The 47675-nt window shown below is 66.1% G+C and carries 42 protein-coding genes; 22 read left to right on the plus strand and 20 right to left on the minus strand.

Annotated elements, in window-relative coordinates; translation table 11 throughout:
- Positions 1-273 precede the first annotated feature (273 nt).
- Positions 274-720, minus strand: a complete 447-nt coding sequence (locus FOA17_RS13465) for a GNAT family N-acetyltransferase (RefSeq protein WP_149142027.1) — start codon at positions 718-720, stop codon at positions 274-276.
- Positions 717-2099, minus strand: coding sequence for a M20/M25/M40 family metallo-hydrolase (locus FOA17_RS13470; RefSeq protein ID WP_149142028.1), 1383 nt, complete (start codon positions 2097-2099; stop codon positions 717-719). Before FOA17_RS13470 ends, FOA17_RS13465 begins: the two co-directional genes overlap by 4 nt.
- A gap of 131 nt (positions 2100-2230) precedes the next feature.
- On the opposite strand from FOA17_RS13470, the gene FOA17_RS13475 reads away from it, so the two are divergent.
- The 5 genes from FOA17_RS13475 (at position 2231) to FOA17_RS13495 (ending at position 7533) form a co-directional block, all read left to right on the plus strand.
- Positions 2231-2788, plus strand: a complete 558-nt coding sequence (locus FOA17_RS13475) for a DUF4189 domain-containing protein (protein ID WP_149142029.1) — start codon at positions 2231-2233, stop codon at positions 2786-2788.
- 161 nt (positions 2789-2949) lie between these two features.
- Positions 2950-4179 (plus strand): 5-aminolevulinate synthase, encoded by a 1230-nt coding sequence (hemA, locus tag FOA17_RS13480; RefSeq protein ID WP_149142030.1) that lies wholly within the window; start codon positions 2950-2952, stop codon positions 4177-4179.
- Between the two features lie 125 nt (positions 4180-4304).
- Complete coding sequence (locus FOA17_RS13485; protein ID WP_149142031.1) at positions 4305-5555, plus strand: helix-turn-helix domain-containing protein; 1251 nt, start codon at positions 4305-4307, stop codon at positions 5553-5555.
- Between the two features lie 94 nt (positions 5556-5649).
- The gene (gene ispG / locus FOA17_RS13490; protein WP_149142032.1) at positions 5650-6768 is read left to right on the plus strand and encodes a flavodoxin-dependent (E)-4-hydroxy-3-methylbut-2-enyl-diphosphate synthase; all 1119 of its coding nucleotides are present in this window, start codon (positions 5650-5652) and stop codon (positions 6766-6768) included.
- Positions 6769-6858: 90 nt separating this feature from the next.
- The gene (locus FOA17_RS13495; protein ID WP_149142033.1) at positions 6859-7533 is read left to right on the plus strand and encodes a DUF1236 domain-containing protein; all 675 of its coding nucleotides are present in this window, start codon (positions 6859-6861) and stop codon (positions 7531-7533) included.
- A gap of 65 nt (positions 7534-7598) precedes the next feature.
- Here FOA17_RS13495 and FOA17_RS13500 read toward each other — a convergent pair whose 3' ends face one another.
- Positions 7599-8351: a DsbA family protein gene (locus FOA17_RS13500; protein WP_149142034.1), complete on the minus strand. Its 753-nt coding sequence runs from the start codon at positions 8349-8351 to the stop codon at positions 7599-7601.
- A gap of 104 nt (positions 8352-8455) precedes the next feature.
- On the opposite strand from FOA17_RS13500, the gene FOA17_RS13505 reads away from it, so the two are divergent.
- The 5 genes from FOA17_RS13505 (at position 8456) to FOA17_RS13525 (ending at position 15726) form a co-directional block, all read left to right on the plus strand.
- Entirely contained in the window at positions 8456-9604 is a 1149-nt protein-coding gene (locus FOA17_RS13505; protein ID WP_149142035.1) for a pyridoxal phosphate-dependent aminotransferase, read from the plus strand.
- Entirely contained in the window at positions 9601-10836 is a 1236-nt protein-coding gene (locus FOA17_RS13510) for an N-acetylmuramoyl-L-alanine amidase (RefSeq protein ID WP_420841714.1), read from the plus strand. Before FOA17_RS13505 ends, FOA17_RS13510 begins: the two co-directional genes overlap by 4 nt.
- A 205-nt stretch (positions 10837-11041) precedes the next feature.
- Entirely contained in the window at positions 11042-13588 is a 2547-nt protein-coding gene (locus FOA17_RS13515; protein ID WP_149142037.1) for a penicillin-binding protein 1A, read from the plus strand.
- 92 nt (positions 13589-13680) lie between these two features.
- The gene (prfB, locus tag FOA17_RS13520; protein WP_149142038.1) at positions 13681-14808 is read left to right on the plus strand and encodes a peptide chain release factor 2; all 1128 of its coding nucleotides are present in this window, start codon (positions 13681-13683) and stop codon (positions 14806-14808) included.
- 144 nt (positions 14809-14952) lie between these two features.
- Entirely contained in the window at positions 14953-15726 is a 774-nt protein-coding gene (locus FOA17_RS13525) for a DUF2189 domain-containing protein (protein WP_238991820.1), read from the plus strand.
- Positions 15727-15785: 59 nt separating this feature from the next.
- Here FOA17_RS13525 and FOA17_RS13530 read toward each other — a convergent pair whose 3' ends face one another.
- The 4 genes from FOA17_RS13530 to bcp form a co-directional block, all read right to left on the minus strand.
- Positions 15786-16262, minus strand: coding sequence for a bactofilin family protein (locus tag FOA17_RS13530; protein ID WP_149142040.1), 477 nt, complete (start codon positions 16260-16262; stop codon positions 15786-15788).
- Entirely contained in the window at positions 16252-17586 is a 1335-nt protein-coding gene (locus FOA17_RS13535) for a M23 family metallopeptidase (RefSeq protein WP_149142041.1), read from the minus strand. Before FOA17_RS13535 ends, FOA17_RS13530 begins: the two co-directional genes overlap by 11 nt.
- A 202-nt stretch (positions 17587-17788) precedes the next feature.
- Positions 17789-18622: a ferritin-like domain-containing protein gene (locus tag FOA17_RS13540; protein WP_149142042.1), complete on the minus strand. Its 834-nt coding sequence runs from the start codon at positions 18620-18622 to the stop codon at positions 17789-17791.
- Positions 18619-19101: a thioredoxin-dependent thiol peroxidase gene (bcp, locus tag FOA17_RS13545; RefSeq protein ID WP_149142043.1), complete on the minus strand. Its 483-nt coding sequence runs from the start codon at positions 19099-19101 to the stop codon at positions 18619-18621. The genes FOA17_RS13540 and bcp overlap by 4 nt, the downstream gene beginning before the upstream one ends.
- Positions 19102-19214: 113 nt before the next feature.
- Here bcp and FOA17_RS13550 point away from each other — a divergent pair, with 113 nt between their 5' ends.
- The 6 genes from FOA17_RS13550 to FOA17_RS13575 all read left to right on the plus strand — a co-directional run bounded on the left by FOA17_RS13550 (position 19215) and on the right by FOA17_RS13575 (position 28372).
- Entirely contained in the window at positions 19215-22541 is a 3327-nt protein-coding gene (locus FOA17_RS13550; protein ID WP_238991821.1) for a YhdP family protein, read from the plus strand.
- 2 nt (positions 22542-22543) lie between these two features.
- Positions 22544-23590 carry a tRNA preQ1(34) S-adenosylmethionine ribosyltransferase-isomerase QueA gene (gene queA, locus FOA17_RS13555; RefSeq protein WP_149142044.1) on the plus strand — a complete coding sequence of 349 codons (1047 nt, stop codon included), beginning with the start codon at positions 22544-22546 and terminating at the stop codon, positions 23588-23590.
- Between the two features lie 83 nt (positions 23591-23673).
- Entirely contained in the window at positions 23674-24927 is a 1254-nt protein-coding gene (locus tag FOA17_RS13560) for an MFS transporter (protein WP_149142045.1), read from the plus strand.
- A 62-nt stretch (positions 24928-24989) separates the two neighbouring features.
- Positions 24990-25571 carry a DUF924 family protein gene (locus tag FOA17_RS13565; protein ID WP_149142046.1) on the plus strand — a complete coding sequence of 194 codons (582 nt, stop codon included), beginning with the start codon at positions 24990-24992 and terminating at the stop codon, positions 25569-25571.
- 84 nt (positions 25572-25655) lie between these two features.
- Positions 25656-27053, plus strand: coding sequence for a dihydrolipoyl dehydrogenase (gene lpdA / locus FOA17_RS13570; protein WP_149142047.1), 1398 nt, complete (start codon positions 25656-25658; stop codon positions 27051-27053).
- A 146-nt stretch (positions 27054-27199) separates the two neighbouring features.
- Positions 27200-28372 (plus strand): MFS transporter, encoded by a 1173-nt coding sequence (locus tag FOA17_RS13575; RefSeq protein ID WP_149142048.1) that lies wholly within the window; start codon positions 27200-27202, stop codon positions 28370-28372.
- Here FOA17_RS13575 and FOA17_RS13580 read toward each other — a convergent pair whose 3' ends face one another.
- Positions 28373-28741, minus strand: coding sequence for a rhodanese-like domain-containing protein (locus FOA17_RS13580; RefSeq protein ID WP_149142049.1), 369 nt, complete (start codon positions 28739-28741; stop codon positions 28373-28375).
- Between the two features lie 201 nt (positions 28742-28942).
- Here FOA17_RS13580 and uvrA point away from each other — a divergent pair, with 201 nt between their 5' ends.
- On the plus strand, positions 28943-31801 hold the full coding sequence (gene uvrA, locus FOA17_RS13585) for an excinuclease ABC subunit UvrA (protein ID WP_149142050.1): 2859 nt from the start codon (positions 28943-28945) through the stop codon (positions 31799-31801).
- Between the two features lie 31 nt (positions 31802-31832).
- Here uvrA and FOA17_RS13590 read toward each other — a convergent pair whose 3' ends face one another.
- The 7 genes from FOA17_RS13590 to FOA17_RS13620 all read right to left on the minus strand — a co-directional run bounded on the left by FOA17_RS13590 (position 31833) and on the right by FOA17_RS13620 (position 38019).
- On the minus strand, positions 31833-32225 hold the full coding sequence (locus FOA17_RS13590) for a hypothetical protein (protein ID WP_238991822.1): 393 nt from the start codon (positions 32223-32225) through the stop codon (positions 31833-31835).
- A gap of 97 nt (positions 32226-32322) precedes the next feature.
- Positions 32323-32529 carry a YgaP family membrane protein gene (locus FOA17_RS13595; protein ID WP_149142051.1) on the minus strand — a complete coding sequence of 69 codons (207 nt, stop codon included), beginning with the start codon at positions 32527-32529 and terminating at the stop codon, positions 32323-32325.
- A gap of 74 nt (positions 32530-32603) precedes the next feature.
- On the minus strand, positions 32604-33251 hold the full coding sequence (locus FOA17_RS13600) for a Crp/Fnr family transcriptional regulator (protein WP_149142052.1): 648 nt from the start codon (positions 33249-33251) through the stop codon (positions 32604-32606).
- Between the two features lie 30 nt (positions 33252-33281).
- A complete protein-coding gene (gene mmsB / locus FOA17_RS13605; RefSeq protein WP_149142053.1) occupies positions 33282-34154 on the minus strand; it encodes a 3-hydroxyisobutyrate dehydrogenase in 873 nt (290 codons plus the stop codon).
- A 4-nt stretch (positions 34155-34158) separates the two neighbouring features.
- Complete coding sequence (locus FOA17_RS13610) at positions 34159-35196, minus strand: enoyl-CoA hydratase/isomerase family protein (RefSeq protein ID WP_149142054.1); 1038 nt, start codon at positions 35194-35196, stop codon at positions 34159-34161.
- Positions 35193-36332, minus strand: coding sequence for an acyl-CoA dehydrogenase family protein (locus FOA17_RS13615; RefSeq protein ID WP_149142055.1), 1140 nt, complete (start codon positions 36330-36332; stop codon positions 35193-35195). The genes FOA17_RS13610 and FOA17_RS13615 overlap by 4 nt, the downstream gene beginning before the upstream one ends.
- A 187-nt stretch (positions 36333-36519) precedes the next feature.
- Positions 36520-38019: a CoA-acylating methylmalonate-semialdehyde dehydrogenase gene (locus FOA17_RS13620; RefSeq protein ID WP_149142056.1), complete on the minus strand. Its 1500-nt coding sequence runs from the start codon at positions 38017-38019 to the stop codon at positions 36520-36522.
- Between the two features lie 114 nt (positions 38020-38133).
- Between FOA17_RS13620 and FOA17_RS13625 the strand changes: the two genes are divergently transcribed.
- The 3 genes from FOA17_RS13625 (at position 38134) to coaD (ending at position 40094) form a co-directional block, all read left to right on the plus strand.
- Positions 38134-39021: a LysR family transcriptional regulator gene (locus FOA17_RS13625; protein WP_149142057.1), complete on the plus strand. Its 888-nt coding sequence runs from the start codon at positions 38134-38136 to the stop codon at positions 39019-39021.
- Between the two features lie 51 nt (positions 39022-39072).
- Positions 39073-39507 carry a CBS domain-containing protein gene (locus FOA17_RS13630; protein ID WP_149142058.1) on the plus strand — a complete coding sequence of 145 codons (435 nt, stop codon included), beginning with the start codon at positions 39073-39075 and terminating at the stop codon, positions 39505-39507.
- An 89-nt stretch (positions 39508-39596) separates the two neighbouring features.
- Positions 39597-40094 carry a pantetheine-phosphate adenylyltransferase gene (coaD, locus tag FOA17_RS13635; protein WP_149142059.1) on the plus strand — a complete coding sequence of 166 codons (498 nt, stop codon included), beginning with the start codon at positions 39597-39599 and terminating at the stop codon, positions 40092-40094.
- Between the two features lie 9 nt (positions 40095-40103).
- Here coaD and FOA17_RS19920 read toward each other — a convergent pair whose 3' ends face one another.
- The 4 genes from FOA17_RS19920 to gap (FOA17_RS13645) form a co-directional block, all read right to left on the minus strand.
- Positions 40104-40271, minus strand: coding sequence for a hypothetical protein (locus FOA17_RS19920; RefSeq protein ID WP_203232327.1), 168 nt, complete (start codon positions 40269-40271; stop codon positions 40104-40106).
- A 211-nt stretch (positions 40272-40482) separates the two neighbouring features.
- Positions 40483-41484, minus strand: a complete 1002-nt coding sequence (gene gap / locus FOA17_RS13640; RefSeq protein ID WP_149142060.1) for a type I glyceraldehyde-3-phosphate dehydrogenase — start codon at positions 41482-41484, stop codon at positions 40483-40485.
- A gap of 103 nt (positions 41485-41587) precedes the next feature.
- The gene (locus FOA17_RS19925) at positions 41588-41731 is read right to left on the minus strand and encodes a hypothetical protein (protein ID WP_203232328.1); all 144 of its coding nucleotides are present in this window, start codon (positions 41729-41731) and stop codon (positions 41588-41590) included.
- A gap of 11 nt (positions 41732-41742) precedes the next feature.
- Complete coding sequence (gap, locus tag FOA17_RS13645; RefSeq protein WP_149142061.1) at positions 41743-42747, minus strand: type I glyceraldehyde-3-phosphate dehydrogenase; 1005 nt, start codon at positions 42745-42747, stop codon at positions 41743-41745.
- A gap of 219 nt (positions 42748-42966) precedes the next feature.
- On the opposite strand from gap (FOA17_RS13645), the gene FOA17_RS13650 reads away from it, so the two are divergent.
- Positions 42967-43938 (plus strand): DUF808 domain-containing protein, encoded by a 972-nt coding sequence (locus FOA17_RS13650; RefSeq protein ID WP_149142062.1) that lies wholly within the window; start codon positions 42967-42969, stop codon positions 43936-43938.
- 202 nt (positions 43939-44140) lie between these two features.
- On the opposite strand, the gene FOA17_RS19930 is transcribed toward FOA17_RS13650, so the two are convergent.
- Positions 44141-44347: a hypothetical protein gene (locus FOA17_RS19930; RefSeq protein ID WP_203232329.1), complete on the minus strand. Its 207-nt coding sequence runs from the start codon at positions 44345-44347 to the stop codon at positions 44141-44143.
- A 211-nt stretch (positions 44348-44558) separates the two neighbouring features.
- Between FOA17_RS19930 and FOA17_RS13655 the strand changes: the two genes are divergently transcribed.
- Positions 44559-47675: beta strand repeat-containing protein (locus FOA17_RS13655; RefSeq protein WP_149142063.1), on the plus strand; the 3117-nt coding region annotated here is incomplete at its 3' end.

A 47675-nucleotide genomic window follows, 5' to 3' on the forward strand; every position in this document is an offset into this window, starting at 1 on the left:
CTGCTTGAGCCAATCGGGAACATCCCGCCCGCAGAAGCAGAGGACAATTTCTACGCAGCTCTGGAAACTGAAGCCATGGCCGCGTAACTAAGATCAATCAGCCTCCGGCAAACCCGGCGCGGTTCAGATCGAGCCTATCCGCCTGCGTCTCCTGCGCCGCTTCGATCCGGCGCAGGGCCTCGTCATAGGCTGTCTTTGCTGCGTCGCTCATCCCGGACCCATGCAACCCCTGGGGGTAACGTCGCCCTGGGGCGTGGGGGCGTCAAGGGGGTGTCAGCGCAGTTTCAGGCGGTAGCGCACATGGCCGTCATAGGGGGTGTAGCTGTCATAAAGCGCGCGGGCGCGGCTGTTGTCTTCGTCGGTGTGCCAATAGAGCCGGTGCCAGCCCCTTGCGGTGGCCAGCGCGCGCAGATCGTCGATCAGGGCGCGGCCCACGCCCATGCCCCGGGCGGCCTCGCTGACGAACAGATCTTCCAGATAGCAATCCTCGCCCGCGACCCAGGTCGAGCAATGCGCGTGATGCAGCGCGAAGCCCAGCATCCGCGTGCCGTCAAAGGCCAGCCGGCCGGTCAGCGGGCTTGCGGGATCCATCAGCCGCGCCCAGGTGCGGGCCGTCACCTCGGGCGCCAAATCCACCTCGTAAAAGGCCAGATAATCGGCCCAGAGGCCGCGCCAGTCGGCCTCATCCCCCGGCTCTGCGTCGCGGATCGTCAGGCTCATGTCAGTTGGGCCAGCAGGCGGGCCCAGCTGCGGATGCCCTTGTGGAAACATTCGACATCGTATTTTTCGTTCGGGCTGTGGATCTGGTCATCGTCGCGGCCAAAGCCCAGCAGCATCGCATCCATGCCGAGATGGGTCTTGAAATAGCCCGCGATCGGGATCGACCCGCCGCAGCCGACATAGGCGGCGGGGCGCCCCCATTCGGCGGCCAGGGCGGCGCGGGCGGCCTCGAAGGCCGGGTGGGTAATCTGCATCACCCCGGCGGGCGAGGCGCCATGTTCGGCAAAGCTCACGCTGCAATCGGCGGGCACCTGCGCGCGCACCCAGTCGCGGAACGCGATGCGCAGGGCCTCGGGGTCTTGCTGGCCGACGAGGCGGAAGCTGACCTTGGCGCGGGCCTCGCCCGGCAGGACGGTCTTGAACCCGTCGCCGGCATAGCCGCCGGAAATGCCGTTCACCTCGGCCGTGGGGCGCGACCAGATCATTTCCAGCGGCGTGCGATCCTGTTCGCCGGCCGGGATCGAGAGGCCCACATCGCCCAGGAATTTCGCATGGTCGAAGGCAAGGTTCTGCCACTGCGCGCGGATCGCGTCTGGCAGTTCGGTCACGCCGTCATAAAAGCCCGGCACCTGCACGCGGCCGGTTTCGTCATGCAGACCGGCGAGGATTTTCGACAGGACATGGATCGGGTTGCGCGCCAGCCCGCCGAACATGCCCGAATGCAGATCCTTGTTCGCGGCGCGGATCACGATTTCCTCGCCCAGCAGGCCGCGCAGCATGGTGACGATGGCGGGCGCCGTATCCTGAAACAGGCCCGTGTCGCAGATCAGCGCCACATCGGCCTTCAGCTCGGCCGCATGGGCCTGAAGAAACGGGATGAGCGAGGGCGAACCCGATTCCTCCTCGCCCTCGAGCAGGATGGTCAGGCGGCAGGGCAGGGTGCCATGCACCGCCTTCCAGGCCCGCAGCGCCTCCAGAAAGGTCATGAGCTGGCCCTTGTCGTCCGAGGCGCCGCGTGCGCGGATCACCGGGCCGCGCGGGCCGTCCTGCACCTGCGGGTCAAAGGGATCGCGGTCCCACAGATCCAGCGGATCCACGGGCTGCACGTCGTAATGGCCGTAAAACAGCAGATGCGGCCCGCCCGCGCCAGCTACGGGGCCGCCCTGCGCCACCACCATCGGATGCCCGGGCGTTTCATGGGCGCGGGCGGTGAAGCCCAGCCCCTCCAGATCGGCGACCAGCCAGTCGGCGGCGCGGGCGCAATCGGGCTTGAAGGCCGGATCGGTGGAGATCGAGGGGATGCGCAGCAGATCGAAAAGCCGGTCCAGTGCGGCGGGTTGATCCTGGTCGATGCGGGCCAGCACGGCGTCAAGGGACATGGGGCATTTCTCCGGCGATATCTGTCGGGGGCGAGCCTAGCAGCCCGCGCCCCGGTGTCCAGTGCGGTGCGGGTCTTCGCATTGGCGGCGAAACCGGCTAGAAGGCCGGGGATGATGCAAGGGGGGCGCCGATGATCCGCGCAACGCTCGTTCTTTTGGTGCTGGCTGCGGCGCTGCCGGCCTCGGCGCAAGAGGTGCTGCGCGGCAAGGCGGCGCAGCGGCTGATGTTCAAGCCCGAAGGGTCGCGGCTGGAGATCGTGGCCAAGGGCGGGCTGTCCGAGGCCAATCTGTCGGCGTTGTCGATGGTGGGCAAGGATCAGCCCTATTACGGTGCCATCGCGATTTCCCCCGATGAGGGGCTGATGGTCGATGCCACGGTCGCCGCGGTGAATTATCACGGCACCGAGGCGGCGGAGGCCGCGGCGCTGAAGGGCTGCGAGGCCGCGCGCAAGGGCAAGGCGGCCTGTCTGGTGATCGGCCTGATCCGCCCTGACGGATGGGAGCCGCGCGCCCTGCAATTGTCGCAAGACGCGACAAGGGCGCTGCGCGGCGATTACAAGGCCCCCGGCGCATTGGCGATTTCGGCCACGACCGGGCATTTCGGTCTGGGTGCCGATGCGGGCGCGGCGGTCGCGGCCTGCGAGGCGGGCGCGAAGCCCGGCGATTGCCGCGTGGTCGTACAGGACTGACGCGGATTTCTGCCGGCACGGACCAAAGTCCGGGGTGGCAAAATGCCCTGTTTGCGATACAGGATTTGACCAATATCAAGGCGCGGGGGCCAGCCCGGCCTTAACAGCTAACCCAGCCCGGCGCCGCAAGGCTTGCGGCCCGCCAGCAAGGGAGACGGAAGATGGACTACGACAAGGCACTCGATACCGCGATCCAGCGGCTGCATGACGAGGGGCGCTATCGCACCTTCATCGACATCGAGCGCAAGCGCGGCCAGTTCCCCCATGCGGTCTGGCGCAAGCCCGACGGGTCGGAAAAGGATATCACCGTCTGGTGCGGCAACGATTATCTGGGCATGGGCCAGCACCCCGCCGTTCTGGCCGCGATGCACGAGGCCCTGGATGCGACCGGCGCCGGTTCGGGCGGCACGCGCAACATTTCCGGCACCACCGTCTATCACAAGCGGCTGGAGGCCGAGATCGCCGATCTGCACGGCAAAGAGGCCGCGCTGGTGTTTTCCAGCGCCTATGTTGCCAATGACGCCACGCTTTCGACGCTGCCCAAGCTGTTTCCGGGCCTGATCATCTATTCCGACGCGCTCAACCATGCCTCGATGATCGAAGGGGTGCGCCGCAATGGCGGGGCCAAGCGCATCTTCCGGCACAATGATGTCGCGCATCTGCGCGAGCTGATCGCGGCCGACGATCCGGCGGCGCCCAAGCTGATCGCCTTCGAATCGATCTATTCGATGGATGGCGATTTCGGCCCGATCCGCGAGATCTGCGATCTGGCCGAGGAAGTCGGCGCGCTGACCTATCTGGATGAGGTGCATGCCGTGGGCATGTATGGCCCGCGCGGTGCCGGTGTGGCGGAACGTGACGGCCAGATGGCCCGGGTGGACATCATCAACGCGACGCTGGGCAAGGCCTTTGGCGTGTTCGGCGGCTATGTGGCGGCCAGCGCCAAGATGGTCGACGCGATCCGCTCCTACGCGCCGGGCTTCATCTTCACCACCTCGTTGCCGCCGGTCGTGGCGGCGGGGGCCGCGGCCTCCATCGCGTTCCTCAAGACGGCCGAGGGGCAGAAACTGCGCGACCTGCAACAATCCCATGCCCGCACGCTCAAGCTGCGGCTGCGCGGGATGGGGCTGCCGATCATCGACCACGGGTCGCATATCGTGCCGGTGCATGTCGGCAATCCGGTGCATTGCAAGATGCTGTCGGACATGCTGCTGGAACATTTCGGCGTCTATGTGCAGCCGATCAACTTCCCCACCGTGCCGCGTGGCACGGAGCGCCTGCGCTTTACCCCGTCGCCCGTGCATGATCCGAAGCAGATTGATGCCCTGGTGCGCGCCATGGATACGCTCTGGGGGCAATGTGCGCTGAATCGTGCCGAACTGTCGGCCTGAATCCCGCAGTTGGTGTAAATGCCGCTTGCCCTATGCTACGCTTAGCGCAATGAGACCAAAGTTGAGTCGTCACGCAAGGCGACTCGGGTAAACAGCCAAAGACTAGGCAGGACGGGACAGGGCGGATGATCTGGCGGAGGAGCACCCCTTCGACGGGCGAGACTGACAAACCCAAGGGCTTCGATGATTTCGAGCTGCGTCTCGGCGACGTGATGCGCGGCGAGAGGGCCACCCTTGGCAAGTCTCTCCTCGATGTGCAGCGCGAGCTGAAGATCAAGGCGACCTATATCGCCGCGATCGAGAATTGCGATCTGGCAGCCTTTGAAAGTCAGAGCTTCGTGGCCGGCTATGTGCGGTCCTATGCCCGCTATCTGGGCATGGACCCGGATGCCGCCTTCAAGCGGTTCTGTGCAGAGGCGAATTTCGAGGTGGCGCATGGCATGTCTGCCGCCGCCGCCCCCGCCAATATCGCCGCCGCCCGCGCGCGCGCCAATAGCGGCGCCGAATTCCGCGATCCGCTGGCCAATCCGAATGCGCTGTTCGTGCCGCGCAGCGAAGGCTGGCTCAGCCGGGTGGAACCGGGCGCCGTCGGGTCGCTGCTGGTGCTGACCGCGCTGATCGGCGCGCTTGGCTATGGCGGCTGGTCGGTCCTGCGCGAGGTGCAGCGCGTGCAACTGGCCCCGGTGGACGAGGCGCCCGTGGTGGTGGCCGAGGTCGATCCGCTGGCCAATGTGCAACCCATCGCCCCGGTGGAGCGGGTGGAGCCGGAGGCGCAGCAGCTTGCCGCCAATGACCCCGCGCCGCAACCGGGCAGCCCGGAACTGATCAATCGGCTGCGCCGCCCCGAAGCGCTGGACGTTCCGGTCTTCGTGTCGCGCGATGGCCCGATTGCCGCCATCGACCCGCGCCAGACCGGCACCTATGCCGGGCAGGGTGGCGCGACGCAGGCCGCCCCGGCGACCGTGGCCGAGGCGGACGGCATGGCCGCGCCGCTGGACGATCAGGTGCGCGTCGTGGCCGAGGCCAAGCCGGGGGTCGAGGTTCTGGCCGTGCGCCCGTCCTGGGTTCGGGTTTCGGCGGCCGACGGCTCGGTCCTGTTCGAGAAAATCCTCGATGCCGGCGAACGCTATACCGTGCCCGCGCTGGAACAGGCGGCGACGCTGCGGTCGGGCAATTCCGGTTCGGTCTATTTTCTGGTGAACGGCCAGGCCTATGGCCCCGCCGCGCCCGGGCCGCAGGTGGTCAAGAACATCGCGCTGACCGAAGACGCCCTGACGCAGAAATATGCGGTGGCCAAGCTGGATGATGACGCCGATCTGGCGCGCATCGTCAATGTGGCCGAGGTCGTGCCGCAGCCGGATCAGCCGCTGCAATGATCCCTGCGAAGTGATGCGAAACGGCCCCGGCGGCATTGCCCCGGGGCCGTTTCGCTTTTATCTATCGCGGCGAAGCTGGCGAAAGGCCCCGATCATGTCGCACAATCCCATCCGTCCCTGGCGCAATATCGAACGGCGCAAATCGCGCCAGATCCGCGTGGGCAAGGTGCTGGTGGGGGGTGATGCGCCGATCTCGGTGCAGACCATGACGAACACCATCACCTCGGATGTGAAGGCGACGCTGGAACAGGTGCAGCGCTGCGCGGTGGCCGGTGCCGATATCGTGCGGATCTCGACGCCCGACGAAGACAGCACCCGCGCGCTGCGCGAGATCGTGGCCGAAAGCCCGGTGCCGATCGTGGCCGACATCCATTTCCACTATAAACGCGCGATCGAGGCCGCCGAGGCCGGAGCCGCCTGCCTGCGCATCAACCCCGGCAATATCGGTGACGCCAAGCGCGTGGCCGAGGTGGTGCGCGCGGCCAAGGACCATGGCTGTTCCATCCGTATCGGGGTGAATGCCGGGTCGCTGGAAAAGCACCTGCTGGACAAATATGCCGAACCCTGCCCCGAGGCGATGGTGGAAAGCGGGCTCGATCATATCAAGTTGTTGCAGGACAACGATTTTCACGAATTCAAGATCAGCGTGAAGGCGTCAGATGTCTTTCTGGCCGCCGCCGCCTATCAGCAACTGGCCGAGGTGACCGACGCCCCGATCCATCTGGGCATCACCGAGGCCGGCGGCCTGATGTCGGGCACGGTGAAATCCGCCATCGGGCTGGGGAACCTGCTGTGGTCGGGCATCGGCGACACGATCCGGGTCAGCCTCTCGGCCGATCCGGTGGAGGAGGTGAAGGTCGGGTTCGAGATCCTCAAATCGCTGGGCCTGCGCCATCGCGGCGTCACCATCATCTCGTGCCCCTCCTGCGCGCGGCAGGGGTTCGACGTGATCAAGACCGTCTCGGCACTGGAGGACCGTCTGGCCCATGTGACCACCAGCCTCAGCCTGTCGATCATCGGTTGCGTGGTGAACGGGCCGGGCGAGGCGCTGATGACCGATATCGGCTTTACCGGCGGCGGGGCGGGGGCGGGCATGGTCTATCTGGCGGGCAAGCAAAGCCACAAGATGACCAATGACCAGATGATCGACCATATCGTCGGGCTGGTCGAAGACCGCGCCGCGCAGATCGAGGCGGCCAAGGCGGCAGAATGACCGGAACCTTTTCGCGGGCGGCGGGTTGATGCTGCAACAGGCGCCGTGCCCCGGACGGGTTGCCGCGCCGCCCAACGAAAAGGAAAATCCATGCGCAAGCACATGCTTTTTGCCGCTTCGGCGGCCGGTCTTTTCATGGCCTCGGCGGCTTCGGCCGAAGTCGCTTTCACCGCGGGCACCGATCTGAACCTGCGCTCTGGCCCCGGCGGCAATTACGAGGTGCTGGGGGTCATCCCGGCGGCGCAGCCGGTGATGATCGATGGCTGTCTGGCCGAGTCCAACTGGTGCCAGGTCAATTATGACGGCAAGACGGGCTGGGCTGCGTCGGATTACCTGACCGTTGCGGGCGTGCCGGCCGCTGATGCCGGCGTCGTGGTGCTGTCGCAGCGCCCCGCCGATGTGGAGGTCAAGACTGTGACCTATACCGATGCCTCGGACCAGGCGGCGTCGGCGGCGGCCGGGGCGGCGGCGGGGGCGACGGCTGGCGCCATGCTGGGCGGCCCGCCCGGTGCGATGATCGGCCTCATTCTGGGCAATGCGACCGGCGCCGCCGTGGCAGAGCCCACGACCGAGGTGGTGACCTATGTCGAACAGAACCCGGTGGAGCCGATGCTGCTGGACGGCGAGATCGTGGTCGGTGCCGGCATCCCGGCCGAGGTGACCCTGGCCCCGGTGCCGGAGAGCGAGTTCTCGTATCTCTATCTGAACGGTCAGCCGGTCATTGTGTCGAATACCGACCGGACCATCGTGAAGATCATCCGCTAAGGTGTTGATGTTGAATATGAAAAGGCCGCGCGACAGCGCGGCCTTTTTGCATGGGGCGCGGTGGTTCAGCCGTCCTTGCGCTGTTCGGCGACGATCTGTTTCATGCCCTCCAGCGGGACATAGCCGCGGAGCATGGTGTCCTGCACCACAAAGCTGGGCGTGCCGTTGATCTGCATCGTGGTGCCAAGCGCGTGGTTGGCGTCGATCACGGCGGCGACTTCGGGGCTGTCCATCTTGGCGGTGATCGCCGCGGCATCGAGCCCGAGTTCGGTCGCAAGCGCCGACAGGCTTTCGGCGGTCGCGTCACCGCGCAGCGTGATCAGCGCGTCATGCGCCTTTTTATAGGCCTCGTCCCCGGCCACCATCCGCGTCGCGATGGCGAATTTCGACGAGATCACCGATTGTTCGCCGAGAATCGGGAACTCCTTGACGACAAAGCGGATATTGCCGTCCTGGCTGACCAGATCCTCGACCTCTTGCCAGGCCTTGCGGCAATAGCCGCAGCGGTAATCGAGGAATTCGACCACGGTGATGTCGCCCTGCGGATTGCCCCCGACCCAATCGTCGGGATGGGAGAACAGCGCCTCCTTGTTCGCGGCGACCAGTTGCAGGTCGGTTTCGGCCGCCGCCTGTTGCTGGCGCTGTTCCAGCACGTTCAGCGCCTCCAGCAGCACTTCGGGATTTTCCAGCAGATAGGCCTTCACTTCGGCCCGAAAGGCGGCGCGTTCGGCCTCGGACATCGCGGTCAGGTCGCCTGCCACCGCAGGCAGGGCAAGGCCGAGCGCGACGGTCGCGGCGGCGAAAACGGGGCGGATCATCGGGTTCTCCCATCAGACGGCGGGCGGGCGGCCAGACAGCCCCGGGCCGCCTTGACGCGCGCAGCCCGCCGGGCCAGTGTCGGCGCGACTTTAAGGGGGCTTACATGCAGGTTTCAAGTCGGTCTCTGGTTGATCCCTTCATCGTGATGGACGTGATGGAGCAGGCGCGCGCGCTGGAATCGGCCGGGCGCAGCATCATTCATATGGAGGTGGGCCAGCCGGGCACACCCGCGCCGCAGGGCGCGTTGACGGCACTGGCGGCGCAGATGCAGGCCGGGCCGCTGGGCTATACGGTGGCGCTTGGCCTGCCGGAACTGCGGGCGGGGATCGCCGCGCTTTATCGCCGCTGGTATGGCGTCGATCTGAACCCGGAACGGGTGGTGGTCACGGCGGGGTCATCGGCGGCTTTCCTGCTGGCCTTCACCGCGCTCTTCGACGCGGGCGACCGCGTGGGGCTGGGCGAGCCGGGCTATCCCAGCTATCGCCAGATCCTCAAGGCGCTCAGCCTTGAGGCCGTGGGCCTGCCGGCGGCGCCGCAAAACCGGCTGCAACCCGTGCCGGCCGATCTGGCGGGGCAGGATCTGCAAGGGCTGATCGTGGCCAGCCCCGGCAACCCCTCGGGCACCATGCTGGGCCACGAGGCGCTGGCGGCGCTGATCGGCCATTGCGCCGAACGCGGCATCAAGTTCGTCTCGGACGAGATCTATCACGGGCTGCATTACGGCGACCGCGCGGTCAGCGCGCTGGAAATCAGCGACGATGTCTATGTGATCAACAGTTTCTCAAAATATTTCAGCATGACGGGCTGGCGTATCGGCTGGATGGTGGTGCCCGAGGATCATGTCCGCGTGGTCGAACGGCTGGCGCAGAACATGTTCATCTGCCCGCCCCATGCAAGCCAGATCGCCGCGCTGGCCGCGCTCGATTGCATCGACGAGCTGGAGGCCAACCGCGCCGTCTATGCCGAAAACCGCCGCCTGATGCTGGAGGGGCTACCGCGCGCGGGGTTCGACCGGATCGCGCCGCCGGACGGAGCCTTTTACATCTATGCCGATGTGTCGGGCCTCACCGACAATTCACTGGCTTTCGCGGCCGAGCTTCTGGAACATGCGGGTGTGGCGGTGACGCCGGGGCTTGATTTCGATCCGCGGCGCGGGGTGCAGACCCTGCGGTTTTCCTATGCGCGGGCGACGGCCGACATCGCCGAGGGGCTGCGGCGGTTGCAGGATTACATGGCGCGGCGCCGGGGATGAGGGGCGCGCGCGGAACGGAAAGGGCGGGCGCGATGCGCGCGGGGCAAGGGCTGCTGGCGCTGCTGCTGGCGATCTGGGCGATGGTGCTGCCGGCGGTGGCGCAGGATCTAACGGCGCTGGCGCGGCTGTTGCCCGAGGCGAGCCGGATCGAGGGCGATGCCGGCGGGATCACGCTGTCGCTGGGGCTCAGCCAGCCGGTGCCGTGGCGGGCGCGGCTGATGGACGATCCGCCCCGTCTGGTCATGGATTTCCGCGAGGTGGATTGGCAGGGTCTCGACAAGGTGCCGCAGACCGGGCCGCAGGGCCTGCGCGCGGGCACGCTGCGGCCGGGCTGGTCGCGGCTGGTGGCGCTGTTGCCGGGGCCGATGAAGATCGCCTCGGCGGGCATGGCGACCGAGGGGCGGACCCAGGTGACCGTCGATCTGGCGCCGACCTCTGCCGAGGATTTCGCCGCGCGTGCCGCCGCGCCGGAATCGCCCGACTGGGCGCTGCCGCGCCCCGCCGACCTGCCCAAGGCCGAGCCGCGCCATGACGGCACGCTGGTCGTGGTGCTGGATCCCGGCCATGGCGGCATCGACCCGGGGGCGGAGCGTGACGGGGTCAAGGAGGCCGATCTGGTGCTGGCCTTTGCGCGCGAGTTGAAGGATCTGATGATGCGCGACGGCGATACGGTCGTGGTGCTGACCCGCGACGAGGATGCCTTCGTGCCGCTGGAAACCCGTATCTCGGTCAGCCGGGCGGCGGGGGCGGATGTGTTCCTGTCGCTGCATGCCGATGCGATTGCCGAGGGCGAGGCCGTGGGTGCCACGGTCTATACGCTGTCGGATGCCGCCTCGGACGAGGCGGGGCGCACGCTGGCCGAGCGGCATGACCGGGCCGACCTGCTGGCGGGCGTCGATCTGACCGAACAGGATGACATGGTGGCGCGGGTGCTGATGGACATGGCCCGCACCGAGACCGCGCCGCGGGTCGAGCGGCTGGCCGAGGCGCTGGTGCAGGCGATCCGGGGGGCGGATCTGCGCATGCATCGCCACCCGCATCAGGAGGCGGGGTTTTCGGTGCTGAAATCGCCCGATATCCCCTCGGCGCTGCTGGAACTGGGCTTTCTGTCGTCGGAGCGCGATCTGAAGCGGTTGCAGGATCCGGCCTGGCGGGCGGCAATGGCGGGCGCGGTGCGGCTGGGGCTGCGGGCCTGGGCCAAGGATGAGGCCGCGCGGGCAGGGGTGCAATAGGCCCCGCCTGCGGCGCGGGAGGACGGGCGCCGGAGGGGTTTTGCACCCCTCCGGACCTCCCCGCAGGATATTTTAGAACAGATGAAAGGGGCAGGCGGGAAGGTGCCCAAAAGGGCCATTTTCCCCCGGCCTTGTGTTTTGACCTTGATGCCCTTTGCGCCTATATGGGGGCATTCAGGCGCAGGGTAGCGGCGGGAGTGCGGGCGTGACGCGGTTCATCGGGTCCTTTATCGGGGCCATCTTCACCTTTCTGACGCTCGGGCTGTTGTTCGGGGCGCTGTCCATCGGGGCGGTGTTCTGGATGTATTCGCGCGATCTGCCCAGCTATGAGAGCCTGAACCAGTACAAGCCGCCGATCATCAGCCGCATCTATGACGGCGAGGGGCGGATGATCGACGAATTCGCCGAGGAGCGGCGGCTTTTCGTGTCGATCGAGGATATTCCCGATGTGGTGAAGCAATCCTTCATCAGCGCGGAAGACAAGAATTTCTATACCCACAAGGGTTTTGACGTGCTGGGCATGGCCTCGGCCGCCAAGGATGCGCTGACCGGATCGCGGCTGCGCGGCGCCTCGACCATTCCGCAGCAGGTGGCGAAGAATTTCCTGCTTTCGGGCGACCGCACGGCCGAGCGCAAGATCAAGGAACTGATCCTTTCGACCCGGCTGGTCGATGCGCTGCCCAAGGACCGGATTCTGGAACTCTATCTGAACGAGATCTATCTGGGGCAGAACAGCTATGGCGTGGCGGCGGCGGCGCTGACCTATTTCAACAAGTCGCTGTCGGAACTGACGCCGAACGAGGCGGCGACGCTGGCCTCGATGCCGCGCGAGCCGGCGCGGTCGCATCCGGTGCGCGACCATGACAAGGTGATGACCCGTCGCAATGCCGTGCTGCGCGAGATGCGCGACAATGGCTATATCAGCGATGCGACCTATCAGTCGGAAATCGCGCAGCCGCTGAAATCGGTGCAGAACGGCGATTATCCGGCTTTCCGCACCACGCTGCCGCCGCGCAACTATTTCACCGACGAGATCCGGCGCCAGCTTTCGGGGAATTTCGGCCAGAAGGAGTTTTTCTCGGCCGGTTTCGCCATTCGCGCGACGGTGGACCCCGATCTTCAGGCCGCCGCCGCCAAGGCGCTGCGGCAGGGGCTGGAGAAATATGACCGCGGGCAGGGCGTGTGGCGGGGCACCGGCAAGCGGATCGAGGTGGGCGCGCTTGGATCCGAGGCGGCCTGGCGCGAGGCGCTGGCCAAGACCGAGGTGCCGCGCGACATCGAGGGCTGGCATCCGGCGGTGGTGCTGAGCCTGGGCGACAGTGCGGCGCGGATCGGCATCGAGGGGGTGGACGAAGACGCGGACGGCCATTTCATCCCGGCCGAGGACGTGCAATGGGCGCGCAAGCGGCTGGCCGATGGCAAGCTGGGCAAGAAGGCCCGTGTGGCCGCCGACCTGCTGGAGCCGGGCGACGTGGTGCTGGTGCGCGCCATGACCAAGGATGAGGATGGCAGTTTCCTGCGCTGGACGCTGCGTCAGGTGCCCGAGGTGCAGGGCGCCTTCATGGCGATGGATGTGAATTCGGGCCGCGTGCTGGCGATGCAGGGCGGCTATTCCTATCAGGCCTCGGAACTGAACCGCGCCAGCCAGGCGATGCGCCAGCCGGGTTCGAGCTTCAAGCCGCTGGTCTATGCGGCGGCGCTGGACAGCGGCTTTGCCCCCAATACGATCGTGGTCGATGCGCCGATCGAGGTGAACACGCCGCAGGGCCTGTGGCGGCCCAAGAACGCCTCGAACAAGTTCTATGGCCCGACGCCGCTGCGCACCGGGATCGAGCAGAGCCGGAACCTGATGACCATCCGCGTGGCGCAGGAAATCGGCATGGAGACCGTGGCGGGCTATGCCGAACGCTTTGGCATCTATGATCGGATGAACCCGTTCCTGTCCAACGCGCTTGGCGCGCAGGAAACCACGCTGCTCAAGATGGTGACCGCCTATGCGATGCTGGCCAATGGTGGCGAGCGGGTGGAGCCTACCCTGGTGGACCGGGTGCAGGATCGTTATGGCAAGACCGTCTACAAGCATGATCCGCGCCAATGCGCCGATTGCGCGGCGCCGATCCTGCGGGCGGGCGAGGCGCCCAAGATCACCTCGACGCGCGAACGGGTGATCGACCCGATCACCGCCTATCAGATCACCTCGATGATGCAGGGGGTGGTGCAGCGCGGCACGGCGCGCGGGATCAACCTGCCGGTGCCGGTGGCGGGCAAGACCGGCACGACCAATGACGCCAAGGATGTGTGGTTCATCGGCTTTACCTCCAACATCGCGGCGGGCTGCTATATCGGCTATGACAACCCGCGCACCCTGGGCGGCAAGGCCTCGGGCGGCGGGCTGTGCGGGCCGGTGTTCGAGAGCTTCATGCGCACGGCGATCAAGAAATATGGGGGCGCGAAATTCGCGGTGCCGCCGGGTGGCTATTTCGTCAAGATCGACCGTTTCAGCGGCGCGCGCCTGCCCGACAGCGCACAGGGTGACAATGTGATTTCGGAATATTTCCGCGAGGGCGACGATCCTTCGGGCGGCGGCATCTTCGTCGATGGCGGCTTTGCCATGGGCGAGAACCTGCCCTTGTTCGCCGTGGGCGAAACCGATGGCGGGGCGGCGCAGATCACCACCTCGACCGGGCAGACCCGGATCATCCCCAAGAAGAAGGCCGATTTCGGCACGCTGTCCTCGGGCGGTCTTTACTGACCGCCCGGCGCCGGCGGGCCGATGGCTTGCCCCGCGTCGCGGCTGCTTGTATGAAGCCGCGCTAGAGCCCCAAGATCGACGGAAGAACCGATATGCGCGCCGAAACCCAGACCCAGGCCGAGGCCATCCGCAAATCGCTGGCGCTTTTGGCGCAGCGCATGGATTACGAGACTGCTCCGCACCGGCTGGAGGAGTTCAACGCCATGATCGAGGATCCGAACCTGTGGAACGACCCCGCCAAGGCGCAAAAGCTGATGCGGGAGCGGCAGATGCTGATGGATGCGCTTGGCACCTTCCGTCTGATCGAGAGCGGCTTGCGCGACAATCTGGAGCTGATCGAGCTCGGCGAGATGGAGGGCGATGCCGAGATCGTCGCCGAGGCCGAGGCCGGGATCAAGGCGCTGGTCGCCACCGCGCGGGAGAAAGAGCTGGAGGCGCTGCTGGATGGCGAGGCCGACGGCAATGACACCTTCCTGGAAATCAACGCGGGTGCCGGCGGCACCGAAAGCTGCGACTGGGCCAGCATGCTGGCGCGGATGTATACTCGCTGGGCCGAAAAGAAGGGCTACAAGGTCGAATTGCAGTCGATCTCCGAGGGGGAGGAGGCCGGGATCAAGTCGGTCGCCTACAAGATCAGCGGGCCGAACGCCTATGGCTGGCTGAAATCGGAATCGGGCGTGCATCGGCTGGTGCGGATTTCGCCCTATGACAGCGCGGCGCGGCGGCATACGTCGTTTTCGTCGGTCTGGGTCTATCCGGTGGTCGATGACAATATCGAGATCGAGGTTCTGCCGCACGAGATCCGCATCGACACCTATCGGTCCTCGGGCGCGGGCGGGCAGCACGTCAACACCACCGACTCGGCCGTGCGGATCACCCACCTGGCCACCAATATCGTGGTGACCAGTTCGGAAAAATCGCAGCACCAGAACCGCGACATTGCCATGAAGGCGCTGAAATCGCGGCTTTATCAGATGGAGCTGGACAAGCGCAACGCCGCGATCAACGCCGCGCATGAGGCCAAGGGCGATGCCGGCTGGGGCAACCAGATCCGTTCCTATGTGCTGCAACCCTATCAGATGGTGAAGGATCTGCGCACCGGGGTCGAAACCTCGGATACGCAGGGCGTGCTGGATGGCGATCTGGATCGCTTCATGCAGGCGACGCTGGCGATGGATGTGGCCGGCAAGAGCCGCGCCGAGGCGACCGCCGAAGACTGATCCGTTCAACGGACCGGCGCGGGTACTTTCCGCGCATCCCGCAGCGGGCCGGTGCCCGACCTGCGCCGCATGACATGCAATGCAGAAACCTCTTTGCGCCGTGCGACCGCCATGGCTAACCTGCCCGCAACAGGGGAGGACATGATGTCGCAGACAGAGACCGCCGGGGGGCATGTGCCCGAAATCAACACGGTCAGTTTCGGCGACCTGCGGGCCGCGCTGGCGGCGGGCTGGCGTGATTTTCTGCGCGCGCCGCTTTACGGTTTCGGCTTTTCGCTGGTCTATGTGCTGGGCGGCTGGCTGGTCTTCTGGGCGCTGACCACCAAGGGCCAGCTGTGGTGGACCCTGCCGGCCAGTGCGGGCTTTCCCATTCTGGGGCCGTTCATCGCCTGCGGTTTCTACGAAATCTCGCGCCGGCTGGAGGCGGGCGAGCCGCTGGACTGGGGCGGTATCGCCGGGGTGATCTTTCGCCAGAAGGACCGGCAGATCCCCTCGATGGCGGCGGTGATCGTGATCTTTTTCCTGTTCTGGAACTTTCTGGCCCACATGATCTTTGCGCTGTTCCTGGGCACGGTCTCGCTCACCAACATCACCTCGTCGCTGGAGGTCTTCGCGACGCCGAGCGGGATGCTGATGCTGGCGATCGGCACGGCGATCGGTGCGGTGATCGCGACGCTGCTGTTCGGGCTGACGGTGGTCAGCCTGCCCTTGCTGCTGGATCGCGAGGTGGATTTCGTGACCGCCATGCTGACCAGCCTGGGGCTGGTGCAGGCCAATCCGGTGGTGATGCTGGCCTGGGGCGCACTGATCGCGGTCGGGCTGTTTCTGGGCATGTTGCCCGGCTTTCTGGGCCTGTTCGTCGTGCTGCCGCTGTTTGGCCATGCCAGCTGGCATCTGTATCGCCGCGCGCTGGCCTGAGCGCGCAACGCAAAAGGCGCCCCGCGGGGGCGCCTGTGTATTCTCACGCCGTAATGGCGTTAGTCGGCTTTCGGCCCGGCAATCGCCTTCACGCCATTCAGCGGGTCGTCCTGACGCTGCACCGAGCCTTCGAAATGGGCGCCCGATTCGATGGCGATGGTCTTGTGGATGATGTCCCCCTCGACCCGCGCGGTGGAGGTGAGGCGCACCTTCAACCCGCGCACGCGGCCGATGACGCGGCCATTGACCACGATATCGTCGGCCACGATCTCGCCCCGGATGGTGGCGGTTTCGCCCACGGTCAGCAGATGGGCGCGGATATCGCCCTCGACCGTGCCTTCGACCTGGATGTCGCCGGTGGTTTTCAGATTGCCGACCACGGTCAGATCCGAGGACAGGACCGAGGCATTGGGCTTGGCCTTCACCGCCGTCCCGAAATCCATCGCGGGTTTGGTGGCGGGCAGCTCCGGGGCCTTGGGCTTGTCAGCCTCGACCTGTTTCGGACCGGGTTCGTTGATTCTGGATTTAGAAAACATCGCTTGCTGCCTTGATGAAGGTCATCGGGTTGACCGGGCGGCCTCCGACATGAACCTCGTAGTGAAGGTGGGTGCCGGTGGACCGGCCTGAATTGCCCATATCACCGATCCGGTCGCCGCGCGATACCCTTTGGCCGACGGAAACGCGGATTTGAGACATGTGACCATACAACGTCTCCAGGCCGAAGTCATGGCGGATCTGCACCATGCGGCCATAGCCATTGCCCCAGCCGGCCTTGACCACGACGCCGTCGGCGGTGGCATAAAGCGGCGTGCCGTAGCTGCCGGCGAAGTCGAGCCCGGCATGCATTCGGGTGCCCGCACCCTTGGGATCGTTGCGATAGCCAAAGCCCGAGGTGAAGCGGTAATTGCCCGAGGGGATCGGGTTGGCGAAGGGCGCCTTGACCGAAGCGAGCCGGTAAAGGTTCATCCGGTCCAGCCCTTGCAGGATCACATTGGCGCGGCGTTCGTCCTGGGTCAGCGTGCTGCCCTTGGTGGAGACGATGGGCATCAACGGACCGCCCTGACCGGAATAGCCGCGGCGCACCTGATCGAGCAGATTGTCCGGCGACATGCCGGCGGCGCTGAACATGCGGTCAAGCGGCTCCATCGAGACGGTGATCGCCTCTTCCAGCCGGGCAAAGATCGCGTCGTTGCGCAGCTCAAGTTCTTCCTTCGACCGCTGGATCGCATCGGCCTCGTCGCGGGCGGCACCGGCCATCTTGACCATCTCGTCGCGTTCGCGCGCGGTCTGGCCCAGCGTGCCGGCCATGATCGACACCGTGGCCAGCGCATCGCGCGCGCGGCCGAGTTCGGTGGCGCCGCCCTGCGCGGTCAGTGCCGTCGTGGTGCGGTCGAGCGCGGCGCGGGCCTCGTCGCGTTCCAGGATGGTGCGGCGCAGCGTGTTCTGGATCACGTCGATGCCGGTCTCCAGCTCCTTGCGGCGATCCTCCGAGGCCAGCAGCCGGCCCTGCATGTCGCTCACCTCGGTCAGGGCGAGGTTGAAGCGTTCCTGCGCGCGCGATGCCTCTTCGGCCCGCAGGTCGCGGTCATTTGACAGGGCGGTCAGGCGTTGTTCGAACAGTTGTTGCTGCATCACCGCCTGATCGGCATCCGACCCGGCGGCGATGCTGTCCATCAGGATGATCGAGGTGGCGATGATGGTCCAGGCCGTGAGCAACCCGCCAGTGCTGAGCAGCACCGCCTGGGTCAGCGGACGCAGCCGGATGAAACGGGTGCCTTCGTCGGATTTGAGAAACAACCGCTGTTCGGGCAAACGGGCTTCGAGGGCGGCGTTGATCCGATAGGCAAGTCGTGTCAGCACGAGGCGGTTTCCCCAACTCTGGTTCGGGCGCGGTGGCGCGCCGTTTCTGCTTCCCGTGCCGTGGCGCCGGGGCGGCGGCTCTGTGGCTGCCTTCTCAGGGCAAGTGATTACCGGCCCCTAGGGGCCGCCCGCAACATTTTTGGGCGCGCTGCGGGCGAAAATTGCCAAAGGCAAACGGATTTCGGCAAGTTGTTGCCGACGATCAGGTCTTTGGGGCGCCGCGCGGCGGGGTCTCGTCTGCCAGAGGCCAGTAGAAATCGGGCGGCAGGCCCGCTTCGGCGCGCTTTTCCTCGTTGAAGGGCGGCTTCAACGCGCCATGGAAATAGCGGCGCACAAGATCGTGGAACACATCCTTCGGGTCCAGCCCGTCACGGCCGCAAAGCCAGTTGAACCATTTGGAGCCATAGGCGACATGGCCCACCTCCTCGGCATAGATCACCTCAAGCGCGGCGATGGCCTGCGTCTCGCCGGCCTTGCGGAAGATCTCGATCATACCAGGGGTCACGTCCAGCCCGCGCGCCTCCAGCACCATGGGCACCACGGCAAGGCGACCGAACAGGTCTTCGGCGGTATCGGACGCCGCGCGCCACATGCCGGCATGGGCGGCGAGGGCGCCGTAATGGCTGCCCATGGCCTCCAGGCAGTCGCAGATCAGGTTGAAATGGCGCGATTCCTCGGCGGCCGATTTCACCCAGTCGTCATAGAAACCCGGCGGCATCGGCACATGGCCGAAGCGGGCGATGATGTCCCAATGCAGATCGACCGCGTTCAGTTCGATATGCGCGACCGCATGGAGCAGCGCGATGCGGCCCTGAGGGCTGCCGGGGCGCCGGCGCGGCACGTCGCGCGGATCGAGAAGTTCGGGCTGTGCCGGCCGGGCCGGGTGCGCCGGCGGCGCGGCAGTGCCCACGGGGATCGGCGTGCCGGCGGCGCGCGCGGCGAACCAGGCGGCGGCATGGGCCTGCGACAGCGCACATTTGGCGCGCCCATCGGCGGTGGTCAGCACCTCCACCGCCATTTGCGTCAGCGTCTTCATGCGGATTGCACCGCCGCCAGCACCTCGGCGACATGGCCCTCCACCTTGACCTTGCGCCAGACCCGCGCGATGCGGCCCCCGGCGTCGATCAGGAAGGTGCTGCGTTCGATCCCGAGAAAGGTCTTGCCATACATGCTTTTCTCGACCCAGACCCCGTAATCCTCGCAGGTCTGGCCGTGTTCGTCGGACAGAAGCGCCATGGTCAGCCCGTGCTTTGCCACGAAATTCGCGTGTTTCTTCACGCTGTCCTTCGACAGGCCCAGCACGACGGCGCCGGCGGCCTCGAATTCCGGCAGGGCGGCGCTGAAGCCTGTGGCCTCCTGAGTGCAGGCGGGGGTATTGTCCTTGGGGTAGAAGAACAGCACCACCTTGCGCCCGCGCAGGTCTGACAGCGTGACCGTGCCGCCACCATCGCGGGGCAGGGTAAAGTCAGGGGCGGGCTGTCCGGGGTCGAGTTGTCTGGGGGCGGGCGGGGTCATGGGCGGCTCCTTGCCGGTTTCCGGGAAAATGCCGGGGGTTTTAGTTGCCTTCCGGCGCGGTTAAAGGCAAGCCCGGTCATCAGTTTGCCCGCAAGGGCGCGTCGGGTCGGATCATGCCAGAGACGGAGCAGCAGGTCAGTGCGGCACAGCCGCCCGCAACCGGGGACGGGGCCGCGCGCCCGCGCCGCCGGATGCGCCGCCGCGCGCGGTTTTCGCTGTGGTTGCTGGCCTCGCTGATGCTGATCGTGCTGGCGGGCGGGATCGGGATGCTGGCGCTGACCGGCAAGCCCTTGCGCCTGCCGGTCTGGATGGTGGCCGAGGCCGAGGCGCGGATGAATGCGCGCCTGCCCAACCGCGATCTTGCGGTGTCGATCGGCACGATCGAGGTGATGGTAGACCGCGACTGGGTGCCCCGCCTGAGGCTGGAGGATCTGAGCGTGGCGCGGCGCGGCGGTGCGGCGCTGTTGCGCCTGCCCGAAGCGCGGGTGGCCTTTGACCCGGCCAGCCTGATGCGCGGCGCGCTGCGCCCGTCCTCGGTGGTGCTGTCGGGGGCCGCGCTGCGGCTGCGGCGCGATGCCGAGGGGCGCTTTGACCTCGATCTGGGCGGGGGCGCGCCGATGCGCGATCTGGGCGCCTTTCCCGATCTGCTGGACCGGATCGACGCGGCCTTTGCGCAGCCCGCGCTGGCCGAACTGGACGAGGTGACCGCCGAGGCGCTGAGCCTGCGGCTGGAGGATGCGCGCGCGGGCCGGGTCTGGACGGTGGGCGACGGGCGGCTGACGCTTCTGAACCAGCCCGACGAGGTGCGCGCGCAACTGACCATGACGCTGTCCAGCCCCGGGACCGAGGCCGCGCAGGCGCTGTTGTCGGTGGCGACCCGCAAGGACAGTTCGGGCGCCCGGCTGCGCGCCGTGGTCGAGGGCGTGCAGGCGCGCGATATCGCCGCGCAGGCGCCGGTTCTGGGCTTTCTGTCGGCCCTGGATGCACCGATTTCCGGGCGGCTGGTCACCGGGCTGGCCCCCGATGGCCGGGTGGTGGTGATGGAGGGCGAGCTGAGCCTGGCCGCCGGCGCGCTGCAACCCAGCCCCGAGGCGCGGCCGGTGGGGTTTGATGCCGCGACACTGGGCCTGCGTTACGACCCCGCGGCGGAACGGATCCATCTGACCCGGCTGGATGTGCAAAGCCGCACCCTGAGGCTGGCGGCGACGGGCCATGTCGATGCGCCGGGCGTGGCGCAGGGGCGGCCCGATGCCTTTGTCGCGCAGATCGCCTTGCAGGAGTTGAAGGTGGACCCGGAGGGGTTGTTCACCGAACCCGTGACCTTTCCGCAGGGCGCCATCGACCTGCGGCTGCGGCTCGATCCGTTCCGGCTCGATCTCGGGCAATTCGCGCTTCAGGCCGACGGACGGCGGATCGTGGGCTCGGGTCATGCCACGGCCGATGCGCAGGGCTGGCGGCTGGCGGCGGATATCGCGCTCGATGCCATCCCGCATGACCGGCTGCTGGCCCTTTGGCCGGTTTCGGCGGTGCCCAAGACCCGGGCCTGGCTGGTCGAGAATGTCTATGAGGGGCTGCTTCAGGATGTGAAGGTCGCGCTGCGGCTGGAACAGGGGCAGGAGCCGCGCTTTTCGCTGGGCTACAATTTCCGCGACGGCGATGTGCGGTTCCTCAAGACCCTGCCCCCGATCCAGAGTGGCAGCGGCTATGCCACGATCGAGGGCAACAGCTATACGATGGTGCTGGATGCCGGCCAGGTGACACCGCCCGAGGGCGGCGAGATCGACATGGCGGGGTCGGTGTTTTCGGTGCTGGACATCCTGCAAAAGCCCGCCCAATCGGAGATCCGGCTCAAGACCCGGTCCAGCCTGACGGCGGCCTTGTCGCTGCTGGATGAAAAGCCCTTCAACTTTCTGACCAAGGCCGGGCGGCCGGTGGCGCTTGGCGAGGGGCGGGCCGAGGTTTCGGCGGTGCTGCGCCTGCCGCTGGTGCAGAAGGTGACGCCCCGCGATGTGAGCTATCGCATCGAAGGCGTGTTGCGCGATGTGCGGTCCTCGGTGCTGGTGCCGGGGCGCAAGCTGGCGGCGGATCGGCTGGACCTGCTGGCCACGCCACAGGGGCTGGAGATCTCGGGGCCGGGCATGATCGGCGCGGTGCCGTTTGACGCCACCTATACACTGCCCTTCGGCAAGGAAACCTCTGGCTCGCGCGTCAGCGGCCGGGTGGAGATCTCGCCCCGGCTGATCGAGGAGTTCGATATCGGCCTGCCCAAGGGCGCGCTGGCGGGCAAGGGCAGCGGGCAGATCGAGATCGACCTGCCCAAGGGGGGCGCGCCCCGGCTGCGGCTGACGAGCGATCTCAAGGGGGTCGAGCTGCGCCTGCCCGAAATCGCCTTTGCCAAGGGCGCGGGCCGGGGCGGGCGGCTGGATCTGGCGGCGACGCTGGGCAAGCCCGTTTCGGTGGAAAAGCTGCGGCTGGAGGCGCCGGGCCTGCTGGCCGAGGGCAAGGTGGCGCTGCGCGGCGATGGCGGGCTGGACCGCGTGAGCCTGTCGCGCGCGCGCATCGGCGACTGGTTCGAGGGGCCGGTCGCGCTGCTCGGGCGGGGCAAGGGCCGGTCGGTCGGGGTGGATGTGCAGGGCGGGCGGCTTGATCTGCGGCGGATGCCCGATGGCATGGGCGGCAGTGGCGGGCGCGGCGGCGGCGACACGCCGATCCGCGCGCGGCTGGACCGGGTGCAGGTCACCGACAGCATCGGCCTTTGGGGGCTGGCGGGCGATTTCAGCCCGCGCGGCGGCTTCAACGGCAGTTTCGGTGCCCGGCTGAACGGCACCGCGCCGGTCAAGGGCACGCTGGTGCCCGGCAAGGGCGGCACGGCGATCCGCGTCACCTCGGACGATGCGGGGGGCGTGCTGGCGGCGGCCGGCATCTTTACCAAGGCGCAGGGCGGCAGGCTGGATCTGCAATTGCTGCCGCTGGGGCCCAAGGGCCAATATGCCGGCACCGCGCGGGCCAGTGCCTTTCGCGTGCGCAATGCCCCGGTGCTGGCCGAGCTGCTTTCGGCCATTTCGGTTGTCGGTTTGCTGGAGCAACTGGGCGCCGACGGGCTGGTGTTTTCCGAAGGCGACGCGCAGTTCCGCTTGACGCCCGCCGGGGTCGAGGTGCAAAGGGGCGCCGCCGTGGGCCTGTCGATGGGCGTCTCCATGGCGGGCACCTATGACGCGCGAACGAAACGGATTGATTTGCAGGGCGTGATTTCCCCCGTCTATCTGCTGAATGGCATCGGCGCGGCGCTGACCCGCCGGGGCGAGGGGCTGTTTGGCTTCAACTACCGGATCGGCGGCACCTCGGACCGGCCGGCGATCTCGGTCAACCCGCTGTCGATCCTGACGCCGGGGATGTTCCGCGAGATCTTTCGCCGCCCGGTGCCGCGCTTGCAGGAGTAGCGATGCAGCTTTCGGATTTCGATTTTCACCTGCCCGAGACGCTGATCGCGACCCGGCCCGCCAAACCGCGCAGTTCGGCGCGGCTGCTGGTGGCCGAAGGGGCGGCGATCCGCGACCGGGTCGTCACCGACCTGTTGACGGAATTGCGCCCCGGCGACCGGCTGGTGCTGAACAATACGCGGGTCATTCCCGCCCGCCTGACCGGGCAGCGCTTTCGCGACAGCGCGCAGGGCCGGGTTTCGGCCAGGGTGGAGATCACGCTGCTGGAACCCGCCGCCGACGGAAGCTGGCGCGCGCTGGCCAAGCCGCTGCGCAAGCTGGAGCCGGGCGAGGTGGTGGTGTTCTCGGATCAGCTTTCGGCAGAGGTGACCCGCAAGGGCGAAACCGATCTGGCGCTGCGCTTCAACCTGACGGGGCCGGATTTCGATCAGGCCCTGGCCGAGGCCGGGCAGATGCCGCTTCCGCCCTATATCGCGGCCAAACGCGCGCCCGACGCGCAGGACCGCGACGATTACCAGACCGTCTTTGCCCGCCATTCCGGCGCGGTGGCGGCGCCGACTGCCAGCCTGCATTTCGACGCAGCCCTGCTGGCCGCGCTGCGCGACCGGGGCGTGACCTTCACCGAAGTCACGCTGCATGTGGGCGCCGGCACCTTTCTGCCGGTCAAGGTCGAGGATGTGACCACCCACCGGATGCATGCCGAATGGGGCGAGGTGACGGACGAGGCGGCGACGGCGATCAACGCCACCCGCGCGGCGGGGGGGCGGGTGATCCCCGTCGGCACCACGGCGCTGCGGCTGATCGAAAGTGCTGCGCGCGACGGCCGGCTGGAGCCCTGGCGCGGCACCACCGATATCTTCATCTATCCCGGTTTCCGCTTTCAGGTCACCGATGCGCTGATGACCAATTTCCACCTGCCGAAATCCACGCTTCTGATGTTGGTTTCGGCGCTGATGGGGCGCGAGCGGATGCTGCGGGTCTATGATCACGCCATCGCGCAGGGCTATCGCTTTTTCTCGTATGGCGACGCATCGCTGCTGATCCCCTGATCCTGCGGCGGCATCCGGTCGCATTTGCGCCCCCGCCGCCGCGATCTGCTGCTAGACTGTCCGCAAGACGACGGAGTTCGCGAATGCTCAAGGTCATATCCACCTCCTGGCCCCTGCTTCTGGGGGTGATGCTGCTGATGGTCGGCAACGGCATGCAGGGCAGCCTGCTGGGGATTCGCGGCACGATCGAGGGGTTCAAGACCTTTGAGCTTTCGGTCGTCATGTCCTCGTATTTCGCGGGCTTTCTGGTGGGGTCGCTGGTGGTGCCGGGGCTGATCCGGGGGGTGGGGCATGTGCGGGTGTTCTCGGCGCTTGGCTCGATGATCTCGGCGGTACTGGTGGTCTATCCGGTCGCGCCCGACTGGATCGTCTGGTCGGCGCTGCGCGTGCTGATCGGGTTCAGCTTCTGCGGCGTCTACATCACCGCCGAAAGCTGGCTGAACAACACCGCCACCAACGAGACCCGGGGCCAGGCGCTTTCGGCCTATATGATCGTGCAGATGATCGGCATCATCTCGTCGCAGGTGCTGCTGAACGTGGCGAGTCCGGCCAGCTTTACCCTGTTCGTGATCCCCTCGGTGCTGGTGAGCCTGGCCTTCATGCCGATCCTGCTGGCCAATACCCCGGCGCCCACCTTCGAGACCAGCCGGCGGCTGAGCTTTCCCGCGCTGTGGAAGCTGTCGCCCCTGGGCTGCGTGGGGATGCTGATGACCGGCGGCATCTTTTCGGCCATGTTCGGCATGTCGGCGGTCTGGGGATCGAAATCGGGGCTTTCGGTCAAGGAAATCTCGATCTGGGTCGGCGCGATGTATGTGGGCGGGCTGCTCTTGCAATATCCGATCGGCTGGCTGTCCGACCGGCGCGACCGGCGCGGGCTGATCCTGTGGCTGTCGGCCTTTGCCGGCATCGTCATGGTGGTGGCCAGCGCGGGGGAACTGCCGTTCTGGGCGCTTCTGGGGGTGGCGATGGTGCTGGGCGGCATCACCAACCCGCTTTATTCGCTGCTGATCGCTTATACCAACGACTTCCTGACCAAGGAGGATATGGCGGCGGCCTCGTCGGGGCTCTTGTTCCTCAACGGGTTGGGGGCGATCTTTGGCCCGCTGGCGACCGGCTGGGTGATGGAGATGATCGGCCCGCACGGGTTTTTCGCCTTCATCGCGCTGAATTTCATCGGGCTTGCCGCCTATGCCGGCTGGCGCATGACACGGCGTGCGGCGCCGGGGGTCACCGGCAATTTCGCGACCGTGGCGCCGACCGCCTCGGCCCTGGCCGTGGGCGCGGTGATGGAAGAGGCCGATACCGGCGCGCCGCAACTGCCCGAGGGCGAAAGCTGATCGCGGCTTGCGATGCGGCGCAAACCCTGCCACGTTTGCGATAACAGGGCAGGGAGGCGCAGATGTCCGATCCGGTCGAGGTGCTGGATTACTGGCTGGGGGCCATCGGCCCCGAGGGCTGGTATGCCGGGGGCGAGGAACTGGATGCCGAGATCCGGCTGATCTGGGCCGATCTCTGGCAAGCGGCGGCCGAAGGCGGGCTGGATCACTGGGCCGAGGGGCCGGCGGGTTCCCTGGCGCTGATCGTGCTGTGCGACCAGTTCCCCCGCAACATGTGGCGCGGCACCGCGCAGGCCTTTGCCACCGACCCGCTGGCGCGCGCCACCGCGCGCAAGGCCGTGGCGGCCGGCTGGGATCTGGAGGCGCCGGAGCCGGAGCGGCAATTCTTTTACCTGCCCTTTGAGCATAGCGAAGACCCCGAGGATCAGGCGCTGGCGGTCACGCTGATGAGCGAACGCATGCCGGGCAGCCCCGACAGTGCGCTGCATGCCCGGGCGCATCAGGCGATCATCGCCCGCTTTGGCCGCTTTCCCTTTCGCAACGCCGCCCTTGGCCGCGAGTCCACGGCAGAGGAGGCAGCGTTTCTGGCAGGGGGTGGATATGGTTCAATGGTGAACCAGTTGCGGAGCGAAGCCATGCAATAGGCGCATGGGGGTATGCGCTGAGCCGCATTGCTCGCGCATATTTGATAGTTTAATGGCAAACTACTTTTCCAGAGGAGGGGAAATATGGCTGCCAAGACATTTGATGTGATCGTGATCGGTGCGGGCCCCGGGGGCTATGTCGCGGCGATCCGGGCCGCGCAACTGGGGAAATCCGTCGCCATCGTCGAACGGGAACATCTGGGCGGCATCTGTCTCAACTGGGGCTGTATCCCCACCAAGGCGTTGCTGCGCTCGGCCGAGGTGTTCCACCTGATGCACCGCGCCAAGGATTTCGGCCTGAAGGCCGATGGCATCGGCTATGACCTCGATGCCGTGGTCGCCCGGTCGCGCGGCGTGGCGAAACAGCTTTCGGGTGGCATCGGCCATCTGATGAAGAAGAACAAGGTCACCGTCTTCATGGGCGCGGCGACGCTGCCCGCCAAGGGCAAGGTCACGGTCACCACCGACAAGGGCGTGGAGGAACTGACCGCGCCGGCGATCATCCTGGCGACCGGCGCGCGCGCCCGCGAATTGCCGGGGCTGGAAGCCGATGGCGATCTGGTCTGGACCTACAAGCACGCGCTGCAACCCAAGCGGATGCCGAAAAAGCTGCTGGTCATCGGTTCGGGCGCGATCGGCATCGAATTCGCCAGCTTCTTCAACACGCTGGGCGCCGATGTCACCGTCTGCGAGGTGATGGACCGCGTCCTGCCGGTGGAAGATGCCGAGATCAGCGCCTTTGCGAAGAAGGCCTTCGTGAAACAGGGGATGAAGATCCTCGAAAAGACCACGGTGAAAAAGCTGGACCGCAAGCCCGGGACCGGCGTGACCGCGCATCTGGAAGATGCCAAGGGCACCACCACGGCCGAGTTCGACACGGTGATTTCGGCGGTCGGCATTGTCGGCAATGTCGAAAACCTCGGGCTGGAGGCGCTTGGCGTCAAGATCGACCGCACCCATGTGGTGACGGATGAATATTGCCGCACCGGGGTCGAGGGGCTCTATGCCATCGGCGATATCGCCGGCGCGCCCTGGCTCGCGCATAAGGCCAGCCATGAAGGCGTGATGGTGGCGGAACTGATCGCCGGTCTGCATCCGCATGCGATCAAGCCGAACTCGATTGCCGGCTGCACCTATTGCCACCCGCAGGTCGCCAGTGTCGGCCTGACCGAGGCCAAGGCCAAGGAAGCTGGCTATGCGGTGAAAGTGGGCCGCTTCCCCTTTATCGGCAATGGCAAGGCGATTGCGCTTGGCGAGCCGGAGGGCATGATCAAGACCGTCTTCGACGCCAAGACCGGCGAATTGCTGGGCGCGCATATGGTGGGCGCCGAGGTGACGGAGCTGATCCAGGGCTATGTGGTGGGCCGCAGCCTGGAGACCACCGAGGAAGACCTGATGAACACCGTCTTCCCGCATCCGACGCTGAGCGAGATGATGCACGAGGCGGTGCTGGATGCCTATGGCCGCGCGCTGCATATCTGAGCGTGTGACAGGATGAGACGACGGAAAGGGGGCCTTCGCGCCCCCTTTTTGCTGCGCACAGTCACCCCGAGGACATTTGGAGAAAGAGACGGGCGGTCTGTCGCAAATGGCGCGGACTCTGCCGGGCCGGGCGTTAGGGTTGAGGCATGGAACGGGTGTCATCCTTGGTCGTGGTGCTGGCGCTTTGGGGCGCGGGTCTGGGTGCGGCGGCGCAATTCGGCAAGATCTCGGTGATCTTCGATCTGGCGGCGGGGATTTATCCCGGCGCGGGGCCGCTGGCGCTTGGGCTTTTCGTGTCGGTGGTGGGGTTTCCGGGGCTGATCTTCGGCAGCACGGCGGGGCTCTTGCTGGCGGGAATGGGCTGGCGGCGGGTGCTGGTGGCGGCGCTGGTCGCAGGCGCGCTGCTGTCGCTGGTCGAGGCGCTGTTTCCGCCGTTGCCGGTGATGCTGGCGCTGCGGGTGGCGGAGGGGTTCGCGCATCTGGTCATCGTGGTGGCCGCCCCGGTGCTGATTGCCCAAAGCGCGCCACCGGCGCGGCAGGGGCTGGCGATGACGCTGTGGTCTACGTTTTTTGCGGTGACCTATACGGTGCTGGCGCTGGTCGGGCGGCCGCTGGTGGCGCTGGCGGGGCCGGGGGCGCTGTTGCTGGCGCATGCGGGCTGGATGGCGGGGTTCGCGGTGATCCTGGCACGGGTCTTGCCGCCGGATGGGCCGGCACGGCGCGGGCGGATTGCGTTCTGGCCGGTCTTGCGCGGGCATGGCGCGATCTATGCCTCGGCGCGGATCGCGGCGCCGGCCATGGGCTTTGTCTGTTACACGATGACCTATGTGGCCTTGCTGACGCTGCTGCCGCCGCTGTCGGGCGCGCGGATGCAGCCCCTGCTGGCCAGCCTCTTGCCGCTGGTGTCGATCCTGGTGTCGCTGACGCTGGGGGTGTGGCTGCTGGGGCGGCTGGGGGCGGTGCGGGTGGTGATGCTGGGCTTTGGGCTGGCCATCCTCGCCTCGGCCGGGCTGGCGCTTGGCTGGGGGCATTTCGGGCCGCAACTGGCGGCGAGCCTGGCGATTGGCGGGGCGCTTGGCCTGGTGCAGGGCGCGAGTTTCGCGGCGATCCCGGCGCTGAATGCGTCAGGGGCGGACCGGGCGCAGGCGGCGGGGGCGATTGCGCAGCTGGGCAATCTGGGCACCACCCTGGGCACGCCCCTGCTGGGCGCGCTGATTGCGGCCCATGGGGCGGGGGTGGTGCCGGTTTTCGTCACGGTCTTTGCCGCGCTTGGCATCGTGCTGCATCTGTGGCAGGCGCGCCGCCGGCGGCCGGGCTGATCAGACCTTTTCGACCGCGCCGCCGCCGGCCTGCCATTGCGCCAGATTGCCGAGATTGTAGACCGTGGTGTAGCCCATCTTCAGCGCCGCCTCGGCCGCCATGCCGGCGCGGCCACCAGCGGCGCAATAGAGGCAGAGCGGCGTGTCGGTCGTGACACCCTGGGGCAGTTCGCCATTGCCGGGTGTCATCTTCTGCTGAAAGACCATCATCGGCACATGCAGCGCGCCCTTGGCCTTGCCGCTGGATTTCAGCTCCGAGATGTCGCGCACGTCGATGAGCAGGATTTCACCCTTGCCGGCACGGCTGACCGCCTCGGCCGGGCTGATGGATTGCGGGCGCGGGCCGGCGGGTTTGAGGAAGTTGAACATGGGAACCTCTTGGCTGGATATATATTCATATTGGTGAATGTAAGCTTTTGACAAGGGGGGATGCGGGGCCGTCGGGCAGGTGGGCGAAAATTTCGGCGCCTTGCTGCCAAATCGCCAGAAAGTTCACCGAATGTTCATGTTTTGCAATTGGAGACTCGGGCAAGATGCCCTAAATCTGGTCCGTCGAAAGATGAGGGTGCCATGGCGGAGCAGAAGTTCATCGAGGTGCGCGGCGCGCGGGAGCATAATCTCAAGGGCGTCGATCTGGATATTCCGCGCGATCAGTTCGTGGTGATCACCGGCCTGTCGGGGTCGGGGAAGTCGAGCCTCGCCTTTGACACGATCTATGCCGAGGGGCAGCGCCGCTATGTCGAAAGCCTGTCGGCCTATGCGCGGCAGTTCCTCGACATGGCCGGCAAGCCGGATGTCGATCACATCAGCGGGCTCAGCCCCGCGATCTCGATCGAGCAGAAGACCACCTCGAAGAACCCGCGTTCGACCGTGGGCACCGTGACCGAGATTTACGATTACCTGCGCCTGTTGTTCGCGCGGGTCGGCACGCCCTACAGCCCCGCAACCGGCCTGCCGATCGAGGCGATGCAGGTGCAGGACATGGTCGATGCGGTGCTGGCGATGGAGGAGGGCACGCGGGCCTATCTGCTGGCGCCCATCGTGCGCGACCGCAAGGGCGAATATCGCAAGGAGTTTCTGGAACTGCGCAAGCAGGGGTTCCAGCGGGTCAAGGTGGATGGCCAGTTCTACGAACTGGAAGACCCGCCGGTGCTGGACAAGAAGTTTCGTCATGACATCGACGTGGTGGTGGACCGGATCGTGGTGCGCGGCGATATCGCCACGCGGCTGGCCGACAGTTTCCGCACCGCGCTTGATCTGGCCAGCGGCATCGTGGTGCTGGAAACCGCCCCCGCCGAGGGCGAGCCGAAGCGCATCACGTTTTCGGAGAATTTCGCCTGCCCGGTATCGGGCTTCACCATCCCCGAGATCGAGCCGCGGCTGTTTTCCTTCAACGCGCCGCTGGGGGCCTGTCCGGCCTGTGACGGGCTGGGGGTGGAGCTGTTCTTTGACGAACGCCTGGTGGTGCCGGATCAGAACCTGACGCTGGCGCAAGGGGCCATCGCGCCCTGGTCGAAATCGAAAAGCCCGTATTTCCTGCAAACCATCGACGCGATTGCCGCGCATTACGGCTTTGACAAGAAAAAGAAATGGAAGGATCTGCCGGAAAAGGCGCAGGACGTGTTCCTGCGCGGCTCTGGCGGCGAGGAGATCGCCTTTCGCTATGACGAAGGCGGGCGCATCTATCAGGTCAGCCGGGTCTTCGAGGGCGTCATCCCCAATATGGAGCGCCGCTACCGCGAGACCGACAGCGCCTGGTCGCGCGAGGAGATGGAGCGCTATCAGAACAACCGGCCCTGCCATGTCTGCGAGGGTTACCGGCTGAAGCCCGAGGCGCTGGCGGTCAAGATTGCCGGGCTGCATGTCGGGCAGGTGGTGGAAATGTCGATCCGCGAGGCCCATGCCTGGATCGCGACGGTGCCCGACCATCTGACCAACCAGAAGAACGAGATCGCCCGCGCCATCCTCAAGGAAATCCGCGAACGGCTTGGTTTCCTGGTGAATGTGGGGCTGGATTACCTGACGCTGTCGCGCAGCGCCGGCACGCTTTCGGGCGGCGAGAGCCAGCGCATCCGGCTGGCAAGCCAGATCGGTTCGGGGCTGACCGGCGTGCTCTATGTGCTGGACGAGCCGTCGATCGGGCTGCATCAGCGCGACAATGACCGGCTGCTCGGCACGCTCAAGGGTTTGCGCGATCAGGGCAATACGGTGCTGGTGGTCGAACATGACGAGGACGCGATCCGCGAGGCGGATTATGTCTTTGACATCGGCCCGGGTGCCGGGGTGCATGGCGGCCAGATCGTCGCGCGCGGCACGCCGGCGGAAATCGCCGCCGATCCGGCCAGCCTGACCGGCCAATACCTGTCGGGCACGCGCGAGATAGCGGTGCCGAAGCTGCGGCGCGAGGGCAATGGCAAGAAGGTGACGGTGGTCAAGGCGACCGGCAACAACCTCAAGACCGTGACGGCAGAGTTTCCGCTGGGCAAGTTCGTCTGCGTGACCGGCGTTTCGGGCGGGGGCAAATCGACGCTGACCATCGAGACGCTGTTCAAGACCGCCGCGATGCGGCTCAATGGTGCGCATGAGACGCCCGCCCCCTGCGAGACGATCAAGGGGTTTGAACATCTCGACAAGGTGATCGACATCGACCAGCGGCCGATCGGGCGCACGCCGCGGTCGAACCCCGCCACCTATACCGGCGCCTTCACGCCGATCCGTGACTGGTTCGCCGGTCTGCCCGAGGCCAAGGCGCGCGGCTATCAGCCCGGGCGGTTCAGCTTCAACGTCAAGGGCGGCCGCTGCGAGGCCTGCCAGGGCGATGGTGTCATCAAGATCGAGATGCACTTCCTGCCGGATGTCTATGTCACCTGCGAGACCTGCAAGGGGCATCGCTACAATCGCGAGACGCTGGAGATCAGGTTCAAGGGCAAGTCCATCGCCGATGTGCTTGACATGACATGCGAAGATGCGCGCGAGTTTTTCAGCGCGGTCCCGGCGATCCGCGACAAGATGGAGGCGCTGTGCCAGGTGGGCCTGGGCTATATCAAGGTCGGCCAGCAGGCGACCACCCTGTCAGGCGGCGAGGCGCAGCGGGTCAAGCTGTCCAAGGAACTGTCGCGCCGGGCCACGGGGCGCACGCTCTATATCCTGGATGAGCCCACGACGGGGCTGCATTTCGAGGATGTGCGCAAGCTGCTGGAGGTGCTGCACGAACTGGTCGATCAGGGCAATACGGTGGTGGTGATCGAACACAATCTGGATGTGATCAAGACCGCCGACTGGATCATTGACATCGGCCCCGAGGGCGGCGATGGCGGCGGGCGGATTGTGGCGACCGGCACGCCCGAGGACGTGGCCAAGGTCGAGGCCAGCCATACCGGGCGCTATCTTGCCCCCATGCTGGCGGCGCGGCGGGTGGCGGCGGAGTGATCCGCCGCCCAGACCGGGGTCAGTCCCGGGGTCAGTTCAGCAGCGTGTTCACCGCGCCGATCAGATCCAGCACCGCCCTTGTGTCGCGATCCACGCGATAGAGGTAATCGCCGACACGGTAATAGGTGCCGTCGGGCAGCCCGTAGCGACCGGGATCGCGGATCACGATATAATCGCGGTCGATGACCTCGCCCGGGCGATAGACGGTCACGCCGCCTTGATGTTTCTTCGCCTGACCCGGCGGGATGCAGGCGGGCGATTTTTTTGCCAGACCGGGCGGGCAATGGCCGGCGGATTGCGCGATGACGGCATGGCCGCCATGCTTGCCTTCCTTGCCATGGCCATGCCCCTTGCCCTGGGCCAGCGCGGGGCTGGCCAGGGCTATGGTCATCAGGGCCAGAGTGGCGAAACGATATGCCGACATGGGAACCTCCATCTGCGGGCGTCGCGGATCAATGCGCCAGCCCGCAGCGGGGTTCCAGAGCGATATCGCCGGGCGGCGAAAGGCCGCCGAGCCGCGCTCAAGCCTTGCGCGGGCAGGTGCTCATGCCCAGGATCGAATAGAGCGGGCAGGTGGACATCAGCCCCGTCAAAAGCGGCACGATGCCGATCAGCTTGGCGTAATGCCAGAATCCGGTCCCCTGATCGACAAAGAACCAGACCAGAAGTGCGGCACCGATCACGATACGCAGGATGCGGTCGATCCCGCCGACATTGGTTGCGAACATGGCTTTCCCCTTTTTCGTCAAGGCACCCTTGGCCTTGGGGGAATATTGGCACAAGGCCGGGTGCCTGTCTGTGATCAGGTCACATCCGCCGCCAGTTCGCGCAGCCCGCCCTGATCCAGCAGCCGCACCAGACCGCGTTCGGTGGCGATCAGCCCGCGCCGGGCCAGCGCCTCCAGCCGGCGCGAGACCACCTCGCGCGCCGATCCGATGCGCGTGGCCAGCACCTCTTGCGTGGCATGGACAGTGCCGCCCTCGGCCAGCGCGAGCAGCGCCTCGGCCAGACGGCATTCGACGCTTTGAAAGGCGACACGTTCCAGCAGGCGGGTCATTTCGGCCATGCGGGCGCCAAAGGTGCGGAAGACAAAGCCGCGAAAATCGGCGCTGTCCTCCATCAGCCGCAGGAACTGCCCGCGTGGGATCAGCACCGCGCGGCAGGGGCAGGCGGTGACCGCCTCGCCGGAATAGGGCTCGTCCCCCATCAGGCCCAGCGTGGTCTGCACGCAGCTTTGCCCCGGCTCCACCGCATAAAGCAGGATGCCGCGCCCGGTGGGGCCGGTCAGAAAGACATCGACCCGCCCCTCCAGCACCACCAGAAACCCGCCGGCGCGATCGCCCTGGCGGAACAGGTGCCGCCCGGCGGGCAGCGCCATTTCCGGCAGCGCATCAAGCGCGGCACGGTCGGCGGCGCTCAGGTCGGGCAGGGGGCAGTTGCGGGTCCACATGGGCCGAGACTACCCCGCCCGACGGCAGGGTCAACCGCGCCCGCGCGCCGCGAAGCGCGGCAGCATCGCCGAAAAATCCATGCCGCGCCCCGATTCCTCGGTGACGAAACGGCGGTAAAGCTCAGCCGCCAACTGGCCCATCGGCGTATCGGCGTCGGCCGAAACCGCCGCCTGCTGGCTGAGATCGAGATCCTTCAGCATCAGTTCCGCCGCGAAACCGGGCTTGTAGCCATTATCCGCCGGCGATGTCGGCCCCACGCCCGGCGCCGGGCAATAGGCGTTCATCGTCCAGCTATAGCCCGAGGAGGTGGAGACCACGTCGAACATCTTTTGCCGGTCAAGGCCCAGCTTGTCGGCCAGGGCAAAGGCTTCGCAGGTGGCGATCATGGTGACGCCGAGGATCATGTTGTTGCAGATCTTGGCGGCCTGACCGACGCCCGAATCCCCGCAATGCACGGCCTTTTGTCCCATGATCTCGAACAAGGGGGCGACGCGGGCAAAGGCCGCCTCGGTGCCGCCGGCCATGAAGGTAAGCGTGCCGTTGGTGGCGCCGCCCACCCCGCCCGAGACCGGCGCGTCAAGCGCGCCCAGACCCGCCGCCACCGCCATCTCGGCCACGGCGCGGGCGCTGTCCACATCGACGGTCGAACAGTCGCACAGCACCGCGCCCGCCGTCATGGCCGGGATCACCTCGGCCGCCACCGCGCGCAGGATCGCGCCATTGGGCAGCATGGTGATCACCACCTCGGCGTCCTGCGCGGCCTCGGCCGCCGTGGCGGCACGGCTCACCCCTTCGGGCATCGGGGCGGTCAGGTCAAACCCCGTGACCGCATGGCCGGCCCGCGCCAGATTGGCCGCCATCGGGCCGCCCATATTGCCAAGTCCGATGAATCCGATCTTCATGCTGTCACTCCGTAAAGGTCAGGGTTTCGGCGCCCAGCGGCGCCAGCAGGGCATCGACCTCGGCCGCCGTCACCTCGGCACCCGAGCCATGGCGCCAGCGCGGCTTGCGATCCTTGTCGATCACCATGGCGCGGATGCCTTCCAGAAAGTCGGTCATTTCCTGCGCGCGATGGGTCACGCGATATTCCATTTCCAACGCCCTGCGCAGGGCAACATCGGCGGGCAGGCGGGCCTGCATTTCCAGCGTCGCCGCGACAGCCAGCGGCGCGCCCCGGCGCAGCGCCTTGAGCGTATCGCGCGCAAAGTCGCTGTCCTCGGCCGCCAGGCTGGTCTCGACCTCGGCCAGCGCCGGGCTGGCGAAATGGCGGTCAATCGCCGCTTGCAGGCCGGGCAGGGTGCCGGGCGTGGGCGTCTGCACCACGGGCCGCAGCGCCGCCACATCGCCGGTCGCCACCAGTGCCGCGATCAATGCCGGCCAATCGGCCTCGGGGACGAAGTGATCGGCAAAGCCCGCGTGAATGGCATCGGCCGGCCCCATCCGCATGCCGGTTGCCCCCAGATAGCAGCCCAGCCGCCCCGGCCCATGCCGCAACAAGGCCGAGCCGCCGACATCCGGCACCAGCCCGATGGCGCATTCCGGCATGGCGATCTGCGCGCTTTCGCCGACGATGCGATGGCTGGCATGGCAGGCCACGCCCACACCACCCCCCATGCAAAAGCCCTGCACCAGCGTCACCACCGGCTTGGGATAGGCACCGATCCGGGCATTCATCCGGTATTCATCGCGCCAGAATGCCTGCCCATAGGCATAGTTGCCGCGCGTGCCCTCGGCATAAAGCTCTGCAATATCGCCGCCGGCGCAAAAGGCGCGGTCGCCTTCGGCGTCGATCACCACCAGGGCCACCCCCGGATCTGCGGCCCAGGCCACCAGTGCTGCATCAAGCGCCCTGCACATCTCGTAGCTCAGCGCATTCAGCGCCTGCGGCCGGGTAAAGGTCACCCGCCCGGCGCGCCCCTCGATGCGGATCGCAAGGTCGCTCATGCCGCGACCATGCCGCGCGCGATGATCAGGCGCATGATCTCGTTGGTGCCTTCCAGGATCTGATGCACCCGCAGATCGCGCACGATCTTCTCGATGCCGTAATCGGCCAGATAGCCGTAGCCGCCATGCAGTTGCAGACATTGGTTGGCCACCTCAAAGGCGGCATCGGTGACATATAGCTTGGCCATGGCGCAGAATTTCGTGGCGTCCGTCGCGCCATTGTCCAGCTTCCAGGCCGCCTGGCGCAGGAAGATGCGCGCCGATTGCAGCTTGACTTCCATCTCGGCCAGACGGAATTGCAGTGCCTGGAACTGATCGAGGCTTTTGCCAAAGGCGCGGCGTTCGGCCATATAGCCCAGCGTCGCGTCCAGTGCCGCCTGCGCCCCGCCAAGCGCGCTGGCCGCGATGTTCAGCCGCCCGCCATCCAGCCCCGCCATGGCATAGGCAAAGCCCTTGCCCTCGGCGCCAATCAGGTTTTCGGCGGCTGTCAGGCAGCCATCCATCTGCACCTGCCGCGTGGGCTGCGCGCGCCAGCCCATCTTGTCCTCCAGCCCGCCAAAGGACAGACCCTCGGCCCCGTCCTCCAGCACGAAGGCCGAAATCCCCTTCGGCCCCTCGGCGCCGCTGCGCGCCATGACGATATAGGCATCCGAATAGCCGCCGCCCGAGATGAAGGCCTTGGTCCCGGTCAGCCGCCAGCCGTCATTGCCCTGCACCGCGCGCGTCTTCAGCGCCGCCGCGTCCGACCCGGATCCCGGCTCGGTCAGGCAATAGGAATAGACCCTGGTCATCGCACAGAGATCGGGCAACAGCCGCGCCTTCATCTCCTCCGATCCGAACTTGTCGATCATCCCGCCGCACATGTTGTGGATCGACAGGAACGAACCCACGGCCGGGCAGGACATGGCCAGCGCCTCGAAGACCAGCGTCGCATCCAGCCGGCTCAGCCCCGAACCGCCATGCTCCTCGGCGACATAGATCCCGCCCAGACCCAGTTCCGCCACCCTGGCCCAAAGCGCGCGGGGAATCGTCCCTTCGCGCTCCCACTCCCTGGCATGGGGGGCGATGTGATCCTGACCAAAGGCATGCGCCATGTCGAAAATGGCCTGCTGTTCCTCGGACAAAGCGAAATCCATCCCGAGCCTCCCTCTCTGGAATTGAACACCTGTTTCTTTCTGGATTGTTGCGAGAGTTTTGCAAGACCGTATCTTGCCGGGTCGCGCCGCCCGTTCCCCCCTTCATCTGTTTCCAAATATCCTCGGGGGGTGAATGCGCCGTCAGGCGCAGAGGGGGGCAGACAGCCCCCCTCGCTTGTCGTCGCAATCAGTCGAGCGCCTTGAAGTTCAGCGCCGCGCCTTCCTTGATCCCCGAGAACCAGCGCGCCGTCACCGTCTTGGTCTTGGTGTAGAAGCGGAAGGCATCCGGGCCATACTGGTTCAGATCGCCAAAGGCCGACTTCTTCCAGCCGCCGAAGGTGTAGTAGGACAGCGGCACCGGGATGGGGAAGTTGATGCCGACCATGCCGACATTCACCCGGCTCGCGAAATCGCGCGCGGTGTCGCCATCGGCGGTGAAGATCGCGGTGCCATTGCCGTAATCGTTGTCGATCACCAGTTGCAGCGCATCTTCATAGGTCTTGGCGCGCACGGTGGACAGGACCGGGCCAAAGATCTCCTGCTGGTAGATATCCATGTCGCGGGTCACGTTGTCGAACAGGGTCGGGCCGACGTAAAAGCCGTTCTCATAGCCCTGGATCTTCAGGCCCCGGCCATCGACCACGATCTTGGCACCCTGCGCCACGCCCGAATCGATCAGGCCCAGGATGCGCTCTTGCGCCTGTTTGGTGATGACCGGCCCGAAATCCACGTCATTGCCGGCGGTATAGGGGCCGACCTTCAGCTTTTCGATGCGCGGCACCAGCTTTTCGATCAGGCGGTCGGCGGTTTCCTCGCCCACCGGCACCGCGACCGAAATCGCCATGCAGCGTTCGCCCGCCGCGCCGAAGCCCGCGCCCACCAGCGCATCCGCCGCCTTGTCCAGATCGGCATCGGGCATGATGAGCATGTGGTTCTTGGCGCCGCCAAAGCACTGGGCGCGCTTGCCGTTGGTCGCAGCGCGGCCATAGATATATTGCGCGATCGGGGTCGAGCCGACAAAGCCGATGGCCTGCACGGTGGGGCTGTCGATCAGCCCGTCCACCACCGATTTGTCGCCGTTCACCACTTGCAGCACGCCGTCCGGAATGCCGGCCTCCTTGGCCAGTTCCGCCAGCTTGAGCGAGGTCGAGGGCACGCGCTCCGACGGTTTCAGGATCATGGCATTGCCGGCCGACAGCGCCGGGCCCATCTTCCACAGCGGGATCATGGCCGGGAAGTTGAAGGGCGTGATGCCGGCCACGACGCCCAGCGGCTGCCGCATCGCGTAAAGGTCGATGCCCGGGCCGGCGCTGTCAGTATATTCGCCCTTCAGCATCGCCGGGGCGCCCATGCAGACCTCGATCACCTCAAGCCCGCGCTGCACGTCGCCCTTGGCATCGGGGATGGTCTTGCCATGCTCGCGCGAGACCAGTTCGGCCAGCTCGTCCATGTGCTGATTGATCAGGTCGCCGAATTTCATCATCACCCGCGCGCGGCGCTGCGGGTTGGTGGCGGCCCAACCGACCTGCGCCTTTTCGGCCTCGGCGATGGCATGGGCCAGTTCCGCGTCGCTGGCCAGCGCCACGCGGGCCTGAAGCTCGCCCGTGGCGGGGTTGTAGACCTCGGCGAAGCGGCCCGAGGTGCCGGCGACCAGCTTGCCGTTGATCCAGTGTCCGATCTCTTTCATGGCGTCCTCCCGAGACAGCGATGGAATAAGGGTTGGCGGCAGAATAGCCTTGCAAAATCGCTGGTAAAAGCGGCAAGTTTCCAAAAGCGTTTTGCAAAAATGCAAAGGCGGGCGATGGACTGGGACGATCTGAAACTGTTTCTCGCGGTGGCGCGCGCCGAAAGCCTGTCGGGCGCGGGCAAGGCGCTGCGGGTCGATCCGGCGACGGTGGGGCGGCGCATCGCCCGGCTGGAAGAGGGGCTGGGCGCGCGGCTGTTCAGCAAGAGCCCACAGGGCTATGCGCTGACCGAGGAGGGCGCGCGCATCCTGGCCCATGCCGAACGGGCGGAACTGGCGGTGACTGGCGCGACCGAGGAATTGCGCGGCCATGCCCAGGGCCTGACCGGGCAGATCCGCATCGGCGCCCCCGATGGTTGCGCCAATTACCTTCTGCCGCAGGTGCTGGCGCGGATTTGCGACGCCAATCCGGGGCTTGAGGTGCAGATCGTCGCCCTGCCGCGGGTCTTCAACCTGTCCAAGCGCGAGGCCGATATGGCGATCGCGGTCAGCCGCCCCTCGACCGGGCGGCTGACGGTGCAGAAGCTGACCGATTACAGCCTGAGCCTTGCGGCGGCGCGCGACTATCTTGCGGCGCATCCGCCGATTACCCGGCCCGAGGATCTGCGCGATCACCGGATCATCGGCTATATCGCCGACATGATTTTCGACAAGGAACTGGATTATCTGGGGCAGTTGGGGCTGGATCAGGTGCCGCTGGCGTCAAATTCGGTCTCGGTGCAACTCAACTGGTTGCGGCACGGGGCCGGGGTCGGGGTGGTACATGACTTCGCCCGCCCCTCGGCGCCGGAACTGGCGCGCATCCTGCCCGCGATGCGGCTGACGCGCAGCTTCTGGCTGATCCGGCATGCCGATGACGGGCGGGTGGCGCGGCTCAATCGCTTTGCCGATGAACTGGCCACGGGGCTGCGGAAAGAAGTCGCACGGCTTGAAGCTGCCGCTTGACAGAAAATTGCGCAGGCGCAAGGCTTTTCCCAATGGAAGACGGAGGCACCCATGCATGTTGCGCAGATTCTGAAGACCAAACCGAGCGGGGAGGTGATCACCGTCACGCCCGGAACCAGCGTGGCCGAACTGGCGCATGTGCTGTCGGTCCGCAAGATCGGCGCGGTGGTGGTGTCGCCCGATGGCGCAAGCGTCGCGGGAATCGTGTCGGAACGCGACGTGGTGCGCGAATTGGGCAAGCGCGGCCCGGCCTGTCTGGCCGAGACCGTGGATACGCTGATGACCACCCGCATCGTCAGCTGCACTCCGCAGGAAACCACCCATGACGTGTTGCAGAAGATGACCGATGGCCGTTTCCGCCACATGCCGGTGATGGAGGGCGAGCGCATGGTCGGCTTCATCTCGATCGGGGATGTGGTCAAGTCGCGTCTGATGGAACTGGCGGCCGAAAAGGACGCGCTGGAAGGCATGATCAAGGGCTTCTGACGCAGGGACGCTGCGGCGCGGCGAAAAGGCTCTTGCCATTCGCCGCGCAATATTGTTGCGTCGCCCTGCGAGGCAGAAGGGGAGCCGCCATGCGCATCGGGCTTTATCCGGGCACGTTCGATCCGATCACGCTGGGTCATGTCGATATCATCCAGCGGGCGGTGCAGCTGGTGGATCGGCTGGTGATCGGGGTTGCGATCAATCGCGACAAGGGGCCGCTTTTCTCGCTGGAGGAGCGGGTCGCCATGGTCGAGGCCGAATGCGCGGAGATCAGCCGCGCCTGTGGCGGCGCGGAAATCGTGGTGCATCCGTTTGAAAACCTGCTTATCGACTGCGCCCGCGATGTCGGCGCCGGGGTGATCGTGCGCGGGCTGCGGGCGGTGGCGGATTTCGAATACGAATTCCAGATGGTCGGGATGAACCGCGCGCTCGACAACAGCATCGAGACCGTGTTCCTGATGGCCGATGCACGCCGGCAGGCCATCGCGTCGAAGCTGGTGAAAGAGATTGCCCGGCTGGGCGGCGATGTGTCGAAATTCGTCACACCGGATGTCGCGGCGGCGCTGGTCGCGCGATACGGCCGCTAAGGCGGGGGCTTAGCCCCGGCCATAGACCGCTTCATGGGCGATGCGATGCGCGTCGCCGGGATAGATGTTCAGATCCAGCGCCACATCCAGCGGCAGGCGGGCGATCTCGTCGCGGGTCTGGGTATAGCGTGCGCGCTTTTCAGCGGCGGATTTGATACGTTCGATCAGGGTCGTCATGGTCTTGTCCTTTCCACATCCGTGGTCATCGGGGCTTTGCCCGGCTGGCGGGGCGTATCCCCGTCGGCATGATCAAGATGGGGCAGGGTGGCAGCGCTAACAAGCCGTGCCAGGGCAATGCCGCATTGCAGCAAGCGCATGGCTGGCCGAATGCAGAACGGGCGCCAAAGGGCGCCCGTTTCAATCTCATCAGCCTGCATTCGCAGGGAAATCAGATCAGCTTGCCCATGGCCACGGCGGTATCCGCCATGCGGTTGGAGAAGCCCCATTCATTGTCATACCAGCTCAGGATCGACACAAAGGTGCCATCCATGACCTTGGTCTGGTCCATGTGGAACACGCTGGAATGCGGGTCATGGTTGAAGTCCGAGGACACATTCTTGAACTTGGTATATCCGAGGATACCCTTGAGCGGACCATCGGCGGCGGCCTGGATCGCGGCGTTGATTTCCTCGACCGAGGTGGCGCGCTTGGCGATGAATTTCAGATCCACGACCGAGACATTCGGCGTCGGCACCCGAATCGCGAAACCGTCCAGCTTGCCCTTCAGATCGGGCAGCACCAGACCCACGGCCTTGGCGGCGCCGGTCGAGGTGGGGATCATCGACAGGGCGGCGGCGCGGGCGCGATAGAGATCCTTGTGCATCGTGTCCAGCGTCGGCTGGTCGCCGGTATAGGAATGGATCGTGGTCATCATACCTTTTTCGATGCCGATCGCATCATGCAGCACCTTGGCCACCGGCGACAGGCAGTTGGTCGTGCAGGAGGCATTGGAGACCACGAGGTCATCCTTGGTCAGCGTGTCATGGTTGACGCCGAAAACGATGGTCTTGTCGGCGCCGTCGCCCGGCGCCGAAATCAGCACGCGTTTGGAGCCGTTCTCCAGATGCGCGAGGCATTTTTCCTTGCTGGTGAAGATGCCGGTGCATTCCATCACCACATCCACATCGCCCCAGGGCAGTTCGGCCGGATTGCGGATCGCGGTCACCCGCATCGGGCCGCGGCCCACATCAATCCAATCCGGGCCGGTGGTCACTTCGACCGGAAAGCGGCCATGCACCGAATCGAAGCGCAGCAGATGCGCGTTGGTCTCGACCGGACCGAGGTCGTTGATCGCGATGACCTCGATATCGGTGCGGCCGGATTCGATGATCCCGCGCAGCACGTTGCGCCCGATCCGTCCAAAGCCGTTGATTGCCACTTTCACGGTCATGTCTGCCTCCTGAGCCATGCACATCTTGTGCCGCGACTCGCTCGCGGCATTGGTAGCGCTAACATCGTCGGAACGGCGCAGGATGCAACTGATTTCCGCGCCGTCAGCGCCAGAATATCAGATATTCGCTCAGATCAAGGATTTTACGGGCCAGAAAGACCAGAACCCCCCCGCCATTGGCGAGGAGGTCAAGCAGGATCAGCACGATCAGAATGGCGCCAAGCGCCAGGGCGACACGGTCGGTCAAGACCCCTCCGGTTACTGGAGAAGCCGCCCCATGGCGCCGGCCACATCGGCCATCCGGCAGGAGAAGCCCCATTCATTGTCATACCAGGCCAGCACGCGGACGGTGCGACCGCCCACGACCTTGGTCTGGTCCGGGGCGAAGATAGACGAATGATTGGTGTGATTGAAGTCGATCGAGACCTTGGGCTCCGGGTCATAGGCCAGAACCATGCCCATGTAGCCGGCGGCGGCCTCGCGCACGATCTCGTTCACGTCGTTTACCGTCACATCCTTGGAGGCGACGAAGGTCAGATCGACGGCCGAGACATTCGGCGTCGGCACGCGGATGGCCGAACCATCGAGCTTGCCCTTCAGCTCCGGCAGCACCTCGCCGATGGCCTTGGCGGCGCCGGTGGAGGTGGGGATCATCGCCATGGCGGCGGCGCGGGCGCGGTAGAGATCCTTGTGGCGACGGTCCAGCGTGGGCTGGTCGCCGGTATAGGAATGGATCGTGGTCATGATGCCGCTTTCGATGCCGATCGCATCGTTCAGCACCTTGGCCAGCGGCGCCAGGCAATTGGTGGTGCAGGAGCCGTTCGACACGACCAGGTGATCCAGGTGCAGCTGACGGTGGTTCACGCCGTAAACCACGGTCTTGTCGGCATTCTTGGCCGGGGCCGAGACCAGAACCCGCTTGGCGCCGCGCCCCAGATGCACGGCGGCCTTGGCGCGGTCATTGAACTTGCCGGTGCATTCCAGCACCACGTCCACACCTTCCCAATCCAGTTCGTCGGGGTTGTAGGTGGACATCACGCGGATCGGGCCACGGCCCAGGTCGAGCGTGTTGTCCGACACTTTCACCACGCCGGGAAAGCGGCCATGAACCGAATCGTATTTCAGCAGATGGGCATTGGTCTCGATCGGGCCGGTGGCGTTGATCGCGACGACCTGCACATCGTTGCGGGCCGATTCTGCGATATGCGCCAGCGTGCAGCGCCCGATGCGGCCGAAGCCATTGATGCCGATGGTGATGGTCATGTCTCGCGTCTCCGTCTGGTCAGCCCCGCTTCCATGGTCGGGCTATAAACCGGGGCGCTGCATCCGCAAAGCTTAAAAACGACTGCTTTTCATGATGTTAGCGAAAACATGGGCTGTTTTCGCTAACATGCGGCGCGAAATCCGGTTTTCGCCATGCCACCTTTTCGCCGCGCCGCAGCTTCGCTAGGCTGGGGGCAACGGGTGCAAGGGGTTTCGCGCATGAGTGGCTTGCTGGCTTTGCTGGATGATGTGGCGGCGATCGCCAAGGTGGCGGCGTCCTCGCTCGACGATGTCGCGGCGGCGGCAGCCAAGGCGGGGTCCAAGACCGCGGGCGTGGTCATCGACGACGCGGCGGTCACGCCGAAATATGTGCATGGCTTTTCTGCCGACCGCGAATTGCCGATCATCTGGCGCATCGCGCGGGGGTCGTTGCGCAACAAGCTGATCATCCTGCTGCCCGGGCTGCTTGCGCTCAATGCCTTTGCGCCCTGGGTCATCACGCCGCTTCTGATGCTGGGCGGCGGGTATCTGTGTTTCGAGGGGGCGGAAAAGATCCTGCATGCTTTTGCCCCCCATGCCGATGAGGCGGTGGAGGAGGATTTCGACACGAAGGATCCCGCCCATCTGGAGGAGGAAAAGGTCGCCGGCGCGATCAAGACCGATTTCATCCTGTCGGCCGAGATCATGACCATCGCCTTGTCCGCGATCCCCGAGGGGACGCTGTGGATGGAGGCGGCGACGCTGGCCTTGGTGGGCGCGCTGATCACGCTGGCGGTCTATGGCGCGGTGGCGCTGATCGTGAAGATGGACGATGTGGGTCTCCACCTGGCCGCCACCGCGCGCAGCGCCGCGGCGCGCGGGCTGGGGCGCGGGCTGGTCGCGGGGATGCCGCGTCTGATGGCGGCGCTGTCGGCTATCGGGACGCTGGCGATGCTTTGGGTCGGCGGCAATATCGTGGTGCATGGGCTGGATGTGCTGGGTCTGCACGCGCCCTATGGCACCATTCACCACCTGGCGGAGTTGGCTGCAACGGCGGTGCCGGCCAGCATGCAGGGGATTGTCTCCTGGGCGGTGACCGCGCTTTGCGACGGAATTCTGGGCCTGCTGCTGGGGCTTGCGCTGATCCCGCTGGCAACGCGGGTGATCGGGCCGCTGTTCGCCCGGGCCGGGGGCAAGCCCGCGGCGCACTGAGCGGGGCCGAAATTCGACGAATTTCGGGGGCGCGCGCGCAGGTTGCGGGGCTGATCCATGAAAATTCCCAATCCGCTCGCGCGCTGGCGCGGGCGGATTTTCTTTTGCACGACGCCATGCCGAATCAAGACGGTCTCGATGCCCGGGAGGGGGCGCCCGAGAGGTCTTTTTTCCTGTCATGCGATATGGGGAATCTTAAGATTCAATTAATGGTTGCGTGACTGTAATTTTCCAAACCGGCGCTGATCGCTGTAAATCCAGGCGGTTCTGCAACCAATGATTGAGGGCCGGCTGTTTGCTTATGGTTAAAGATAAAACCCGACACAATATCTGGATCGATTGTGTCACGAATCTGGCCAATTCCGGGATTTCGCTGCGTTTGTGGCAACTTGGAGGCAGAAGCTGACATAAAAATAGCGCTTCGGCACATTTTCGCCTAAATTGGATCTCGATTGTGCCGCATTTCCGCCGGCGTGGAGGGCTTCGGATTTCCCCGATACCTTCCGGGGGCCCGCAGGCGGAGATGGGCTGAAAATTCGTTGGGGATTTCCGCCATGTCGTGTTCGCGTCCTGTTGCAGTGTCCGTTTGCCAATCGTCCAAGGCCCGTCGGCTCCGCCACATGTTCCAGACAGTGCTGCTGCAAGCCCTTGCGGCGGTCTGGCTCCTGTCGCTGGCCGGGCCGGGCGCTGCACAGATCTCGACGCCCTATCCCCTGTCCGCCTCGTCTTGCGGTGTCACTGGCGACGTGACGGTCACGCTGAATTCGATGACCGTGACGGATATCTGCTCCTCGCCGAGCGATACCTATTCGGTGACGGGCGACATCACCTTCACCAACAACAATTCCGGCACGCGCTATGACCTGCGGCTGGGGCTTTACGATGCGACCACGCAGAATGTGCTGTCGTCGAACTGCTTCAACGGTCCCTCCAGCGGCAATTTCGGTAATCTGGACGGCCATGGCGATTGCGCCGACATCCAGAATGGCGGCACGACGGTCAATGGCACCACGACCTTCGTGCTGCCCTGTTCGGTCGGCGGGCAGCCCGTCACTTCGCTGAATGCGACGCTGGTTCTGGGCTACACGACCGGCTCCAATACGGTGAACACCTCCACCTCGCCGGTGACGGGCGCCGGCAGCCAGCGCTGCGTGGTCAATAGCGGGTCTTTCGAAGTGCCCTATGGCCCGCTGCTGCGGCTTCAGAAGCTGGCGCAGGGCGCCGCGGGCAGCTTTACCTTCAACACCACCAATCTGGGCACCTCGCCGGTTGTGCTGAATGCCTCGACGGCGGCGGGGGGCGGCAATTTCACCTCGGCGGTGCAGACGCTCTATATCGACGGGTCGCTGTTCAACGGCACCAGCTATGACTCGACCAAGAATCTGACCATTAACGAAGTGGTGCCGGCGACCGGCTGGCAGCTTGACAATATCGCCTGTTCGACCACCGCCGGCACGATCGGCAGCTTCAACGCGGGCAGCGCGACCTATACGATCAATGGCGGGGCGCTGGCCAATAACCAGGTCATCAATTGCGTGGCCACCAATACCGCGCAGGGGAACCTGTCGCTCAGCAAGGTGGTGAATGCGCCGGCCGGGCTGACGGTGCCGACCGCGAACAGCTGGCGCCTGGGCTATACGGACGGTGCCGCGACCTCGGGCTCGGCCACCGGCACCGGCACCACGCCGCTGACGGCGAAACTGCGCGCGGGCAGCTACAGCATCACCGAACAACTGCCGGGCAACGGTCTGGCCTATGACGTGGCGGTGTCCTGCACCGGCGGCACCTTCACCCCGGCCGCGACCACGGTCACCGGCGGGACGGTCGTCACGCTGGGCAGCGTGACCGTCGCGCAGAATGCCAATGTCTCCTGCACCGTGACCAATACGCCCCGCACCGCGCGGCTGACCCTGGCCAAGACCGTGCAGAACAACGGCTATACCGGCGCCGATGCCGGGACGACCGCGAATTTCAACCTGAGCTATAGCGGCGGCGGCTATTCCGGCAGCGGCATCAGCGGCGCCCCCGCGGTGACCAGCGTCGTGCTGCCGGTCGGCACCTACAGCCTGGCGGAAACCCCGACCGGCCTGCCGGCCAACCTGACCTATGCGCCGAGCCTGGCCTGTGCGGGCGGCACGCTTGCCGGCTCCAGCGTCACGCTGAGCGCGGGGCAGAACGCCACCTGCACCTTTACCAACAGTCTGAATGCCGGGCGCATCAACCTGTCGAAATCGGTTTCGGCCCCCGCCGGGGTCAGCGTGCCGAACGCGGATGCCTGGACGATGGGCGTGACCAATGGTGGCAGCGTGGCGCAGACGGCGACCGGCACCGGCACCAGCGCGCTCAGCATTGTCGTGCCGGCCGGCAGCTACAGCCTGACCGAACAACTGGCCAGCAACGCCTTTGGCTATAATGTCGCCCTGTCCTGCACCGGCGGGACGGCGACCGCCGGCGCGACCAGCGTCACCGATGGCAGCAGTGTCACGGTCGGCTCGGTCGCGGTGACGGCGGGCGCGACGGTGAACTGCACCGTGACCAATACGCTGCAAACCTCGTCGCTGACGCTGGTGAAATCGGTTGAGAATGGCTCGGCCACGGTTGATCTGGCGACGCCTGCGGACTGGACGCTGAGCTATGCCGGTCCGGCCTCGGGCAGCCTGAGCAGCGGCGGCAGCACCCCGGTTCCGGCCGGCAGCTATACGATCTCCGAAGCGGCGGTGGCGGGGCTTTCGCCCGACAATACCGGCAATTACACGCTGGCGGATCTGAGCTGCACCGGCGCAGGCTCTGGCGGGCTGAGCAATGTCGGCGCGACCGGCGGCACCCTTGCGGTGACCGGCAATGGCGACGTGACCTGCACCTTCACCAACCGCCGCGCGACGGCACAGCTGACGCTGCTCAAGACCGTGGTGAATGACAATGGCGGCACGGCGGTCGCGGGCGACTTTACCCTGTCCTATGACGGCACGGCGGCGGTGCAGGGCACCCCGGTGACCCTGGCGGCCGGCGCCCATACGCTGACCGAAAGCAGCCTGGCGGGCTATCTGCCCGCGGCCACCCCGATTACCTGCGCGGTCACCGGCAGCGGCGGCAGCGCGCTCAGCGGCAGCACGCTGACGCTTGGCGCCGGCGATGCGGTAAGCTGCACCTTCACCAATGAAGACATCGCGCCGACCTATGACATGGCGAAATCCGTGTCGCCGACGGCGGCGGCCGTGGGCGAAAGCGTGACCTACAGCTTTGCCTTCACCAATAACGGCCCCTGGACAATCGCTGACCTGACGCCGAGCGATCCGCTCCCCGGTCTGGGCGCGATGAATTGTGGCGGCGGCAGCTCGATCGCCAGCCTCGCCGCCGGCGCCACCGCGACCTGCACCGCCAGCTATACGGTGACTCAGGCCGATGTGGATGGCACGGGTAATGCGGTGGCGAATGGCAGCTGCGCCTCGGGATTCGGCATTCCGAACACCGCCAGCTCCACGGCGACCGAGACCGACGGCACGGCGCTGAGCGAAACGACCCTTGCCAATAACAGCGCGCTGGTCTGCATGCCGGTCCGCACGCCCTCGTTTACCATCGTCAAGGACGTGGACCTGGCGAGCCTCGCGGCCCCCGGCACGCTGACCTATACGATCACGGTGACCAATACCGGCAATGTGACGCTGACGGGCGGGGCGATCACCGACGATCTGCCGGTCGATTTCGGCGGCGCGGCGGTGAGCGGTCTGTCGATCCCG

It is taken from the genome of Gemmobacter caeruleus (genome assembly GCF_008271655.1).
GTDB lineage: Bacteria > Pseudomonadota > Alphaproteobacteria > Rhodobacterales > Rhodobacteraceae > Gemmobacter > Gemmobacter caeruleus.

Excerpts from the sequence above, each read along its gene's own strand:
- gap (WP_149142060.1), bottom strand. The coding sequence starts at position 41,484 with ATGACCGTGAAAGTGGCAATCAACGGCTTTGGACGGATCGGGCGCAAC.
- FOA17_RS13600 (WP_149142052.1), bottom strand. The coding sequence starts at position 33,251 with ATGTGGACCCGCAACTGCCCCCTGCCCGACCTGAGCGCCGCCGACCGT.
- uvrA (WP_149142050.1), top strand. The coding sequence starts at position 28,943 with ATGGCGGAGCAGAAGTTCATCGAGGTGCGCGGCGCGCGGGAGCATAAT.
- FOA17_RS13615 (WP_149142055.1), bottom strand. The coding sequence starts at position 36,332 with ATGGATTTCGCTTTGTCCGAGGAACAGCAGGCCATTTTCGACATGGCG.
- mmsB (WP_149142053.1), bottom strand. The coding sequence starts at position 34,154 with ATGAAGATCGGATTCATCGGACTTGGCAATATGGGCGGCCCGATGGCG.
- lpdA (WP_149142047.1), top strand. The coding sequence starts at position 25,656 with ATGGCTGCCAAGACATTTGATGTGATCGTGATCGGTGCGGGCCCCGGG.
- FOA17_RS19930 (WP_203232329.1), bottom strand. The coding sequence starts at position 44,347 with ATGTCAGCTTCTGCCTCCAAGTTGCCACAAACGCAGCGAAATCCCGGA.
- FOA17_RS13470 (WP_149142028.1), bottom strand. The coding sequence starts at position 2,099 with ATGTCCCTTGACGCCGTGCTGGCCCGCATCGACCAGGATCAACCCGCC.
- ispG (WP_149142032.1), top strand. The coding sequence starts at position 5,650 with ATGTCGCACAATCCCATCCGTCCCTGGCGCAATATCGAACGGCGCAAA.
- FOA17_RS13630 (WP_149142058.1), top strand. The coding sequence starts at position 39,073 with ATGCATGTTGCGCAGATTCTGAAGACCAAACCGAGCGGGGAGGTGATC.
- FOA17_RS13610 (WP_149142054.1), bottom strand. The coding sequence starts at position 35,196 with ATGAGCGACCTTGCGATCCGCATCGAGGGGCGCGCCGGGCGGGTGACC.
- FOA17_RS13475 (WP_149142029.1), top strand. The coding sequence starts at position 2,231 with ATGATCCGCGCAACGCTCGTTCTTTTGGTGCTGGCTGCGGCGCTGCCG.
- FOA17_RS13530 (WP_149142040.1), bottom strand. The coding sequence starts at position 16,262 with ATGTTTTCTAAATCCAGAATCAACGAACCCGGTCCGAAACAGGTCGAG.
- FOA17_RS13650 (WP_149142062.1), top strand. The coding sequence starts at position 42,967 with ATGAGTGGCTTGCTGGCTTTGCTGGATGATGTGGCGGCGATCGCCAAG.
- FOA17_RS13505 (WP_149142035.1), top strand. The coding sequence starts at position 8,456 with ATGCAGGTTTCAAGTCGGTCTCTGGTTGATCCCTTCATCGTGATGGAC.
- FOA17_RS13595 (WP_149142051.1), bottom strand. The coding sequence starts at position 32,529 with ATGTTCGCAACCAATGTCGGCGGGATCGACCGCATCCTGCGTATCGTG.
- bcp (WP_149142043.1), bottom strand. The coding sequence starts at position 19,101 with ATGACCCCGCCCGCCCCCAGACAACTCGACCCCGGACAGCCCGCCCCT.
- FOA17_RS13560 (WP_149142045.1), top strand. The coding sequence starts at position 23,674 with ATGCTCAAGGTCATATCCACCTCCTGGCCCCTGCTTCTGGGGGTGATG.
- FOA17_RS13525 (WP_238991820.1), top strand. The coding sequence starts at position 14,953 with ATGTCGCAGACAGAGACCGCCGGGGGGCATGTGCCCGAAATCAACACG.
- FOA17_RS13540 (WP_149142042.1), bottom strand. The coding sequence starts at position 18,622 with ATGAAGACGCTGACGCAAATGGCGGTGGAGGTGCTGACCACCGCCGAT.
- FOA17_RS13590 (WP_238991822.1), bottom strand. The coding sequence starts at position 32,225 with ATGTCGGCATATCGTTTCGCCACTCTGGCCCTGATGACCATAGCCCTG.
- queA (WP_149142044.1), top strand. The coding sequence starts at position 22,544 with ATGCAGCTTTCGGATTTCGATTTTCACCTGCCCGAGACGCTGATCGCG.
- FOA17_RS19920 (WP_203232327.1), bottom strand. The coding sequence starts at position 40,271 with ATGACGACCCTGATCGAACGTATCAAATCCGCCGCTGAAAAGCGCGCA.
- FOA17_RS13495 (WP_149142033.1), top strand. The coding sequence starts at position 6,859 with ATGCGCAAGCACATGCTTTTTGCCGCTTCGGCGGCCGGTCTTTTCATG.
- FOA17_RS13510 (WP_420841714.1), top strand. The coding sequence starts at position 9,601 with ATGAGGGGCGCGCGCGGAACGGAAAGGGCGGGCGCGATGCGCGCGGGG.
- FOA17_RS13575 (WP_149142048.1), top strand. The coding sequence starts at position 27,200 with ATGGAACGGGTGTCATCCTTGGTCGTGGTGCTGGCGCTTTGGGGCGCG.
- FOA17_RS13465 (WP_149142027.1), bottom strand. The coding sequence starts at position 720 with ATGAGCCTGACGATCCGCGACGCAGAGCCGGGGGATGAGGCCGACTGG.
- coaD (WP_149142059.1), top strand. The coding sequence starts at position 39,597 with ATGCGCATCGGGCTTTATCCGGGCACGTTCGATCCGATCACGCTGGGT.
- FOA17_RS13580 (WP_149142049.1), bottom strand. The coding sequence starts at position 28,741 with ATGTTCAACTTCCTCAAACCCGCCGGCCCGCGCCCGCAATCCATCAGC.
- hemA (WP_149142030.1), top strand. The coding sequence starts at position 2,950 with ATGGACTACGACAAGGCACTCGATACCGCGATCCAGCGGCTGCATGAC.
- prfB (WP_149142038.1), top strand. The coding sequence starts at position 13,681 with ATGCGCGCCGAAACCCAGACCCAGGCCGAGGCCATCCGCAAATCGCTG.
- FOA17_RS13620 (WP_149142056.1), bottom strand. The coding sequence starts at position 38,019 with ATGAAAGAGATCGGACACTGGATCAACGGCAAGCTGGTCGCCGGCACC.
- FOA17_RS13565 (WP_149142046.1), top strand. The coding sequence starts at position 24,990 with ATGTCCGATCCGGTCGAGGTGCTGGATTACTGGCTGGGGGCCATCGGC.
- FOA17_RS13550 (WP_238991821.1), top strand. The coding sequence starts at position 19,215 with ATGCCAGAGACGGAGCAGCAGGTCAGTGCGGCACAGCCGCCCGCAACC.
- FOA17_RS13485 (WP_149142031.1), top strand. The coding sequence starts at position 4,305 with ATGATCTGGCGGAGGAGCACCCCTTCGACGGGCGAGACTGACAAACCC.
- gap (WP_149142061.1), bottom strand. The coding sequence starts at position 42,747 with ATGACCATCACCATCGGCATCAATGGCTTCGGCCGCATCGGGCGCTGC.
- FOA17_RS13625 (WP_149142057.1), top strand. The coding sequence starts at position 38,134 with ATGGACTGGGACGATCTGAAACTGTTTCTCGCGGTGGCGCGCGCCGAA.
- FOA17_RS13500 (WP_149142034.1), bottom strand. The coding sequence starts at position 8,351 with ATGATCCGCCCCGTTTTCGCCGCCGCGACCGTCGCGCTCGGCCTTGCC.